Source organism: Streptosporangium amethystogenes (assembly GCF_000721075.1).
GTDB classification, from domain to species: Bacteria; Actinomycetota; Actinomycetes; order Streptosporangiales; family Streptosporangiaceae; genus Streptosporangium; species Streptosporangium amethystogenes.
In genome coordinates this window covers 1-54723 of sequence record NZ_JOEQ01000031.1, presented here as the reverse complement: position 1 = coordinate 54723, position 54723 = coordinate 1, and the positions used below count along the sequence as shown (strand labels likewise).

At 66.7% G+C, this 54723-nt stretch carries 61 protein-coding genes and 4 pseudogenes (1 of these 65 only partly in view); 26 read left to right on the top strand and 39 right to left on the bottom strand.

What is annotated here, in order from left to right; genetic code table 11:
- The 3 genes from IG98_RS0133695 to IG98_RS0133685 all read left to right on the top strand — a co-directional run.
- Window positions 1-354 carry the 3' portion of a copper chaperone PCu(A)C gene (locus tag IG98_RS0133695; protein WP_245651830.1) on the top strand. 303 nt of this gene lie to the left of the window's left edge, so only the last 354 of its 657 coding nucleotides appear in the window; the start codon falls outside the window, past its left edge; its stop codon occupies window positions 352-354.
- 21 nt (window positions 355-375) lie between these two features.
- The gene (locus IG98_RS0133690) at window positions 376-1602 is read left to right on the top strand and encodes a Dyp-type peroxidase (RefSeq protein ID WP_037971911.1); all 1227 of its coding nucleotides are present in this window, start codon (window positions 376-378) and stop codon (window positions 1600-1602) included.
- A gap of 71 nt (window positions 1603-1673) precedes the next feature.
- Window positions 1674-2483, top strand: coding sequence for an SDR family NAD(P)-dependent oxidoreductase (locus IG98_RS0133685; RefSeq protein WP_245651829.1), 810 nt, complete (start codon window positions 1674-1676; stop codon window positions 2481-2483).
- Here the strand turns inward: IG98_RS0133685 and hpnH are convergent.
- From hpnH to IG98_RS0133645, 8 genes are all read right to left on the bottom strand, one after another.
- Window positions 2449-3453, bottom strand: a complete 1005-nt coding sequence (gene hpnH / locus IG98_RS0133680; RefSeq protein WP_030921657.1) for an adenosyl-hopene transferase HpnH — start codon at window positions 3451-3453, stop codon at window positions 2449-2451. The two genes, IG98_RS0133685 and hpnH, sit on opposite strands and share 35 nt — an antisense overlap.
- Window positions 3356-4078 carry a phosphorylase family protein gene (locus tag IG98_RS0133675; RefSeq protein ID WP_051753290.1) on the bottom strand — a complete coding sequence of 241 codons (723 nt, stop codon included), beginning with the start codon at window positions 4076-4078 and terminating at the stop codon, window positions 3356-3358. Before IG98_RS0133675 ends, hpnH begins: the two co-directional genes overlap by 98 nt.
- Window positions 4075-5976, bottom strand: a complete 1902-nt coding sequence (gene shc / locus IG98_RS0133670) for a squalene--hopene cyclase (RefSeq protein ID WP_051753289.1) — start codon at window positions 5974-5976, stop codon at window positions 4075-4077. Before shc ends, IG98_RS0133675 begins: the two co-directional genes overlap by 4 nt.
- Before the next feature lies 1 nt (window position 5977).
- Entirely contained in the window at window positions 5978-6991 is a 1014-nt protein-coding gene (locus tag IG98_RS0133665) for a polyprenyl synthetase family protein (protein WP_030921649.1), read from the bottom strand.
- Window positions 6988-8313 carry a hydroxysqualene dehydroxylase HpnE gene (gene hpnE, locus IG98_RS0133660; protein ID WP_037971909.1) on the bottom strand — a complete coding sequence of 442 codons (1326 nt, stop codon included), beginning with the start codon at window positions 8311-8313 and terminating at the stop codon, window positions 6988-6990. The genes IG98_RS0133665 and hpnE overlap by 4 nt, the downstream gene beginning before the upstream one ends.
- Window positions 8310-9194 (bottom strand): presqualene diphosphate synthase HpnD, encoded by an 885-nt coding sequence (gene hpnD / locus IG98_RS0133655; protein WP_030921642.1) that lies wholly within the window; start codon window positions 9192-9194, stop codon window positions 8310-8312. The genes hpnE and hpnD overlap by 4 nt, the downstream gene beginning before the upstream one ends.
- Window positions 9181-10008 (bottom strand): squalene synthase HpnC, encoded by an 828-nt coding sequence (gene hpnC / locus IG98_RS0133650; RefSeq protein WP_037971904.1) that lies wholly within the window; start codon window positions 10006-10008, stop codon window positions 9181-9183. Before hpnC ends, hpnD begins: the two co-directional genes overlap by 14 nt.
- 200 nt (window positions 10009-10208) lie before the next feature.
- Window positions 10209-10994, bottom strand: coding sequence for a polysaccharide deacetylase family protein (locus tag IG98_RS0133645; RefSeq protein WP_084195838.1), 786 nt, complete (start codon window positions 10992-10994; stop codon window positions 10209-10211).
- Window positions 10995-11023: 29 nt separating this feature from the next.
- On the opposite strand from IG98_RS0133645, the pseudogene IG98_RS53740 reads away from it, so the two are divergent.
- A pseudogene (locus IG98_RS53740) lies at window positions 11024-11503 on the top strand (MGDG synthase family glycosyltransferase); the annotation flags it as partial.
- Window positions 11504-11575: 72 nt separating this feature from the next.
- On the opposite strand, the gene IG98_RS53735 reads toward IG98_RS53740, so the two are convergent.
- Both IG98_RS53735 and IG98_RS53730 read right to left on the bottom strand, forming a co-directional pair.
- Window positions 11576-11767, bottom strand: a complete 192-nt coding sequence (locus IG98_RS53735) for a hypothetical protein (protein ID WP_030921633.1) — start codon at window positions 11765-11767, stop codon at window positions 11576-11578.
- A 330-nt stretch (window positions 11768-12097) separates the two neighbouring features.
- On the bottom strand, window positions 12098-12937 hold the full coding sequence (locus tag IG98_RS53730; RefSeq protein ID WP_030921630.1) for a DMT family transporter: 840 nt from the start codon (window positions 12935-12937) through the stop codon (window positions 12098-12100).
- A gap of 42 nt (window positions 12938-12979) precedes the next feature.
- On the opposite strand from IG98_RS53730, the gene IG98_RS51120 reads away from it, so the two are divergent.
- Entirely contained in the window at window positions 12980-13150 is a 171-nt protein-coding gene (locus IG98_RS51120; protein WP_157594669.1) for a hypothetical protein, read from the top strand.
- Window positions 13151-13417: 267 nt separating this feature from the next.
- Window positions 13418-13804, top strand: a complete 387-nt coding sequence (locus IG98_RS0133620; RefSeq protein ID WP_051753288.1) for a nucleoside triphosphate pyrophosphohydrolase family protein — start codon at window positions 13418-13420, stop codon at window positions 13802-13804.
- On the opposite strand, the gene IG98_RS0133615 is transcribed toward IG98_RS0133620, so the two are convergent.
- Window positions 13785-14009: a hypothetical protein gene (locus IG98_RS0133615; RefSeq protein WP_157594668.1), complete on the bottom strand. Its 225-nt coding sequence runs from the start codon at window positions 14007-14009 to the stop codon at window positions 13785-13787. The two genes, IG98_RS0133620 and IG98_RS0133615, sit on opposite strands and share 20 nt — an antisense overlap.
- 101 nt (window positions 14010-14110) lie before the next feature.
- Window positions 14111-14260: a hypothetical protein gene (locus IG98_RS51115; RefSeq protein WP_157594667.1), complete on the bottom strand. Its 150-nt coding sequence runs from the start codon at window positions 14258-14260 to the stop codon at window positions 14111-14113.
- A 217-nt stretch (window positions 14261-14477) separates the two neighbouring features.
- On the opposite strand from IG98_RS51115, the gene IG98_RS0133605 reads away from it, so the two are divergent.
- The gene (locus IG98_RS0133605) at window positions 14478-15713 is read left to right on the top strand and encodes a cytochrome P450 (protein WP_037971902.1); all 1236 of its coding nucleotides are present in this window, start codon (window positions 14478-14480) and stop codon (window positions 15711-15713) included.
- A 77-nt stretch (window positions 15714-15790) separates the two neighbouring features.
- On the opposite strand, the gene IG98_RS0133600 is transcribed toward IG98_RS0133605, so the two are convergent.
- The 3 genes from IG98_RS0133600 to IG98_RS0133590 all read right to left on the bottom strand — a co-directional run bounded on the left by IG98_RS0133600 (window position 15791) and on the right by IG98_RS0133590 (window position 18490).
- Window positions 15791-17209, bottom strand: coding sequence for a pyridoxal phosphate-dependent decarboxylase family protein (locus IG98_RS0133600; RefSeq protein WP_030921618.1), 1419 nt, complete (start codon window positions 17207-17209; stop codon window positions 15791-15793).
- Complete coding sequence (locus IG98_RS0133595; RefSeq protein WP_157594666.1) at window positions 17202-17828, bottom strand: helix-turn-helix domain-containing protein; 627 nt, start codon at window positions 17826-17828, stop codon at window positions 17202-17204. The genes IG98_RS0133600 and IG98_RS0133595 overlap by 8 nt, the downstream gene beginning before the upstream one ends.
- A 188-nt stretch (window positions 17829-18016) precedes the next feature.
- Window positions 18017-18490 carry a MarR family winged helix-turn-helix transcriptional regulator gene (locus IG98_RS0133590; RefSeq protein WP_030921611.1) on the bottom strand — a complete coding sequence of 158 codons (474 nt, stop codon included), beginning with the start codon at window positions 18488-18490 and terminating at the stop codon, window positions 18017-18019.
- Between the two features lie 57 nt (window positions 18491-18547).
- On the opposite strand from IG98_RS0133590, the gene IG98_RS0133585 reads away from it, so the two are divergent.
- On the top strand, window positions 18548-19324 hold the full coding sequence (locus IG98_RS0133585) for an alpha/beta fold hydrolase (protein ID WP_030921606.1): 777 nt from the start codon (window positions 18548-18550) through the stop codon (window positions 19322-19324).
- Window positions 19325-19740: 416 nt separating this feature from the next.
- Here IG98_RS0133585 and IG98_RS53725 read toward each other — a convergent pair whose 3' ends face one another.
- Genes IG98_RS53725 through IG98_RS0133565 form a run of 3 tightly spaced genes read right to left on the bottom strand, consistent with a single transcriptional unit; the run spans window position 19741 to window position 21630 of the window.
- Window positions 19741-20328: an ATP-binding cassette domain-containing protein gene (locus IG98_RS53725; protein ID WP_245651828.1), complete on the bottom strand. Its 588-nt coding sequence runs from the start codon at window positions 20326-20328 to the stop codon at window positions 19741-19743.
- Window positions 20325-20666, bottom strand: coding sequence for a substrate-binding domain-containing protein (locus IG98_RS0133570; RefSeq protein WP_030921600.1), 342 nt, complete (start codon window positions 20664-20666; stop codon window positions 20325-20327). Before IG98_RS0133570 ends, IG98_RS53725 begins: the two co-directional genes overlap by 4 nt.
- A gap of 4 nt (window positions 20667-20670) precedes the next feature.
- Window positions 20671-21630: an alpha/beta hydrolase family protein gene (locus tag IG98_RS0133565; RefSeq protein WP_030921597.1), complete on the bottom strand. Its 960-nt coding sequence runs from the start codon at window positions 21628-21630 to the stop codon at window positions 20671-20673.
- A gap of 141 nt (window positions 21631-21771) precedes the next feature.
- Between IG98_RS0133565 and IG98_RS0133560 the strand changes: the two genes are divergently transcribed.
- Both IG98_RS0133560 and IG98_RS0133555 read left to right on the top strand, forming a co-directional pair.
- On the top strand, window positions 21772-22368 hold the full coding sequence (locus IG98_RS0133560) for a TetR/AcrR family transcriptional regulator (protein WP_030921594.1): 597 nt from the start codon (window positions 21772-21774) through the stop codon (window positions 22366-22368).
- 134 nt (window positions 22369-22502) lie between these two features.
- Window positions 22503-22796, top strand: coding sequence for a hypothetical protein (locus IG98_RS0133555; RefSeq protein WP_030921591.1), 294 nt, complete (start codon window positions 22503-22505; stop codon window positions 22794-22796).
- 186 nt (window positions 22797-22982) lie between these two features.
- Here IG98_RS0133555 and IG98_RS0133550 read toward each other — a convergent pair whose 3' ends face one another.
- The 3 genes from IG98_RS0133550 to IG98_RS0133540 form a co-directional block, all read right to left on the bottom strand.
- Window positions 22983-23429, bottom strand: a complete 447-nt coding sequence (locus IG98_RS0133550) for a cytidine deaminase (RefSeq protein ID WP_030921588.1) — start codon at window positions 23427-23429, stop codon at window positions 22983-22985.
- Window positions 23430-23928: 499 nt separating this feature from the next.
- Window positions 23929-25221 (bottom strand): MFS transporter, encoded by a 1293-nt coding sequence (locus IG98_RS0133545; protein ID WP_030921585.1) that lies wholly within the window; start codon window positions 25219-25221, stop codon window positions 23929-23931.
- Entirely contained in the window at window positions 25218-25466 is a 249-nt protein-coding gene (locus IG98_RS0133540; RefSeq protein WP_030921582.1) for a hypothetical protein, read from the bottom strand. Before IG98_RS0133540 ends, IG98_RS0133545 begins: the two co-directional genes overlap by 4 nt.
- Before the next feature lie 141 nt (window positions 25467-25607).
- Between IG98_RS0133540 and IG98_RS0133535 the strand changes: the two genes are divergently transcribed.
- On the top strand, window positions 25608-26615 hold the full coding sequence (locus IG98_RS0133535) for a hypothetical protein (protein WP_030921579.1): 1008 nt from the start codon (window positions 25608-25610) through the stop codon (window positions 26613-26615).
- A gap of 381 nt (window positions 26616-26996) precedes the next feature.
- On the opposite strand, the gene IG98_RS0133530 is transcribed toward IG98_RS0133535, so the two are convergent.
- The 3 genes from IG98_RS0133530 to IG98_RS0133515 form a co-directional block, all read right to left on the bottom strand.
- Window positions 26997-27245 (bottom strand): hypothetical protein, encoded by a 249-nt coding sequence (locus tag IG98_RS0133530; RefSeq protein ID WP_030921576.1) that lies wholly within the window; start codon window positions 27243-27245, stop codon window positions 26997-26999.
- Between the two features lie 385 nt (window positions 27246-27630).
- Window positions 27631-28821: a HEAT repeat domain-containing protein gene (locus IG98_RS47600; RefSeq protein WP_084195836.1), complete on the bottom strand. Its 1191-nt coding sequence runs from the start codon at window positions 28819-28821 to the stop codon at window positions 27631-27633.
- 42 nt (window positions 28822-28863) lie between these two features.
- Window positions 28864-29148, bottom strand: coding sequence for a hypothetical protein (locus tag IG98_RS0133515; protein ID WP_051753286.1), 285 nt, complete (start codon window positions 29146-29148; stop codon window positions 28864-28866).
- A 52-nt stretch (window positions 29149-29200) separates the two neighbouring features.
- Here IG98_RS0133515 and IG98_RS45600 point away from each other — a divergent pair, with 52 nt between their 5' ends.
- The gene (locus IG98_RS45600) at window positions 29201-29962 is read left to right on the top strand and encodes a DUF6188 family protein (protein WP_037971899.1); all 762 of its coding nucleotides are present in this window, start codon (window positions 29201-29203) and stop codon (window positions 29960-29962) included.
- Window positions 29963-30023: 61 nt separating this feature from the next.
- A complete protein-coding gene (cutA, locus tag IG98_RS45595; RefSeq protein WP_245651827.1) occupies window positions 30024-30305 on the top strand; it encodes a divalent-cation tolerance protein CutA in 282 nt (93 codons plus the stop codon).
- A 377-nt stretch (window positions 30306-30682) separates the two neighbouring features.
- On the opposite strand, the gene IG98_RS0133500 is transcribed toward cutA, so the two are convergent.
- Complete coding sequence (locus IG98_RS0133500) at window positions 30683-31306, bottom strand: hypothetical protein (RefSeq protein ID WP_037971896.1); 624 nt, start codon at window positions 31304-31306, stop codon at window positions 30683-30685.
- A gap of 344 nt (window positions 31307-31650) precedes the next feature.
- On the opposite strand from IG98_RS0133500, the gene IG98_RS0133495 reads away from it, so the two are divergent.
- Window positions 31651-31842 carry a hypothetical protein gene (locus IG98_RS0133495; protein WP_030921565.1) on the top strand — a complete coding sequence of 64 codons (192 nt, stop codon included), beginning with the start codon at window positions 31651-31653 and terminating at the stop codon, window positions 31840-31842.
- Window positions 31843-32036: 194 nt separating this feature from the next.
- Here the strand turns inward: IG98_RS0133495 and IG98_RS0133490 are convergent, their stop codons facing one another.
- The gene (locus tag IG98_RS0133490; RefSeq protein ID WP_030921564.1) at window positions 32037-32528 is read right to left on the bottom strand and encodes a hypothetical protein; all 492 of its coding nucleotides are present in this window, start codon (window positions 32526-32528) and stop codon (window positions 32037-32039) included.
- A 398-nt stretch (window positions 32529-32926) separates the two neighbouring features.
- Window positions 32927-33883, bottom strand: a complete 957-nt coding sequence (locus IG98_RS0133485; RefSeq protein WP_030921563.1) for an alpha/beta fold hydrolase — start codon at window positions 33881-33883, stop codon at window positions 32927-32929.
- Between the two features lie 118 nt (window positions 33884-34001).
- Here IG98_RS0133485 and IG98_RS0133480 point away from each other — a divergent pair, with 118 nt between their 5' ends.
- Entirely contained in the window at window positions 34002-34265 is a 264-nt protein-coding gene (locus IG98_RS0133480; protein ID WP_030921562.1) for a hypothetical protein, read from the top strand.
- Window positions 34266-34550: 285 nt separating this feature from the next.
- Here the strand turns inward: IG98_RS0133480 and IG98_RS52785 are convergent, their stop codons facing one another.
- Complete coding sequence (locus IG98_RS52785) at window positions 34551-35402, bottom strand: Imm10 family immunity protein (protein ID WP_211264240.1); 852 nt, start codon at window positions 35400-35402, stop codon at window positions 34551-34553.
- Window positions 35403-36066: 664 nt separating this feature from the next.
- On the opposite strand from IG98_RS52785, the gene IG98_RS51105 reads away from it, so the two are divergent.
- Window positions 36067-36342, top strand: coding sequence for a hypothetical protein (locus IG98_RS51105; RefSeq protein ID WP_157594665.1), 276 nt, complete (start codon window positions 36067-36069; stop codon window positions 36340-36342).
- Window positions 36343-36363: 21 nt separating this feature from the next.
- Here the strand turns inward: IG98_RS51105 and IG98_RS51100 are convergent, their stop codons facing one another.
- Window positions 36364-37212 (bottom strand): NsdA family TPR-like regulatory protein, encoded by an 849-nt coding sequence (locus IG98_RS51100; RefSeq protein ID WP_483855313.1) that lies wholly within the window; start codon window positions 37210-37212, stop codon window positions 36364-36366.
- A 692-nt stretch (window positions 37213-37904) separates the two neighbouring features.
- Between IG98_RS51100 and IG98_RS0133450 the strand changes: the two genes are divergently transcribed.
- Complete coding sequence (locus IG98_RS0133450; RefSeq protein ID WP_030921549.1) at window positions 37905-38399, top strand: SigE family RNA polymerase sigma factor; 495 nt, start codon at window positions 37905-37907, stop codon at window positions 38397-38399.
- Window positions 38400-38401: 2 nt separating this feature from the next.
- A complete protein-coding gene (locus IG98_RS0133445) occupies window positions 38402-39250 on the top strand; it encodes a hypothetical protein (RefSeq protein ID WP_030921546.1) in 849 nt (282 codons plus the stop codon).
- 273 nt (window positions 39251-39523) lie between these two features.
- Here the strand turns inward: IG98_RS0133445 and IG98_RS0133440 are convergent, their stop codons facing one another.
- The 5 genes and pseudogenes from IG98_RS0133440 to IG98_RS0133420 all read right to left on the bottom strand — a co-directional run bounded on the left by IG98_RS0133440 (window position 39524) and on the right by IG98_RS0133420 (window position 42891).
- Entirely contained in the window at window positions 39524-39745 is a 222-nt protein-coding gene (locus tag IG98_RS0133440) for a hypothetical protein (RefSeq protein WP_211264239.1), read from the bottom strand.
- 133 nt (window positions 39746-39878) lie between these two features.
- On the bottom strand, window positions 39879-40310 hold the full coding sequence (locus tag IG98_RS0133435) for a hypothetical protein (protein ID WP_157594663.1): 432 nt from the start codon (window positions 40308-40310) through the stop codon (window positions 39879-39881).
- A 183-nt stretch (window positions 40311-40493) separates the two neighbouring features.
- Window positions 40494-40877, bottom strand: a pseudogene (locus tag IG98_RS0133430) (transposase); the annotation flags it as partial.
- Window positions 40878-40935: 58 nt separating this feature from the next.
- A pseudogene (locus IG98_RS45590) lies at window positions 40936-42180 on the bottom strand (IS256 family transposase).
- A 276-nt stretch (window positions 42181-42456) separates the two neighbouring features.
- The gene (locus tag IG98_RS0133420; RefSeq protein ID WP_157594662.1) at window positions 42457-42891 is read right to left on the bottom strand and encodes a hypothetical protein; all 435 of its coding nucleotides are present in this window, start codon (window positions 42889-42891) and stop codon (window positions 42457-42459) included.
- A 39-nt stretch (window positions 42892-42930) separates the two neighbouring features.
- On the opposite strand from IG98_RS0133420, the gene IG98_RS51095 reads away from it, so the two are divergent.
- Window positions 42931-43203 (top strand): hypothetical protein, encoded by a 273-nt coding sequence (locus tag IG98_RS51095; RefSeq protein ID WP_157594661.1) that lies wholly within the window; start codon window positions 42931-42933, stop codon window positions 43201-43203.
- 126 nt (window positions 43204-43329) lie between these two features.
- Here the strand turns inward: IG98_RS51095 and IG98_RS0133415 are convergent, their stop codons facing one another.
- A complete protein-coding gene (locus IG98_RS0133415) occupies window positions 43330-43680 on the bottom strand; it encodes an Imm8 family immunity protein (protein WP_030921532.1) in 351 nt (116 codons plus the stop codon).
- A 444-nt stretch (window positions 43681-44124) separates the two neighbouring features.
- Here IG98_RS0133415 and IG98_RS49320 point away from each other — a divergent pair, with 444 nt between their 5' ends.
- Window positions 44125-44388: a hypothetical protein gene (locus IG98_RS49320; RefSeq protein WP_084195834.1), complete on the top strand. Its 264-nt coding sequence runs from the start codon at window positions 44125-44127 to the stop codon at window positions 44386-44388.
- Window positions 44389-45017: 629 nt separating this feature from the next.
- Here the strand turns inward: IG98_RS49320 and IG98_RS0133405 are convergent.
- Window positions 45018-46817 (bottom strand): 2-isopropylmalate synthase, encoded by a 1800-nt coding sequence (locus tag IG98_RS0133405; RefSeq protein WP_030921526.1) that lies wholly within the window; start codon window positions 46815-46817, stop codon window positions 45018-45020.
- A 174-nt stretch (window positions 46818-46991) separates the two neighbouring features.
- Here IG98_RS0133405 and IG98_RS0133400 point away from each other — a divergent pair, with 174 nt between their 5' ends.
- Together IG98_RS0133400 and IG98_RS0133395 are read left to right on the top strand one after the other, a co-directional pair.
- Complete coding sequence (locus IG98_RS0133400; RefSeq protein ID WP_030921523.1) at window positions 46992-47660, top strand: FadR/GntR family transcriptional regulator; 669 nt, start codon at window positions 46992-46994, stop codon at window positions 47658-47660.
- Between the two features lie 140 nt (window positions 47661-47800).
- A complete protein-coding gene (locus tag IG98_RS0133395) occupies window positions 47801-48616 on the top strand; it encodes an ABC transporter ATP-binding protein (protein ID WP_084195833.1) in 816 nt (271 codons plus the stop codon).
- A 216-nt stretch (window positions 48617-48832) separates the two neighbouring features.
- On the opposite strand, the pseudogene IG98_RS45585 reads toward IG98_RS0133395, so the two are convergent.
- Both IG98_RS45585 and IG98_RS0133385 read right to left on the bottom strand, forming a co-directional pair.
- Window positions 48833-49689, bottom strand: a pseudogene (locus tag IG98_RS45585) (IS982 family transposase).
- A 211-nt stretch (window positions 49690-49900) separates the two neighbouring features.
- The gene (locus IG98_RS0133385) at window positions 49901-50350 is read right to left on the bottom strand and encodes a PH domain-containing protein (RefSeq protein ID WP_030921516.1); all 450 of its coding nucleotides are present in this window, start codon (window positions 50348-50350) and stop codon (window positions 49901-49903) included.
- Between the two features lie 612 nt (window positions 50351-50962).
- On the opposite strand from IG98_RS0133385, the gene IG98_RS0133380 reads away from it, so the two are divergent.
- The 3 genes from IG98_RS0133380 (at window position 50963) to IG98_RS45580 (ending at window position 52482) form a co-directional block, all read left to right on the top strand.
- Window positions 50963-51244, top strand: coding sequence for a hypothetical protein (locus IG98_RS0133380; protein ID WP_030921513.1), 282 nt, complete (start codon window positions 50963-50965; stop codon window positions 51242-51244).
- 170 nt (window positions 51245-51414) lie between these two features.
- On the top strand, window positions 51415-51630 hold the full coding sequence (locus tag IG98_RS0133375; protein WP_030921510.1) for a hypothetical protein: 216 nt from the start codon (window positions 51415-51417) through the stop codon (window positions 51628-51630).
- 270 nt (window positions 51631-51900) lie between these two features.
- A complete protein-coding gene (locus tag IG98_RS45580; protein WP_051753283.1) occupies window positions 51901-52482 on the top strand; it encodes a DUF6461 domain-containing protein in 582 nt (193 codons plus the stop codon).
- Between the two features lie 229 nt (window positions 52483-52711).
- Here the strand turns inward: IG98_RS45580 and IG98_RS0133365 are convergent, their stop codons facing one another.
- Entirely contained in the window at window positions 52712-53272 is a 561-nt protein-coding gene (locus IG98_RS0133365; protein WP_030921504.1) for a DUF6461 domain-containing protein, read from the bottom strand.
- A gap of 304 nt (window positions 53273-53576) precedes the next feature.
- On the opposite strand from IG98_RS0133365, the gene IG98_RS0133360 reads away from it, so the two are divergent.
- On the top strand, window positions 53577-54119 hold the full coding sequence (locus IG98_RS0133360) for a hypothetical protein (protein WP_157594660.1): 543 nt from the start codon (window positions 53577-53579) through the stop codon (window positions 54117-54119).
- Window positions 54120-54723 lie beyond the last annotated feature (604 nt).

The following is a 54723-nucleotide window of genomic DNA, read 5'->3' as shown; positions in this document are numbered from 1 at the left end:
GACGCCGAGGTGACGGTCGTCTCCGTCGTCTCGCCGCTGTCGCCGAAGGTCGAGCTGCACGAGGTCGTCGACGCAGCGGGAAAGACGATCATGCGACCCAAGGAGGGCGGGATCGTGATCCCGCCGAGGGGCACCCACCGGCTCCAGCCCGGCGGTGACCACATCATGCTGATGGGCGTCACCGAAGCGGTGAAGCCCGGAGCTGAGATCCCCTTCACCCTCAATCTCAAGGACGGCAGGACCCTGGAGTTCACCGCGGTCGGCAAGGACTTCGCCGGAGGCCAGGAGAACTACCGGCCCGGCACGGACCCGGAGGGCCACGAGGGCATGGACATGGGCGAGAGCCACGGCTGAGCGGGAAGCGGAGGAGAACTCATGCCAGACCCCCGAATCAGCCGTAGGGGACTGCTCGCGGGGGGCGCCGTCACCGCGGCCGGTGCCCTCGCCGCCTGCGCTCCCGACCAGGCCGTCCCCCCGGCCGCTCCCCGGCCCGCTCGGGCCGTCCCCGCCTCCGTCCCCGTCCCCGGTGGTTCCGCGGTGGAACCCTTCGACGGGGCCCACCAGGCGGGCGTCGCGACCATGCCACAGAGCTACGGGGTGTTCGTCGGCCTGGACCTGCTGCCGGGCACCGACCGCGAGGCGCTGGGGCGGATGATGCGGCTGCTCACCGACGACGCCAGGCGGCTGACCCAGGGCAGGCCCGCCCTGGCCGACACCGAGCCCGAGCTGGCCCTGCTGCCCGCCAGGCTGACCGTGACCTTCGGATTCGGCCCCGGCCTCTTCGCGGCGGCGGGACTGGCCGACCGCAGGCCCGAGACCGTGGCGCCGCTGCCCGCCTTCACCGTCGACAGGCTCCGGAAGGAGTGGAGCGGCGGGGACCTGCTGCTGCAGATCTGCGCCGACGACGCCCTCACCCTCGCCCACGCCCTGCGCATGGTCGTCAAGGACGCCCGCTCCTTCGCCCGGGTGCGCTGGACCCAGCGGGGCTTCCGGCGTGCCGCCGGCACCCACGCCGCCGATCTGACCCAGCGCAACGTCATGGGCCAGTTCGACGGAACCGTCAACCCCAGGCCCGGCACCCCCGAGTTCGACCGGGCCGTGTGGGTGCGCGAGGGGCCGTCCTGGCTGCACGGCGGCACCACGCTGGTGCTGCGGCGCATCCGGGCGGAGATGGAGAGCTGGGACGCCGTCGACCGGGTCGCCAAGGAGTTCACCGTGGGCCGCCGCCTGGACAACGGCGCCCCGCTCACCGGGCGCGACGAGCACGACGAGGCCGACTTCACCAAGCTCAACGCGATCGGCTTCCCGGTCATCTCCGAGCAGGCTCACATCCGCCGGGCACACGTCGCCGATCCGGGAATGCGGATCCTGCGCCGGGTCTACAACTACGACGAGGGGCTCACCCCGGACGGGCGCGCCGACTCCGGGCTGCTGTTCGCCTCCTACCAGGCCGACATCGCCCGGCAGTTCATCCCCGTCCAGCGCAGGCTGGACGAGGCCGATCTGCTCAACGAGTGGACGACTCCGATCGGCTCGGCGGTCTTCGCCGTCCCACCGGGTTGCTCCCCGGGCGGCTGGATCGGAGACACCCTCCTCACCTGACGGAATCCGTGCGGTAAAGAACGGTCTCAAAGGTCATTTCCTACCCGGGATGCGGGACGGACAGGAGCACCATGGGCTCCTGGCATCCGCACACCGGAGGGATCGAGATGAGACTCGCGGGCGCTCGTGTGCTGATCACCGGGGCGTCGTCCGGCATAGGGGCCGCGACCGCGCGGGCGATGGCCGCCGCGGGGGCCCGCCTCGTCCTGTCGGGGCGCGATCGGGACAGGCTCGCGGCCGTCGCCGCGGAGACCGGTGGCCGGGCACTCGCCGGCGACCTCACCACGGACCTCGCGGGTCTCGCCGAGCGCGCGGGGCCGGTCGACGTGCTGGTCGGCAACGCCGGGTGCGGGTGGGCGGGGCCGTTCCCGGCGATGCCGGACGGTACCGTCGAGCGCCTGGTCGCGGGGAACCTGACCGCTCCCATCCTGCTGACCCGGTCGCTGCTACCCGCCATGATCGAGCGCGGCCGGGGACACCTCGTCTTCGTGGCCTCGATCGCTGGAGCGATCGGGGTGCGGGACGAGGCGGTGTACGCCGCCACCAAGGCGGGTCTGCTCGGCTTCGCCGAGAGCCTGCGGTACGAGTCGCGCGGGATCGGCGTGTCAGTCGTGCTGCCCGGCGTGGTGGAGACCCCGTTCTTCGAGCGGCGCGGCGCCCCCTACACGCGGCGATGGCCCGTGCCGATCCCGGCGGAACGGGTCGCCCAGGCGATCGTGTCCGCCGTCGAGTGCGGCAGGCCCGAGTCGTACGTGCCGGGCTGGCTGCGGCTGCCGGCCAGGCTGAAGGGCGCGGCGCCCGGTCCCTTCCGCGCCCTCGCCGGGATGTTCGGCGGGCAGCCGGGGCTCAGCCGCCGCCCAGAGCCCGGATCGACTCCTTGAGCGAGGTGAGCGTGGCGAAGACGGCGGTCGGCTCGTATCCACAGTGAGCCATGCAGTTGGCGCACCGGTCGTCGCGCCCCCGGCCGTAGGCGTCCCAGTCGGTCTCGGTGACCAGTTCCCGGTAGGTGGCCGCGTAGCCGTCGGACATCAGGTAGCAGGGGCGCTGCCAGCCGAAGAGCGAGTACGAGGGGATGGCCCACGCCGTGCACGGAAAGTCGATCTTCCCTTCGAGGAAGTCCAGGAAGAGCGGGGTGTGGTTGAACCGCCACCGCCGCCGGTTCCCGCCGGAGAACGCCTTGCGGAACAGCTCCCGGGTCTCCCGCACGCCGAGGAAGTGCTCCTGGTCGGGCGCCTTCTCGTACGCGTACCCGGGAGAGATCATCATCTCGTCGACGCGGAGATCGTCGTTGAGATAGTCGAGCACGTCGACGACCGTCTGCGGGCTGTCGGTGTTGAAGAACGTCGTGTTCGTGGTGACCCGGAAACCACGACGCCGGCATTCCCGGACCGCGGCGACGGCCTCGTCGAACACGCCCTCCTTGCACACCGACTCGTCGTGGCGCTCGCGCATGCCGTCCAGGTGGATCGTCCACGCGAAGTACCGCGAGGGCTTGAACTGGTCGATCTTCTTGGGGATCAGCAGCGCGTTGGTGCACAGGAACACGTACTTCCTCCTGGCGACCAGCTCCCGGACCAGTTCCCCGATCTGCGGGTGCATGAGCGGTTCCCCGCCCGCGATCGAGACCATGGGCGCGCCGCACTCCTCGATGGCGGCCAGGGCCTGCTCGACCGGCATGCGCTGTTTCAGCACGTCGGCGGGGTGCTGGATCTTTCCACAGCCCGCACAGTGCAGGTTGCAGGCGAACAAGGGCTCAAGTTCCACCAGAAGGGGGAACTTCGTCCGCCCGCGTAGCTTCTGGCGGAGGATGTAGCCGCCGATGCGAAGACTCTGGCGGATCGGTGTCGGCATCTGGGTTGCCTCTCCTCGGGTAATGGAACGGGATGGACTCCTCGGGGAGAGAGGGGGAGATCGCGGCGGCCCAGCGGGCCAGGATCGGGCCGAGCCGGCGCAGCACGCGGTACGCCACGGCGCCGCCGCGTATCGTGGCCGGTCGCAACAGCGCGGCACCGGCGATGTCGGCGACGACGCGCAGCGCGGCGAACGGCAGGCCATCCGCCGCGCCCGCCAGCGGCCCGGTCTCCATGTCGACGGCCGCCGCCCCCTCGGCGGCGAGCCTGCGGCGTTCGGCCCCCGTCACGATGTGATCGGAGGTGACCAGCGGCCCGGTCCGCGCGGACAGGCCGGCCCGAGCCAGCTCCTCGGCCAGCGCCCACGCCGAGGGGCAGGGCACTGTCCGGCCCGCGAAGCGGATCTCGCTCGCCACCAGCACGTCTCCCGGGCGCAGGTCCTCGTCGAGTGCCCCGCAGAAACCGGTCACCGCCAGCGCGCCCGCCGACGGGAGCCGCGCCGCCGCACTCGCGGCGCGGCGCGGGCCCATCCCGGTCCGGATCACCCGTACCTCCTGGGCCGGCAGGCCGCTTTGTACGGCCCGCGCCTCGACGGCCAGGGCGGTGCAGATCAGCAGGCCGGTCACCCGGCGTCCACGGTGACCGCCTGGTCCCTCAGGGCGGGCCTGGGACGCGCGGACACCTCTCGGGAGCGCACGTAACGGCCCAGCGCGCTGATCGGGAAGACGAGCCGGTAGAGGTGGTAGTTGATGTAGAAGGCGCCGGGGAAACCGGTCCCGGTGAAGTACGGCTCGTCCCAGCCGCCGTCCGGACGCTGGTGGCCGACCAGCCACTCCACGCCGCGCTCCACCGCCGGTGACCGCTCCCCGGCGGCGAGCAGCGCCATCAGAGCCCACGCCGTCTGCGAGGGAGTGGAGTGGCCGCGCCCGATCCAGCGGGGATCGGTGTAGGAGCGCAGGTCCTCCCCCCAGCCGCCGTCGTCGTTCTGGTGCCTCTCCAGCCAGGCGACCGCACGCCTTATGCACGGTTTGCCGGGCCGTACGCCGGCCGCGATGAGCGCGGGGAGCACGGCGCCGGTGCCGTAGACGTGGTTGGCCCCCCAGCGGCCGAACCACGATCCGTCCGCCTCCTGCGCCCTCAGCAGCCAGACGACGGCGCGTCGCACGACGGGGGAGTCCGGCTGCTCCTGCGCCAGCGCCTCGACGACATGGGCGGTGACGTCGGCGGACGGCGGGTCGATGACCGCGCCGAAATCGCAGAACGGCAGCTTCTTACACATCTCGCGGGTGTTGTCGGCGTCGAAGGCTCCGAAGCCGCCGTCGCGGGACGCCATGCCCATGATCCAGCGCACCCCGCGGTCGATGGCCGGCCTGGCGTCCGGATGACGCACCCGGCGCAGGGCGAGAATCACCTCCGCCGTGTCGTCGATGTCCGGGTAGCCGTCGTTGTCGAACTCGAAGGCCCAGCCGCCCGGTGCCAGCGAGGGGCGCCGTACGGACCAGTCGCCCCGGGAGCGGATCTCCTCGGTGAGCACCCAGCCGGAGGAGGTGACGAGGGCGGGATGGTCGGCGGGCAGGCCCGCGTCGAGGAGGCCGTTGATCGCGAGCACGGTGTCCCACACGGGGGACTGGCAGGCCTCCAGCCTGCGTCCCTTCTCGTCCCGGATGGTGAACCTGTCGAATCCCTCGATGCCCTTCCGCATCACCGGATGGTCGAGAGGGTAACCGTGCAGGCTCAGCGCGATCAGCGAGTACACCCACGGCGGCTGGATGCCGCCCCAGGACCCGTCCGCCTCCTGCCTGGCCACGATCCACTCGGCGGCCCGCCTCAGCGCGGCCCGCCGCAGGCCGGGGACGGGACGTCGCTGGTAGCGGTGCAGGACGCGGTCGAGCGCGGTGAACGGCCCGTGGGGGTGCGGCGGCGCGGGGCGTCCGGTACGCAGTTCGGCCAGGTCGAACGGGAGCGGCCGGACCGGACGGTGCGCGCTCACGATGGTGAGCGGGACGATCGTCTGCCTGGCCCAGCAGGCCCAGTCGTAGACGTTGAGCGGAAACCAGCGCGGCAGGAACATCATCTCGGGGGGCAGCACCGGGAGGTCCTCCCATCGCCACTGCCCGAACAGCGCCAGCCAGATCCGGGTGAACACCCGGCTGGCCTCGATCCCACCGGACTCCCGCACGAACCGGGCTGCGGCTCGCAGGTGCGGGGCGTCGGCCCGGTCACCGGCGAGCCGTAGCGCGGCGTACGCCTCGATCGTGGTGGACAGGTCGCCGGGGCCGTCGTGGAAGTTGGCCCAGGTCCCGTCGTCGCGCTGCTCGGAGCGGATCCAACGGGCCGCCTGGGCGGTGTCCTGCTCGGTGCGGATACCGAGGAACTCCCTGAGCAACAGGTCCTCGGCGTCCATGGTCACGTTCGTCTGCAGCTCGCCCTTCCACCACCCCTCGGGCGACTGGAGGTCGAGCAGGTGGTCGCATGCCGCGTCGAGGGTGAGTTCGGCGGGAGTGGAAGCGGCGACGGTGGTCATGTCAGTGGCCCCTGGATGTGAGGAAGCGGACGATGTCCAGGAATTCGGCGCGGACGTCCGGGGGCATGTCCGCGCCGGCGAGATGGTGTTCGGCGGCGTCGAGCCGGTGCTTGGCCTCGGTCTCGGCCCACGCCCGGCCGCCGGCCTCCTCGACGAGCCGGGCGGCGTCGTGCAGATCGGATTCGGACAGCGGCAGAGGATCGGCCAGCAGGCGGGCGAGCCGCTCACCGGCCGGTGTGCCGCTGGTGAGCGCGGCGACGATCGGCAGCGACTTCTTGCGGGCACGCAGGTCGGAAAGGACCGGCTTGCCGGTCGTCTCGGGGCTGCCCCAGATGCCCAGCAGGTCGTCGACGAGTTGGAAGGCCAGGCCGGCCTCGGTTCCGAAGGCCGTCAGGGCGGAGACCAGCGGGGCGGGGCCGTTCACCATGGTCGCACCGATCGAGCAGGCACAGGCCAGCAGGGAGCCGGTCTTCTGCGTGGACATTCGCCGGCACTCCGCCAGGCTCACCTCCGCGCGTTGCTCGAACTCCAGGTCGAGCGCCTGACCGGCGATCAGCTCCCGGGTGGCGACGGCCAGGCGCCGGGCGGCCCGCAGGCCGGGAAGGCCGCCCTCCTCAAGCAGCAACTCCCCCGCGAGCGAGAGCAGGGCGTCGCCGGCGAGGATGGCCGCGGAGCAGCCGAAGACGGTCCACGCCGCAGGCTGGTGCCGCCGCATCCGGTCGCCGTCCATGATGTCGTCGTGCAGCAGCGAGAACGCGTGCACGAGTTCCACCGCGGCGGCGACCGGCAGGCCCTGTTCCTGGCCTCCCCCCGCCGCTCTCGCCGACAGGATGGCCAGCGCCGGGCGTAGTGCCTTGCCGCCGGAGGCGGCGGGCAGGCCCACCGGGTCGGTCCAGCCGAGGTGGTAGGCGGCGACGCGCGAGGTCAGTGGGTCGAGCCTGGCCACGGCATCCCGGAGTACGGGCTCCACGAGCCCGCGGGCGGCCGTGACCGAGGGCGGGATGACCGCCGTCACCGGGGACGTTCCCTCTTCAGATGACGCCTGACCAGGCAGGTCGCGTTGAGTCCGCTACGCACGGCAGCCTCCATCGTGTCGGGCCAGCCCGTGTCGGTCCACGCGCCGGCGAGAAACAGTCCGGGCCACCGGGTGGCGGCCTCGGGGCGGAGCGCGCCACTGCCGGGGCACTGGCGGAAGGTGGCGCGACGTTCCCTCGTGACGAAGAAATCGATGATCCGTGCCTGCCGCGCTCCTGGGAAGATCTGCTCAAGCGCGGGTACGAACGTGGCTCGCACCCGCGCGGTGGGCGTGTCGATCCACTGGTCCGCCGCGGAGACCGAGACCGCGAGGTACTGGCCTTCGTGCAGCCCCGCGGCACCGGTCTTGTCGAACACCCACTGCACGGGCGAGTCCACGACCGCCGCGAACGGCGTCCGGGTGACCCGCCGGTCGTAGACGACGTGCACGTTGACGATCGGGCTCGCGTCCAGGCCGCGCCAGCGCTCCCTGCCGGGAGCGGCCTGTTCGGGGACCAGGGCCGCGGCCTGCTCGTGCGCGGTGGCGACGATGACGGCGGACGCCTCGACCCGGCCGCCGTCCACGATCACGGAGTCTCGCTCGATGGCGGTGACCTTCGCCGACAGGCGTACGGCACCGCCGTGTCGTTCGATGGCGGTCCGTGCCGCGTCGCCGTGCAGTTCGCCGAGGGGTACGGCGGGAACGCCGATGTCGGCGGCTCCGGCCCGGCCGAGCAGCGCGGTCCTGAAGACCATCGCCGCTGGTCCCAGGGCCGCGCCCTCGACCCCGACGTTCAGGGCCGCCATCGCGAACAGCTCCCAGAGGGCGTGTCGCGCGCGCTCGCGCTGCCCGTGGGCGGTCAGCCAGCTCCCGAGATCGGTCAGGTCCAGTGCGGGGTCGGCCGGGTCGAGCCGGCGAAGGGCGAGGGAGACCCGCATCGCGCGCAGCCGGTCGGCGGGCTTGAGCAGCCGGTATCCGGCCAGCGCCGGCAGCAGGTGGAAAGGTCCCGGCAGCACCCCGCGTCTCAGCCGCCCGCACCGCCCCGCGGGGGTGAGCACCCGCACGTCGAACCGGTCCTGCAGGTGTACCCGTCCGGCGACGCCGAGCCGGTCGAGCAGGCCGCGGTAGGCCGTGCAGCAGCGGAGGAACACGTGCTGGCCGTTGTCGACGCTCAGCCCGTTCCTGACGAAGGAGTGGGTGGCGCCGCCCAGCCTCGGCCGGGCCTCGTACAGGGTGACGCGGTGACCGGCCTCCCCGAGCGCGACGGCGGCGGCGATGCCCGCCAGCCCGCCGCCGACGATCGCGACCGGAGCACCGTTCATCGGGCGGCCCCCGCCAGGGCACGCGCCGCCACCATCGCCTTCTGCCACGGAGGCAGTGACAGCCGCGAGGCCAGTGCCTCGGCGGGATCCGCGGCGATGCGGCCGAGCAGGCACCGGTAGATGCCGGCCATCGCCGCGGTGCACGCCGCGCTGCGCACGTCGAGTGCGGTCAGCAGGCGCATGCCGTCGTCGAACCAGTCGCGCGCCCGGTCGGCCTCGAACCTCATCAGCGCGGCGAGCCGGTCGGGAGGGTCGGTGAACCTGCCGGAGGAGTCGATGTCCAGGGTGCAGCCGAATCGTCTGAGGTCCTCGGCGGGGAGGTAGGTCCGCCCGGTCAGCCGGTCCTCGCGCACGTCCCGCAGGATGTTCGTGATCTGCAGGGCCACTCCCAGCGCGTCCGCCAGGTGCGCCACCCCCGCGGCCTCCCGGCCGTCTCCGGCGTCATCCGTGCCCGCGGTGCCGAAGACGCCGAGGGAGAGCCGCCCGATCGACCCGGCGACGCATCGGCAGTAGGAGAGCAGTTCGTCGAAGTGCTCGTAGGTCTCCCCGCGTACGTCCGCGGCGCACCCGTCGATCAGCTCCTCGAACGCCGACAGCGGTAGCGGGTAGTGGAGGGCGGTGTCGTGCAGCGCGACCAGCACCGGGTCCTCGGGGTCGGGCCGCGCCGTGCCGAGCGCGGTCCGCGCGGCGGCCAGATCGGTCAGGCGCTGCCCGTCGGGACCGTTTCCGTCGGCGATGTCGTCGATCCGGCGGGCGAACGCGTAGACCGCGCTGAGCGCGCGGCGTTTGGGAGTCGGCAGCAGCCGGAGACCGTAGGAGAAGTTCCGGGCCTTCCCGCGGACGATCTGTTCGCAGTGCCGGTAGGCGTCAACGGTGTCCACGGTCGTACCCCCTGCTCGTGAGGATCCGCAGCCAGGCTGTCAGGAACCGCGCGCCGCGCGGGCGTACGGCGCGTCCGAGAACGTCGTGGTCGGCCCGGGTCAGTGCCGCGGTGGTGGCCCGGCCGCCCGCGATGTAGCCCGCGATGGCGAGGCGGGCGAACCCCGTCGCCGATCGGGCGAGCCGGTCTCCCTCGTCGAGCAGCCGCTCCGCCCGCCGCGCCTGGAGTGCGACGACATCGCGCAGTCGCGCAGAGGCGGTGGCCGCGGCGAGATCGTCCTCGCCGCAGCCGAACCGGCGCAGATCCTCTCCCGGCAGGTAGACACGACCCCGGGTGTAGTCCTCCCCGACGTCCTGGCAGTGCTCGATGATCTGCAGCGCCGTGCACACGCGGTCGGACAGGGCCAGGCGGGAGGGGGTGAACATGTCGAACACGTGCAGCACGATGTGCCCAACGGGGTTGGCGGACAGCTCGCAGTAGGAGAGCAGGTCGTCGAAGGTGTCGTAACGGCTGACCGTCTGGTCGCGCCGGTTGGCCTCGATCAGCCGGTGAAAGGGCTCGGCCGGGACGGAGCAGGTCTCGACGGTACCCGCGAGCGCGCGGATGACCGGCAGGCGGGGGGCTCGGCCGGCGTACAGCCGGGCGAGGTCGTCGTCGACGGTGTCGAGCAGCCGGAGCGGATCCTCGGTCTGTGCCTCGTCCCCGATGTCGTCGACGGTCCGTGCGAAGCCGTACACCGCGAGGAGATGGCGGCGATGGGTACGCGGCAGTAAACATGAGGCGACCGGGAAGTTCTCCCTGCGCGCTTTGAGCATGATGTTCCGCGTATCGGCTCCCCTCCAATTCATAAAATGAGGTTGTCCCCGGCGGGCTGTTATAAACGCGGATGAACGATCTGCTGGTTTTTATCGGTGAGAGCTGGGAAAATATTTAGTATCGCGTTATATCTCTGCCTTTGGAAAAATGGTGATTCTTTTGCCGGGGGGTGAGCCGGATCGGGTCGTGGTAAAGGCCGTCACAAAAAGCGGTACGGCTTTTGCGGCATGCTTTTTCGAGGGGCGGTGATCTCACGAACGTCATGAAGGGCCGCGCGGCCGCCGGAGACGCCGTGGTCCCGGAGCGGTCCGATCCGCAGACCCGCGGAGCGGCAGCGGTTCACCAGTTCGGGCAGGGCGCCGAGCCCCGACCGCCAGGAACCGGGGGCCGAGGTGTGGTCGGAGTCGTGCAGCAGGAGTGTCGCCCCGCCCCGCAGGCCGGATGCCAGCGTGGCCAGTACCGAGGCCGGGCTCGCCGAGCGTGTCCAGTCCCTGCCCCACGTGGTCCACAGGACGGGACGCAGTCCCCGCAGACGGGCGGCGAGCAGTGTCTCGGCGCTGAGGACGCCGTAGGGCGGCCGGTACCAGGTGGGGTCGACGCCGGTGACGGCGGCGACCAGATCGGCCGCCCTGTGCGTCTCGGCCGCCATCCGGCCGGGGCGGGTCGCCAGGGCGTTCTCGTGCGACCAGCCGTGCACCGCGATCTCATGGCCCTCCGCGACGATGCGGCGGCCCAGCGCGGGGTGACGTTCGAGCATCTCGCCGAGGACGAAGAAGGTGGCCCGGCACCCGAGCCGTTCCAGTTCCGCGAGGAAACGCGGTGTGGATCGCGGGTCGGGCCCGTCGTCGAAGGTCAGTGCGACATGGTCGGCGAGGCCCACCCCGGCGAGGCCGGGCAGCAGCCGGCGCACGGAGGGCAGCCAGGTCGCCGCGGGCCCCACGTGCAGAATGGCCAGACCGGCGAGGGCCAACGCGGCACGGTTCACCGTGTCAAGTCTGGGTCACCGGAGCCGTGATGCCAACGCGACGCACTGTGCTGATCGTCAGTGCCGGGATGGGGGCCGGGCACGACGCGGTCGCGGTGGAGCTGGCCAGGCGGCTCGCCGCCGAGGGCGTCGAAGCGGAGATCGTCGATGTGCTGAGGCTGCTGCCGTTCCGGCTGGGAGTGGCGCTGCGTGGTTGGTACGGCTGGATGATGCGCTCCGCGCCCTGGCTGTACGCGCTGATCTACCGGGTCTTCTTCGTCTCGGACCGGGCGCCGCCGACCTCGCCGCTGACGGTCATGGCCGCGGCACGGCTGCGCGGGCTCATCCGCCGCCGGAGGCCGGCCGAGGTCGTCTCGACCTTCCACCTGGCCGCGCAGGCGGTCGGTCACCTGAGGCGACACGGTCGCCTGCCGGTCCCCAGCACCGTCCTGCTGACCGACTTCGCGGCGCATCGGCTCTGGTTGCATCCGGGCAACGACCGGTACCTGTGCTCGGATCAGGCGACCGCTCGCGCCGTTCGCGCCGCGACCGGCCGCCCGGCGTTCTGTCACGCTCCTCTGGTACGCCCGGAGTTCCGGCGGTCAGGGGTCGACGCGGCGCCGGTGCGCTCCCGGATCGGTGCCCGCGCCGGTGAGCGGCTGGTCCTCGTCTCGGCCGGTGCGTGGGGGGTGGGCGGAGTCGAGGAGACGGCCCGCGTGCTGGCGCGCTCGGGACGGTACCTGCCCGTCGTCCTCTGCGGGCACAACCGCGAGCTGCGCCACCTGCTGCGGCACACCGGTGTCGCCCTCGGCTGGTGCGACGACATGCCGGACCTGATGGCCGCCGCGTACGCGCTGGTGGACAACGCGGCAGGGCTGACCTGCCGGGAGGCGATGGCCGCCGGAGTGCCGGTCATCTCCTACCGGCCGATTCCCGGGCACGGCAGGGACGGCGCGCTGGCCATGGCGCGGGCCGGGCTGAGCGTGTACGCGGGTGATGCCGGGGAACTGCTCGCCGCGCTGGACCGCTTCGGGTGCGGGGCGGAACGGACACGGCGGGTCGCCAGGGCGGCCGCCCTGTTCGACGCCGCGCCCGCGGAGTCCTTCCTCACCTCCGCGAGGCCCCTACCGGACGAGCGGCGACCGGCTCAGCCGGACACTGCCGTAGAAGATCAACCCCACCCCGATGAGTTCCGGGACGACCCACCAGCCGAGCCGGATCTTCTCGCCGAACAGCGCGACGCCGTACATGATGCTGACCACCGGGTCGGCGATGTTGAGCGTCGGCTGCACGACCACCAGGGACGCGCTGCTCAGCGCGCTCTGCAGCACGAAGACGCTGAACAGGCCGGCCACGATCATGGCGTACAGCGACCAGCTGGTCAGTACGGCGGCGCTCTCCGCGGCGAAGATCTCGGTGTTCTCCTTTATCAGCGCGGCGGTGAAGGCGAATCCCACAGCGGACGCGATCCCGAGCAGGGCGCCCCGGTGCGGGCCGATACGGGCCTTCGCCATCGTGACCAGAGCGGCGGCGACGACGACCGTCACGATCACGGCGATCAGCCAGATGTCCGCGGTCGGGGCTCGGATTCCGCTCTGTCCCGGATCGGCGGAGATGAGGAAGATGGCCAGCCCGACGGTCAGGATGCCGATGGCCAGCCATGACCTCCGGTCCAGGTGGACGTGCAGGATGAGCGAGACGAGGATCATCGTGAAGGGCAGCTCGGTGACGAGAATGGGCTGTACGAGAGCGAGGGCGCCGAAGTTCAGCGCGGCCGCCTGCAGCAGGAAGCCCCCGATGAGCGCACCCATGCCGCCCAGCCACGAGGGTTGCCGGATCAGGTATCCGATCAGTGCCAGCTTGAACACGCGGCTCTGCGGTGCGGTTCGCGCCGCCTGCCGCTGCAGCACCGATGAGAGGGCGTTGCAGGCGGCGGTGAGCACGGCCAGGATCGCCGCGATCACCGGAGTACGGCTTTCCGGCTCCCGGTGGTGTGCCGTCCGTCAATGAGGATCATCGAGCGCGTCACCTTTTCCGCGATGTCATGGTGCCTCGGCACCGTTCCGGTGACAGAGACGTGGGCGGCCTACGACGTGTCGACCGCCGGAACGCATCCCGTGGCGACGACCTGTCCGCGGGACGTGAATCCCTCCTCGACCTCGGTTTTCAGGGTCTGAGGGGGAGATCGCCCCTGTCACGGGTTGATCACGTGATGCGGGCGATGTCACCTTAATTCAGTGGCGGAGGGCCGGGCGGCAAATACCGCGCGCCACGCGGGTGGCGGTCCGCCGCGAAGAATTCGCCGAGGCTCCGGCGGGATAATTGTGTTGAGCTTTCTGCGGTATTTAGCTGATATTTGTGGATTTGCGGGACGGTCTCCTGAAAAGCCGATGGCCACGGTCCGCCGGAAAGTGGTTGTCGGGCCTGCCCCCTACACTCCCGGCATGGATCTGAGGCGGCTCACGGACGAGGTCGAAGCGGTGTCGGGCGCCTATGCCCGCAGGAACGGGATCACCCGGGATGACACCTGGTTCCTGCTGAAGCTCCAGGAGGAGGTCGGCGAGTTGACGCAGGCGTTCCTGATGCGTTCCGGCCAGGCCAGGGACAAGGGGCACTCCGCAGACGAGCTGGAGCTGGGCTTCCGGTCCGAGCTCGCGGACGTGCTGGCACAGCTCCTGGTCATGGCGCGACATCACGGGGTCGACCTGGAGGCGGAGGTCGAGCGAAAGTGGATGCCCTGGCACCCTGACCGGCTCCCCGCCGACAGTGGCGGGACGACCGGTGCCGATCCGAACGAGGCGGCGGGCCCCGCTAGCGGCCACGCTCCCTGATCGCCGCTTCGATCCGAAGGCCGATGCCGGCCACGGTCAGGATCAGCATTCCGGTGAGGGCCTGGTCGGGTAGTTCTCCGTCGTTGGCGACCAGGAGCAGGAGAGCCTGGGCCACCCCAAGAACGAAGGCCACGTTTCCAGCGGCCCTCACGGTCTCCGCGTCGTCGTTCGTCCTGCGGGGTGTGGTGTTCTCCGGCTCGTTCACGGCGAGGATCATTCCATCTCGGCAGACCACATCGGAAGGGGACGTTTCTTCCGTTCCCGGCGCTGGAAATCACCCCGGAGCAGAGGCTGCCGCTGGAGGTGTCAAGAGTCGTGGAGCAGTTTTATCAGCAGGACGATGATCAGAATGGCGAAGGCCACGGCGGCGAAGAGAACCCCGAGGGCGACGACACCGATCACGATTAGTTCGTGGGTCTCGGGGAGGAGAAGGTCGCTTCCCGCGTAGGCCGGCACGGTGGCTCCTGGTCAGCTTGGAGCCTTGAGGATATGTGATGTCACCGGAGGCGAAAAGCCGGTCCGGCGAAAAAAGGGGGCTCGCCTCTTACCGGCGGACATCCGGGTGCGGTGAGCGGTCTGGTTATCGAGAATGTCGCCGGTTGACGGACGGTAGGGCATTTCGTATGTTCCGCGTGGGCCGTCTCCTGGGCGCCCCGGGCCGGAAGGGGTTGCGATGACCACCGAACGGGATCCGAACGGGACTTGGCCGGACATTGTGCCCGGACCACTTGCCACGCCGCCGCCGGAGTTCGCCCGCAGGCGCGAGTCAGGGCCGTTGGAGCCGGCGACCATGCCCAGCGGCGACCGTGTCCCGGTGGCCGTCAGGTACGAGGACGTCCGGGCACTGCTGGCCTCGCCCACCTCCAGTCGCAACCTGCGCCTGCCGGGGTTGCCGCGGTTGGTGAGCGGCATCGGCATCGATGACGACCCGGACGCGCTGATCAATCAGGACCCGCCGGAGCACACCCGCTACCGCCGGATCATGCACGGCACCTTCACCCCACGCCAGATCGAACCGTGGCGCCCGCGTATCGCGAAGATCGCCCAAGAACTCCTCGACGGCCTGGGCGACGACTTCGATCTGGTCCAGGGATACGCGCTGCGGCTACCAGGCCATGTCATCTGCGAGATGCTCGGTGTGCCGATGGAGCACTACGAGCGATTCGTCCGGTGGACGGACATGTTCCTGACCACCTCCACGGCCACCGAGCAGGCTCGCTACAAGGGCTACACCGACTTCATGGCCTATGCCGCGGAGCTGGTCGCCCAGCATCGCGCCGAGCCCGGCGGTGACCTCATCGACCTGCTCATCCAGGCCAGGGACGAGGACGACCGGCTGTCGGAGGGTGAGCTGGTCAACACCGTGTTCTCACTCATCACGGCCGGCCACGAGACGACGGCCTCGATGATCGCCCGCGGTGTCTTCCGGCTGCTCCTGCACCCTGGCCAGTGGGCCGAGCTGGTCGAGGACCCGACCCTGACGGCCACCGCCGTCGAGGAGATCCTGCGCTTCGACGGGCCGCCCGCCAGCGCCTTCATGCGCCGGATCACGGAGGACACCGACCTGCCCGGCGGCTCGCTGAGCGCGGGGACGGTCGTCATGCCGAACCTGAACGCGGCCAACCACGACCCGCGGGCGTTTCCCGAGCCTGGCCGGTTCGACATCCACCGCTTCACCGACCATCCCCCCAACCCGCATGTGGCATTCGGTTATGGCCCGCACCGCTGCCTGGCCGCCAGCCTGGCCAGGGTCGAGCTCACCGAGGCGATCAGAGCCCTGGTCACCCAGCGGCCCACTCTCCGTCTCACCGTCTCGCCCGAATCGGTGACCTGGACCGACGGCCTGGTCCTCCGGCCGGCGGTCATGCCCGTCGCCACGGGTGCGGATGGTCGATCTCAGCCGAGATGAAACGTCGTCAGAGACGGAAGACCGGTGATCGTGTCGTGCCGGTTCTTCCGTCGGCTCCGTTTCGATGCGGCGGATCCTCATGCGGTGAGATCCTTCGCGGCGGCGCGGATCTCGTCCAGCAGGACCACGAGATCGTCCTCGGTGGTGGCCGGGTGGAGGATGCAGGCGCGCAGTGCCGCCGTACCGGAAAGCCGGGTGCCGGTCAGGAAGGCGCGTCCGCGGCGTTGAACGGCGGCGGGGAGGGCCTGGTTCAGGGCCTCGACCTCACCGGGGGCCATCGCCGCGGGCCGGTGGCGGAAGGCGGTGATCGAGGTGACGACCGGGGCGAGCAGGTCGAAGTCGCCGGAGGCCTCCACCATGGTCGCGAGCGTGCGCGCGAGTCCAGTGGTGCGCCGGACCAGCCGGGTGATCCCGTCGCGCCCGAGATGCGCGATCGTGGCCCACACCCGCAACGCGCGAAAGGAACGGGTCTGCTCGGGGCCGTACTCGGAGAACCAGCCCAGTTCGTCGGCGTCGTCGTCGCGCAGGTAGGGCGGTACGAGGCTGAAGGTGTCGCGCGGCCCAGCCGGATCGCGGAAGAGGACACAGCCACAGTCGACGGGGACCCCGAGCCACTTGTGCGGGTCAAGGGCGAGGGAGTCGGCCAGTCCCAGTCCGGCATAGCCGGAGTCGGCCTCTTCGGCGAGGACGCCGAGGGCACCGTAGGCGCCGTCGACGTGGAACCACAGGTCATGCTCGCGCGCGACCTCGGCGATGTCCGCCAGCGGGTCGACGGCACCGGTGTTCACCGTTCCCGCGCTGGCCGTGACGAAGAACGGCCGTACTCCCGCGTCCACGTCCGCGGCGATCAGGCGGCGCAGCGCGTCGGCGTCCATCCGGAAAGCCCCGTCGACCGGGACGGTGCGGAGGTGGCGGCTGCCCAGGCCGAGAAGTTCGGCCGCCTTGCGCAGGCAGCTGTGCGCCTCGGCCGGCAGGTACATCGCCAGCGGGCGATGCCGGTAGAGGCCACTCTCGCGGACGTCCCATCCCTCGCGGTGGCCTGCCCGCTGGCGGGCCGTGGCCAGCGCGACGATGGTGGCCATGGAGGCGCCACTGGTCAGCAGCCCGGCGCCCGGAGGGTGTGGGTAACCCACCAGCTCCGCCAGCCACCGTACGGCGGTGCGCTCCAGCAGAACGCCCGCGTGATCGCCTCCGGCGCAGCTCGGGTTCAGGGCGGCGGCCAGGGGGGCGACCAGGACGCCGGCGGGTGACGGCGGGGAATTGACCCAGCCGAAGAACCGCGGGTGCCCGTTGCCCATCGGGTAGAGCAACACATGGTCGCGTATGTCGTGGAGCAGGTTCTCCAGGGGGCGGCCCGTGGCGGGAAGGGGCTGGTGGGAGAGCCATGAGCGGTCCGCGTCGGGCACGGGTCGCCACACGGGTCCGCCGGGCAGCGCGGTCAGGTGGTCGGCGACCAGATCGGCGGCCGACCGGCCGGCTCGGCGGAGGTCATCCACCGTTTCCGCCGACCCCTGGACCGCGGTGTCCACCGGCCGACCGGCCCAGCTCCATGGCCAGGTAGTACACGCACACGTCATCCGCCCCGTTGGCGAAGGCGTGCCGGCGATCGCCGGGAAAGTAGGCGGAGTCCCCGGCGTTCAGGAGGTAAGGCGTGTCGTCGACGGTCAGGCGGAGGCAGCCCGACTCCACAGCCACGTACTCGCGCGAGCCCGGTGGGTGCGGCGAGAACTCCCCGGCGTCGACATCCGGTTCCAGGGTGGTGCGCATCAGCTCGAACTCCACACCCGGCAGCACGGGGGAGAGGATGCGCCGTTCCCAGCCGGAGGGGTCGCGCACCAGCCGCTGCCGGTCATGCGGCAGGATCACCACCTCGGCACCGGAGGGTTCGTCCAGCAGCCGGGCGATCGAGGTGCCCAGAGCGGTCGCCAAACGGTCCAGGACCAGCACCGTCGGTGTCTTCGCGCCCCGCTCCACCGCCGACACCATGCTCCGGCTCACGCCGCTCAGCTCGGCCAGCCGCTCCAGCGCCAGGCCGCGTGCCCGGCGCTCGGCGCGGAGTCTGACCCCCAGCTCGGCCATCGACAGACCGCTGGACAGGACGGTGCCGTTAGCCATGTTTCCACTATAACGACATATATCCTCTCTATAGAGGAATTTTCTCCGCCGCCTGCTGGAATCGGGGGGCCGCCCAAGCCGGGTCGGCGTCAGGTCGCTCATCGGCGCGGAGCCGTCACCCGTTGGTCGATCGGCGCATGACCCGGCGTCACGCCGACCGGGTTGACAGCAGCCAACGCCGGCCGGGCTTAGTCCACGTCGACGTTGTCGAGGAGTCGAAGGAGGCGCGAGAGTACTCGGGCGCAGGCGGCGACCTCGGCGTCGGTCAGGTCGCCGCCGACCTGGCGCAGCACCGCGCGCTCGCGGTCGATCACGGCGGTGATGGCGGCCTGGCCCTCCTCGGTCAATCGGATGAGAGAGGACCTCTTGTGCGCCGGGTTGGGGACGGACTCGACCAGGTGTCGTACGGCGGCGTCGTTGGTCATGCGCTGCACGAACTGGCGACTCAGCGCCTGGGTCCGGCCCATCTGGGGGACGGTCATGGGTCCGTGCTCGCGGAGCATGTTAAGCACGGCCCGCACCCCGACCGACAACCCCTCGATGGGCGCGTCCTGCTCCACCTTGCGCTGGGCGCGCCGGTACAGCGGCCCCACCAGGTCGAACACCTCGATGAGCCGGTCGGCCAACTCTTCGGACGCCAGGCCACGGTCTGTTTCGCTCACCTCACCATGATGACACCCGGGTTGTCATCTTTGGCCAATAATGACACCCTGGTTGTCATGAATGATCTGTTCTGGCTCGACACCGGCGCTGGCCGGCCCCTCGTCCTGCTGCACGGCGGCTTCGTGGACCACAGCATGTGGGATGACCAGATTCCCGTCTTCGCCTCGCGGTATCGCGTCATCGCGCCCGACGCCCGCGGTCACGGCCGGTCTGCCAACGCCACCGAGCCGTTCCGACCCACCGATGACCTCGCCGCACTGCTACGCCACCTGGACACCGGTCCCGCGATCCTGGTGGGAGTCTCCATGGGGGCGAGCATCGCGGTCGACACCGCGCTGGAGCACCCGGAACTGGTCGACGCCGTGGTCGTCGGCGGTGCTGGGACCAGCGAGCCGTATTTCACCGACCCCTGGACCACCCGGGCCCTGGCCGTGTGGCACTCGGCGATGGCCGTCGGTGATCTTGATGCCTCGGTCGAGGCGTTCACGCTCTTCGCCGCGGGCCCGCACCGCACCCTCGACGATCTCGATCCCGAGGTTGTGAGCCGCCTGCGCCGGATGGCCCGGGGCACGATGTCCAAGCACACCGGCGACGAACCCGACCGGCTCGTGCCGGTGCGCGACACCTGGGACCGCGCCGCCAAGATCGACGTTCCCGTGCTGGCCATCAACGGCAGCTTCGACTCGCCTGACCACATCGGCATGGCCGAACGCCTCGTCAGCACCGTTGCCAACGGCGGCGCGATCTCGGTCGACGGGAGCGCCCACTACCCCAACATGGAGCGCCCGGCCGTCTACAACGAGATCCTCGAAGACTTCCTGCGCACCTTGTGACCACACCGCCGACGGTTCCGATGAGGTAGTCCGCGCGGTGGCGTCCTTTGTGAGGGTGTCGATCTGGACGGGCCTGCGGGGCGCGGCCAGATCCAGCCCGATCGCCAGGCAGACAACCGAGCCGGAGTGTGCCTCCAGGTCCAGCGCCGGTCCGTTGTGGACGGCCTGACCTGGCCACAGCCAAAGTACCGCGCCGGAGTCGCGGCAGGTTTGTGAAAGCGATGATCTGCTCACAGCGCCACCATCTCCTGTGAACGAGTTTTTGAGACATGGGACGCGAGTCCGTGCTCATCATCGCCGTGGCGCTCTTCTGTCTGAGGATGGGCGTGTACGGACTCACCTCTCCGGAACCTGGGTCGTAAGGCCTTTGTTCTCCCCAAAAGCTTTCCCCCTTATTAGGAGACATATAGCGTTATTTATCGGACCGAGGGCGGTGGGGTTTGTCCGCCTGTGAGGCCAGGGGGGGAATGCCGTGTCCGGTCCGCACCCGCTGGCCGAAGACGATCCCCGGCAGGTCGGTGACTATCGGCCGTCGTCCCCTGCGCGATCATCGAGCCGTCCTTCATGGCCAGGATGGTGTCGGAGTGGCAGGAGGCGAAGTTGATGTCGTGCACGACCATGACCACGGTCTTGCCGTAGTCGTCGGCCATCCGTCGCGGGCGCCGCATCATGTGCACCGCGTGCCGCATGTCGAGGTTGTTCAGCGGCTCGTCCAGCAGGACGTAGTCGGTGTCCTGGCAGAGCACCATGGCCACGTAGGCGCGCTGCCGCCGGCCGCCGGAGAGCTGGTCCAGGTGCCGATCGGCCAGGTCACCCAGCTCGAAGTAGTCGATGGCCTCGTCGACGAGGACGCGCACCTCCTCCGGCCGCCCGTCGAGGAGTCCGGCCGGGGTGAGGTCGCTGACGCCCACGAAGAGCGAGCCGGCGGCCAGGACGGCGAGCAGTACCGTCCCGGCCACCAGGTGCCAGGCGCGCAGCCGCGCGGGGAGCGGCCTGCGCGTCACGACAGGCTGTCGCCGACTGCCTTGACCATGCCCTCGACCGAGCTGAGCGCGGTCGGGGCGAGGTACCAGGTGAAGGGGTCGAGGTACACGATCCTGTCGCCCTTCGCGGCCTTGGTCCCGTTGACCAGCTTGTTGTCCAGCACCTGCTTGGCGGCCTTGCCGCTCTCCCCGATGGCCGAGTCGCGGTCGACGACGTACAGCAGGTCGGGGTCGGTCTTGGCGATGAACTCCGCCGATCCGGCTCGGCGATGAGATGGCCGTCCGTGCCGGCATAGCGCGTTTCGTTCCAGAAAGGCGCGGGCCGGTGTGGCGGCCATCTTGTGCCGTTGCTCCGTCATGGGCCTACTTGGATTCGACCCGTCCGAGCGCGTCGGGCCCGGCCGTCAGTGCGTCACACGCCGTCTGCCAGGCGGGATCCCCGGGGTAGAGCTCGGTGCGAAGGTAGGCCCAGGTGAGCCACTGGACCGCGGACACCCGCTCGGGGTTCTCGTCGGTGGTCTCGGCGACGTCATATCCGGAGATCCCGCCGAGCCCGTGCTCCGCGCCGAACAGCGTGAGCAGGGACTTGGGGCTCGGGGAGAGGAGGTACGGGTCGGTGTGCCAGTCCGCGCCCTGAACCGTCAGGTGGGCGGAGGTGTCCTTGTCGCCGGCGACCACGAGCGTGGGCGTCGTCATCTCGGAGAAGTCCGTGGTCGAGAAGAAGGGATAGTTCTCGGCCGTGGACGGGGTGAGGGCGTCGCCCCCTCTGCCGGGCGCGGCGAGCAGCACTCCCGCCTTGATCCGGGGCTCGGCCAGGTTCACTTCCGTTCCGTCGTGCGGATCGGTGAGCCGGGCGCCCAGCAGCAGGCTCGCGGTGTGCCCGCCCATCGAGTGCCCGGCCACCGCGACCTTGCTCGGGTCCAGGCGCCCGAGGAGCTGCGGGACGGCGGCCTCGATCACGTCGAGCCGGTCGAGGATGCGCCTCATGTCCTCGGCCCGCGATCGCCAGTACATCGGCGCCTCGGGGTCGTCGGGGTCCAGGCTCAGCGTCCTTGAGCTCAGATGGGTGGGCTGGATCACGACGAAGCCGTGCGCCGCCCAGAAGTTGGCGAGCGGGGCGTAGCCGTTCAGCGAGGAGAGGTGGTTCGAGTAGCCCTGACCGTGTGAGAGGAGGATGACCGGCAGGTCGCTCCCGATCACCGGCGCGGAGACCCGCACCTCCAGGTCCACGGCGCGGCCGGGAACCGACAGCACCACCGGACTGACCGAGAGGACGGGGGTGGGCGAGCTGATGGTGTCGGCTGTGTGCGTCGATGCACTCATGATGTGTGGTTCCATTCGGCCGGAGGCGGGTGAGGCGGACAGGAGGGTTCCGCTTCGGTTACCCTCAAAGCGGATCGTTGTTCCGGAACAATACGGAACCATGTTCCGCTTTGTCAATCGGTCGTCCGGAAGGAGAGCGCGGTGTCGACTGCAGGCCAGTTCGGGGAGGTGCCGGCCCGAAGCAAGCGGGCCGACGCGCTGCGAAACCAGCAGACGCTGCTTGCCGCCGCCGCCGCGGTGTTCGTCACCTCCGGCGTCGACGCGCCGATCCGTGAGATCGCGGCCAGAGCCGGTGTCGGGATCGGGACGATCTACCGCCACTTCCCGGCTCGGGCGGATCTCGTCGTCGCCGTCTACCGCCACCAGGTCGAGGCCTGCGCCGAGGCCGGCCCGACCCTGCTGGCCAACGCCGACTCGCCGTTCGCGGCACTGCGCGAGTGGGTCGACCTCTTCGTTGACTTCCTGGTCACGAAGCACGGACTCGCCAACGCGCTGCAATCGGACAGCGGCGGCTTCGACGCGCTGCACACCTACTTCCTCGACCGCCTGGTGCCCGTCTGCACGCAGTTGCTCGACGCCGCGGTCGACGCCGGCGAAATCAGGCCAGGTACGCACGCCTACGAGCTGATGCGCGGCATCGGCAACCTCTGCGTCGGACGTGACAGCGACCCCCGCTATGACCCCCGCCGACTGGTCGAACTGCTCCTTCGGGGACTACGGCGAGCGCAGTCGTCCTGATGCCGGTGGGGAGCCCGACTCCTGCGAGGGACTGTTCGGAATTGCCGATGCGTATGTCACCGGTTCGGTGTGCGGCCATCGATCGTGTGGGACAGTCGTGGCACTGTTGTCTATGCGGTTTCGAAGCGGGAGCTATGGCGGCGGAGTTTCAGCTCGGCGATTACATTCTGGTTCAGGACGACAGGACCCTTGAAATCTTTCACCGGGGTCTGGCTGAGAGCAGTCGCTACCATGTGGTGTTTCTTGGGGTGGATGCCCAGCCGCACGGCGATGGGTTCAAGGTTCGGGTCGGCACGAGGCAGGGAGACGACCAGGTCACGGGCGGGGTGAGACTGAAGATGAACCAGGAGGAGTTCGCGCGGTTTCGTGATTTCATCGCCTTGGCCATCGCGGCGCGCGACCGGGTGATCCCTCTGAACGAGCCCTGAACCATAGGGGCTTCAGTGCGAAAGGGCTGCCCCCGCTCATGGCGCGTCCTGCCAGGGCCTTGAAGAAGGAAAGCGGGTAACGAGAATCGAACCCGCTCTGCGTAAAGCGGCCGGGGCCGGTCGTGAGCGACCCCTCGTTACCGGGGTTGATGGCACGACGATCACCGTGGGAACGTACCGCGCCGGTCAGGAGAAGTGGGCTTCGGGGGCCGGCCAGGCCCCGTCTTCGGTGAACTGCGATCCCCAGTAGAACGGGTTCACGTCGCGAAGGGTGCGAGCGCTCCACCCCGTCACGCTGGAGTCGTCGGGCACACCGACCTGGACATCAGGCCCCCACAAGGCCAGGCGCTCCTGGCAGATGCCACACGGGGGAAGGACGAGGACGCGCTCACGTTCGGGGTCCCGATATACGCACACGGAGGCGGTGATCTTCTTGTCGAGCGTGTAGGCCTGGCAGATGGCACCGGTCTCATGGCATAGGGAGACTCCGCCGTTGAGGTTGTCCAGGCCGACGCTGGTGAGGATCCGCCCGTCATCCAAGTAGACGGCCGCGGCACCACCCTCCTCCCCGGCAGGCCATCGCCGATCCATCTGTGCGATGGCCGCGTTGACAAGACTTTGATCAAGCTGCATGTAGGAATCGTGACACATCAAGACTCGGCAGAGCCCCGCCGGCCACCCGGTAGACCGCCCAGGCACATATCGCGATCACCTTGGAGCCCAGGCCCCCGCCGGAGGCCTGGAAGACGGTGCGGCAAGTGGTAAAAAGCGGTAGCGATCAGGAGAGCGGATCGCGCGGCGTCTGGACGCGAAATCGTCTCCTCGGGACAGCCCGAGGCGATAGTGGGTGTGGTTCTTCCCGGATGGCATGTCCGAGGCCGGGCTCTCCTCATGAGGTTCGTGATGGCGTGTATCCCCGGTGGATCAAAGGGATAACGTACGTCGAATGACGCCGACCGTGTCCTCATCCTGGACGGCGGCGTCATCACCGCGGACGACCCCCATCGGAACCGCCTCACCACCGACGAGAACTACCGCCTGGCCGTGGCCCGGTGACGAAGAACAGCGGAACTGTGATTCTTGACCTACGGCCCGTTTGGGCCTGCCACTCTCGACGTCGGCGAAAATTCCGTCAGCGCTCGGTGGGCGGCTCCATCCGTCCTGACGGCAGGTCCCGCAGCCGGCGTAGGGGCGAGGCCAGCAGGATCAGCCCGCTGAGGGCGAAGATGCTCAGCATGATCCACAGTGTGGCCCTGACACTGAACGTGACGGCCAGCGTTCCTGCCAGCAGGGCGCCCAGCGGCATCGCGCCGAAGTTGACCACCTGGCTGCTGGTGCTCACCCTCCCCATGAGTGCCGTGGGTACGTAGCCCTGGGTGAAACCCGAGAAGATCACGTTCCCCGCGACGACGCCGGCGATGATCACGATGCTGGCGATGACGAACGGCACCAGCATCACCCCCTGATCGGCACATGCGATGAACAGGCCGGCCGGAGGCAGTGCGGCCTTGCCGACCAGGAAGGCACGGGCACTGCCCAGCCGCGCCGCCAGCGGCCGCGCCGCGAAGGCGCCGATGACGCCTCCCAGGCTGGTCACGGCGATCAGCGCGCCGGTCGTCGCCGCGCTCAGCCCGACGTCGTCAACCAGGAAGACGACCAGAAGGGACGTGTAGCCGGTCAGCGCCAGGTTGGCGACGCACCCGTAGAGCATGTTGCCGCGCAGCAGCGGGTCGGCCACGACCGTCCGCATCCCCTCCCGGATCTCGCTGCGCAGCCGTCGCCGCGGGCCCCTCTCGACGACCTCCCGGTGCCCGATGCCCTGGAGGCAGAGGGCGGAGACGGCGAAACTCGCGGCGTCCACCAGGAGCCCGCCGACAGCCGAGAACAGTTGCGCGACCAACCCGGCCACGCCCGGCCCCGCCAGGTTGGCCACCTGCTCGCTGCCCTGCAGCTTGGCATTGGCCTCCAGCAGGTCCTCGCTCTGAACCAGGGAGGGCAGATACGCGCGGTAGGCGGTCGCGAAGAACACCTTCGCCGTGCCCGCGACCAGGGCGACCAAGGCGAGCTGGACGGTGGTCAGCATGCCCAGGACGGCCGTGACCGGCACGCTCAGAAAAGCAGCCATCGACACGTAGTCGGCCACCAGCATCACCGTGCGCCGTGGGAGCCGGTCCACCCAGGCGCCCGCGGGCAAGCCGATGACCAGCCACGGCAGCCACGTGGCCGCCGCGAGCACACTGACCTCGAACGCGGAGGCGTGCAATGTGGTCACCGCGACCAGCGGGAGGGCGACGCTGGTGACCGAGCTGCCCAGGCTGCTGGCACTCTCGCCGATCCAGAGCAGCCGGAAGTCACGCCCGCGGAGCAGGCCGAACCGGGGCGGCCGGACGATGGGGGTGGTGGGGGTGGTGGGGGCCTGGGTCATGGCTGCCCTGGCACCGCCCGGGCGAAGGCGAACACGGTCTCGCGGTCTCTGCCGTCGTCGGGTAGCTCGCGTTCGGCCCATCGGGTCATCACCGCGGCGATCTCGGCGGCGAACTCGGCCAGCTCGTCGTCGGTCACGTGGAGCCAGGTCTCGCTGGAGAAGGGACCGCGCGGCCAGCTTGTGGGTTCTCCGTCGGTCCTGCGGAACACCGCGGATGGCATCCAGATCGTCGTCGCCGTGCTCACTCGTCGACGGTTCCGACCTCACCGTGAACCCGCTCCTGATGATCGAAGTTGTCGAATCAGTGGTCCGGCGGCTTCGATGAACCCGTGTCCCTTCCGTTCTCCATGCGCGCACGCCGACCTTGGCCGGCCATTCGCAGGATCATGATCATGATCCTCGGCCTGCTCGCGCTGACCGGCTGCACCCGATCGGCCGAGCCGCCGTCGTTGCCGCCCGACGGCGTCTACGACCACGTCGCAGCGGATGAGAACTCGCGGGCCGACCCCGTCCCGGCCGGCGGTACGGCCGGGTCCGTCACTCGGCCGTTGAAGGAAGCCGGCTGGTTCTGCGCGCACGTCCGGGCCAATGCGGACGGCCGTGCCCTGTGGTGTCGGATCGGTCACCGTGACCAGGCGGACACGGTCCACCCGCAGGTGGCGCAGTTCCTGCTCGACCATGACGACCGCCTCGTCTGGGCGTGGTTCCCGCCCGTAGGGCAGCCGGATAACCAGGTCGCCGCTGCTGCGGCACCGGCGCTGGCCGCGATCTGGTCCGACGCCGGTGATCGCGTACGACAGGAGATCAACGATTTCGATCGCGACCTCCGGAGCCGGAGGGTGCAGCGGATCGACGAGACCCCCCGGACCGCGTGGCGGGACACGCATGCGGACTACAACTATTCCGTGATCGACGGACTGGTCGTCACCGCCCGGGACAATGCGGTACGACGCTGGCCGTTCGGCGCCGAGCGCTACGCGACCACGATGAGCTCGGTCGTGGATGATCTTCGGGCCGGTGGTTACGACTGCGCCTATCCGCCCCAGGAGAGCTGCAACCGCTCCCAGTCGAACGGCTACTTCCGTGTCACTCTCAACGGTGATCAAATCGTCTCGGCTCGGTTCGGCATCGGCAGCCTGATCGAGTCGGGGCGGCAACGGCATCCGCTCAGCCAGGAGTTTCCGCGCGGCCTCACCTTTCTCACCGAGGCGGTTCGCCGCCCGGTCACCGAGCGCATCGAACAGTCCCGGCGGTCCGGCACCGGCTTCGCCGGCATTGTGGCGGGGACGGTCGTGATCATCGACGCGCGTCGGGGCGGTGCCCGCGAAGATAACTTCGCGGCGTATTTCGACATCCAGATCGGCGCACCGCTGGCCGCGACCCTGCCCAACTGATCGCGCAGGTCGGAGTGACGCCTCGGCCCGCCGGTAGTGCGGCGGCCCCTCGTAATCGGCTGATCCGAGACGCGGGGGAAGAAGACCATAGAGACGATCAAGGCCCGTGCCGGGGATCTACCACCGTCCTGGGCCTTTGAGATGGAGCGGGTGACGGGAATCGAACCCGCGCTGTCAGCCTGGGAAGTCTCTATCGTGCCTAGTCACTGACCTGGGAGACGCTGACCTTCGGGGTAGCGCTTCGAGTACCCGTGGTTCCCCTTTGGTCACTCTCCTAGCGGGCACGCAACGGGCATGACGCCGGTACGCCTGCCCGAACCGCATGAGCAGCTCCGGCAGGGGCGCTCTGATCAGCCGCACATGGACCAACGCACCTACCCTCTAGGCAGGGGCCCGTGAAACATGAAGGTCTCGGGCGACCGCGTCGAGTGCGTCCTTCGCCGACTCCGACGTGGTGACCATGAGCACCACCCCGTGATCCGCCACCCACATCATGTCTGTGCCGTCCCCGGAGACCACCGGATCGGTGGCCTTCCTGGGCTCGACGGGCCAGCGCATGACATTCAGCGTAAGGATGTCCAGAGCATCGCTCATCTTGTGCTGTGGGTGGTAGACGGACACCTGAACCATTCGATCACCGTCACCTCGCCAGCGAAGCGCCGTTCCGCTCAGGTCAGCGGCCGTCGTGGGCATGGCTTCCGGCTGGCTGAGGCCGTCAGGCAGGTAATGTACTTCAACCCCATCGACCTTGAGGGCAGGGGTGCCGGCGGCGACTTGAGCGGGCTGTGAGGCGACGACATAGACTTAGGCCGACGGCCGGGCGAAGTCACCGATGGACGCAGTCTGCAAGATCAAGCATGCTGGTTCCCCCTATACGAGGATCGTCCCCGACCACGTGTGGCCCACCATCATCGCTGGGCGACCGTTCGGGTGGTACCGGCCTCGATGCCCGTCAGCGGTTTGGATGATTTCGGCTCGTATCGGTTGGCCGAGCCCATCAGCACTGGCCGCACCCTCATGCGTTGAGATGCTGGAGTAGTCGCGCGTCGCCGAGTTCCTTAGCCGTCTCCAGAACGAGGTCTCGCATGTACCAGTCTTCGTCGTCACGGGGTTCGGCGAGATACCTGCGGACTCCGTCCAACCCTCGGCGATCACCGCGCAGTGCGAGACCCCGCGCGGCCTCTACGGCGATGATCAAGCAGGGGTCATCGAGACGTGCGTATAGCGCCTCGCGAATCACCGCGTTGTCGTCTTCGAGCCCCGCCAGACCCGCCGTCGCCCAGTCTCTGTTCTCGTCGTCGGTGTCCTGGGTCAGTCTGATCAGCGCGGATAGCCCTTCGGCGTTGCCTTTCGGCAGCACCGTCGGCAAAACGCGCGCGACAGCATAGCGGATCACCTCGCTGTCGTGGTCGGCTAGGCGGACGACCTCGGGGAATGCGCGCTTGTTCCCATGATGGTTGAGTGCGAAGATCACTCCGGAGAGCAGGGTGGGATCGCTTTCCTGGGTGGCCATCCGCCGCAGGATCGGCAGGCTCTGCTCGTGGAAAGGTCGGCCGTTTGCGACGCCGAGCTGTGCCAGGATGTCCGCCCCCAAGAGCCGCTCCGCCGACTGCGTGCTGGCGCACAACTCTACGGCTCCCTGGAATGTCTCGGTGTCCCCCCGAATGTGCAGTACGCCTATGATCGCCCACCGCTCCGCGTCATCTGGATCGGCGTACGCGAGGGCGCGCTGGGTCAAATCCGCGAACGGGAGATGAATCCCAAGACGGGGTTCGAGCATCCTTGCGATCGCCGCGTGACCGGTCTCCATGGCCAGTTCTATTGGCCCGTCGTCTGTGTGCAGTTCGGCGCGCACCAGTTCGGTCCCATCCTGGAGCTGCTCACGCTTGATCACAAGGGGTTCGGTTTCCTGGCGCCCTTGCGCCCGGCTCTTCGCTCTGCGTTCCAACTCGGCTTCGATGTCGGTTGAGGCCAGCCTCGACGTGATCTCATAGGGCGTCTTCCCATCGCTGTCGAGAACGCGAGGATCGGCGTCATAGGTGAGCAGGGCCTCAACCATGTCCACCGCTCCTTGCTCGGCTGCTACAGACAGGGGTGTCCGCCCGTTGCTGTCGACATGGTTCGCATCCGCACCGCGGGAGAGCAGCCTGCTGAGTGCTTGTTCATCCCACGAACGCACGGCAGCCGTCAGTCCATCAACAGTCATGCCCGCAAGTGTGAAGAGTTTCGAACTGTCATGTAAAGAGGTTTATACCCATGGCACCGATGGCCGGCGAACGGTCAATATGACTGAGTCTTCTTCGGCCTGCCAGGAATGGTCGATGCCGACGTAGTCGCATTGGTGTTCGAGGGGCGTGCTGCTCAGATTGAGGTCAAGGCGGAAGCGGCCTTGGATCAGCAGCAGAAGAGTGGTGCGTTGGTCGTCGGCGGTCCACTCGGGGCATTGCTGGCCGGCGGGGTGGACGCCCCGCTTCACTTCGAGCGCGTCGGTGGAGCGAATGCCTCCGGCTCCGGAGTCGACGAAGTGGCCCATGAGCCGGCCCCGGTACTGGTCGGCGTCGTCGGTGTAGGAGTTGGATGATCCGGTGAAGCTGAACGAGAAGGTCGCGGCGGGGATCGCGGAGGAGTACCTGGACCGGTGGCGACGTGTCGCGCGCTACGACGAGCTTGCCGTGATGGAAGAGAACGGTGACAAGGACTGGGAGCACGTCACCGGAGAAGACGGCCGGGAGTACAAGGTCCTCTTCTACGTGCTCCCCCATGAGGAGGAGAGGCTCCGGATGGTGGTCTCAGTGAACCACCGGAGGAGGGATCAGGTGGCTGCTGACCCGCTGGTCCGGGAAGCGGTCATGCGCTCAGACGGCATTGTGACCACACCGGCAGATCTGGCCGAGCTGGAGGACCGTTGGCTTCTGCCCTACCGGGGGATGCAGGTGGTTCAGGTCCGGGTGAGTTATCAGTTGACATTGCTCCTCGACGGTGACGTCCAGGTGAACATCGAGTCCACGGCGACGCTCACCAGCGGCCCACTGAGCGCTCCCGATGCGAAGCCGGTCCAGCTGGCCCCTGAACGCCAGGAGGTGGCGCCGGCCCTGGCTCTCTTCGGCGCGACAATCGTGTCGCCGGTTGCCTTCAAGTCTGGTGCGCTGCGGTTGGTCTTCGACACCGGGACGCACCTGAACGTGAAACCCGATCCCCAATTCGAGGCGTGGAGCATCCGTGGTCCTGACGATTTACGCTTCGTCTGCCTGCCGGGCGGTGGACTTTCGATGGGGCGCCGCCGGCCGGGACCGGCGCCCACGCCGCACGCCCGGTCATGTTTCCTAGAGCGCGCGTCAAGCATGTGATGGGATCGACGCGTCAAGTATCAATCGGACTGTGTCGAGGTTCGTGTCACCACCAGCGGCCGTGAGGAGGCGGAGCGGATCTGTTCGGCGGTGGTGGGCCGGTGATTGCCAGATCATCGCTCCGATCGAGTCCGTCTACCGGCGGGAGGGCGAGATCCAACGCTCCGAGGAGTTGCTCCTGCTGATGAAGACCACCGTGGAGCGGTTCGAGGACCTCGTCCGGTGGGTGCGGGAGCTGCACTCCTACCAGGTACCGCAGATCGTCGCGGTCTCCCTGACGGTCGGCAACACCGACTACCTCGGCTGGATCAGACGGGAGACGCCCCCGGCCTCAGGCGAATAGGGACGGTCTCCAGGCCCACCTGAGTGAGCTCCTCCACAAGTTGCGCTCTTGGGTCACGGACATCCGAAGGGCTTGTCACTGGTAACGATCGTCAAGGTGCCCCACGTTGCCGCCCCTCAGCCTCACACGAGGAGCCGATTACGATCCGTAGCAGCCATCAACCAGCGGACATTGTCATTCAGGGCCTGCTCCGGGGTGGATAGTGACACGTGTCCAGGCGTTTCGTCCGTCATTCGGGCTAATGATCTTGAAGCGACTCGCTCGTGCAGGCAGAACGCTTGCGGTCGCGTCTGTATAAGAACAGGGAAGGGCACCCCCAGAAGGTGCCCGCGATCCCTCCAACGGTCTTCGGCGGAGTTGGAGGCAGATCGTAAACCTCAGCGGTCCGAGGCGAACGAGTCCAGTTCATCTGCTCGCCGGAGGTCCTTGGGGCGACCCATGGCGCGACGCATCCGGATCAGGTCTCTTCGGGAGACGTAGTGAACTTCCAGGCCGCCCGGGTCGACTGCGGTGATCGCGCGGTCGAGGAACTCTCGGACTTGAAGGTTGCCCCAGGGGAGCGCCGGGGTGCAGCAGTCGCCGCCGGCTCCGGGGGAGGTGAACTGCACTTTAGGGCGGAGAAAGGAATCCGGGTGAGTTGCTACAGGGTTGCCCTTTTCGTCAATCAGTTGGGCGTTGACAAAGGTGAAGGCATCCGCCAGGGCTGGGGCGTGAGCCGGGGCGCCATCCCAGAGCAGGTCCAGATCGCCGGTCAGTTCGGTGGATCCATGCATGATTCCGGCGACTTGCCCGATCACTATGGCTCGGACGCCGTTGTGATGGAGTGCTTCGAGCAGAGGGAACGGGTCGAACCCGAGGGCATCGTCCGTGCCGATCGTGCCGACGTCGTCGTCGGCGTCCTGGTGGCCCAGGCCGGTGCTCGCCCGGTTCAGGGCCAGTTCACGGGTGCGTCGGGCGGCGGCGCGGAGTCGTTCCAGCGGTTCGTCGATCATCTGATCCATGCAACACCCGGCCGCACTCATGGCGCACTCGAATTTCTTAAGATCATTGAAGGGTACGAAGACAGCTTCTCAGCTCTCCGGAGCGGTTCGAGTTGCTGAAGCAGACGCTGTGGTCACTTACCGGTTCGTGCTCTCGCCGGGGAATCCGCGGCTCGCGTCTGAGGTCCCAGGCCTCGCGGCGCCATCAAGGACGCTGATCGTGGGCGGTCCAAAGCACCTGGTAGCGCCCGGCGAAACCGGCTGTGGGACGAGGGCGGCGCGGGAGAGGCGGCGGCCCGTGATGCGGACCTTTCCTGTGCCAGGCGCACCGAGTCGTACATAGTCACAGACATACGGGGTGAGGAATGGCGACGGCACTGCTCGACGGTGATCCGCAGCGGCTGGGGCCGTACCGGCTGGCCGGGCGGCTGGGCGCAGGCGGCCAGGGTGTGGTCTACGAGGCCTGTACGGAGGACGCCCGCCGCGTCGCGATCAAGGTCCTGCACAGCGACCAGGCCGCCCAACTGGGCAGGGGGCGACAGTCGCGCAGCGGGTGATACGGGGGCCGAACCCACACTGCCGGCTTGGGAAGTCTCTGACGCACCTGGTCGCTGACCTGCGGGGTGACCATGATTACCCGTGAGTCCCCTTTGTTCCCTCCGCTGGCGGGCACGCAACGGGAACGACATCCGGACTCGGAGTGCTCCGTGGTAGATCCGCCTCTGTCTCTCCTATGACTTACGACTGCCAGTCAGCTCCCCTGCTGAAGGGGCGGCCGCCAGAACTGGAACTTGTAGATCTCGGCTCGGTAGATGTCACGAGGAAAGTCGCTCTCCCGGTCATTCTCCAATGTCTTGTGCTGTGCCCGAACGAGCCAGGTGACATCCCGGCGACCCAGGTCAAAAACCTCGTGCACACCCCACTCCCCGTTGTAGAACCCCCTGAGCTGGATCTTTCCCGACCGAAAGAAGACCTTTCCGGTCCATGAGTGATCCCAGGCCGATTCAGGTGTGGGAGGTTGATCACTCCATAGTTCAAGCCGGACATGCGCTGTGATGTCCCGGGGAGTATCGCAGACCAGGGCGTTGGGGCCGACCTCGATCCAGCCCTCTTGTCGCCCCATCCATTCCTGATCCCATGGGGCCATCTCCTTGTGGTTGATGACCGCACCGTCGACCACTATCCAGCGCCCGGGATCGTCATGGACCTCCTCCAGCAGGTACGTGATGAGTTCTCCCGTCAACCTCAGCCCCCTCGGTTTGATTCATGTGGATCGATCAGTATGTGCTCAACGTGGATTGAAGCAGGCAGAGACGACAATTCCTGATCATCGATATGTGAGCCTGTACCGCCAGAGGATGAGGTGTCCGGTAGGCGCGAAGTCCCGGACCGTCGATCGATGGAGACCAGCCACCGCTTGGCGATCGTGAGGGCGATAGTCCAACGGGCTCGGTCTGGAGACCGCCTTCTCGATGTGCGATCATCGGCTCATGGCATTGATCAGAAAGGGCCATGCCGCGTAGGCGCCCTTCCGAGGTCCGCCCGAGACGGTTGCGGTGCGGAACCCACAGACCCTCGATCCACCAGGTTCCCGGTCTCACCTCCCGGCCTATGGCCGCGGTGATCGCCTTGGAATCCCGGTCAGAGGCTGTCGAGGAACTCCACGAGCAGGCGGTTGACGTCGTCGGGGCGTTCCTGCTGGATCCAGTGGCCGCAGTCTAGGAGGTGACTGCCGATGAGGTTGGGGAGCGTTTGCGGATAGGCGTCTATGGCGTCGGAGAGCCACATGGTGGAGGCGTCACGGGTGCCGCCAAGGAAGAGGGATGGCTGCTTGATCGGGGAGCCCGCGTACGTAGCCAGGTCCTCCCAGTCGCGGTCCATGTTGCGATAGCGGTTGAGGGCACCGGTGAAGCCCGTGCGCTCGAACTCGGCGGCGTAGAAGTCGAGGTCGTCTTGCGTCAGCCAGGACGGCAGCGCGCCGGTAGGGAAACGCTCGCGCAGTGTGCCGCCCTGGGCGATGAAGTGCGGGTCTGAGGCGTCCGCCGCAGCCATCGTGTCCGCCGACAGGGCGCTGTAAAACCCAGCCAGCCAGCCGCGCACGTTGGGCTCGATCTCGGCCTCGGCTCGTCCGGGGCGCTGGAGGTAGGAGACATAGAACTCTTGCCCGCCGCCCATTCCCGCGAACACTTCGCTTGGCCGAGGCCCGCCGGGCGGGGTGTAAGGGACGCTCAACAATCCGACCGCACGAAACACCTCGGGCTCGACGAGTGCGGACTGCGCTGCGATCGTCGCCCCCCAGTCGTGGCCGATGATCACAGCGGAGCTTTCACCGAGTGCCCGGACCACCGACACGTTGTCACTGATCAAGTCGAGCATCCGGTACGCGGCGGGGTCCTGCGGCTTGGACGAACGCCCGTAGCCCCGTACGTCGAGCGCGACGGCCCGGTAACCGGCTGCCGCCAGCACGGGAAGCTGCCGCCGCCAGGAATACCACGACTCGGGGAAACCATGGACGAGCAGCACCAGCGGGCCGTTGCCCTGCTCGACGACGTGAATCCGCTCCGCGCCCGCTTCCAAGATTCGGTGCTTCGCCGTCATCGCCCCTCCTCGACCAGGACTTGTTGGTCGTCCTGACCGTAGGGTCGAGGGAGGTCAGGGCCTAAGTTCTGTTGCCATTCCAGCAAAAGGACACATCGACCCGATCTTCGGCGGCTGCATGCTCACGGAGATCACGTCCCGCCAGGTCCGCGTCTGGCACCGGGGCCTGACCAAGCACGGTCTCGGCGCATCGACGATCGCGAAGGCGTACCACCTCCTTCGCGGCATCCTCAACACCGCCCTTGACGACGAGCTGATCAAGAAGGCGGGTGTGGAGCGCCCGGTTCTCACGGTGCCGGTGGTCTTCGCGCTGGCGGATACGATGCCTCCCCGCTTCCGCGCCCTGGTGCTCCTCGCCACTTGCGGCAAGCGAGGGCGATGAGGGCTCGGCGGATGTGCTCGTGCCGAGCGCCTGAGGAGCAAGATCACTTGTTTTGGCGCGACGGTGAGAATCAGCCCAGAAAACAATCAAGGCCCGGGTCGGGAATCATCCTCTGGCCTGGGCCTTCACGATGAGAACGGGTGACGGGAATCGAACCCGCGCTGTCAGCTTGGGAAATGCATCGATCACGGCAGTTGGGACCGCTGAACTGGGCGTTCGGCCGGTCGTGAGTGACCGTGGTCGACCCCTCGTCACCTGGTTGATGGCCCGCTAATGGTCCGGCGATCAGAGGTGCATGCTGCGGGGGTGCTGGTCGTGACGGCCAGACAGCAGGATCTCTTGCAGGCTGCTTCTGAGGAGTTCGACGCTGTCGTCATCGATCTGGAGATCGATCCGGACGACGGGCTCCACGTGCAGTTCCTTCGCGGCCTCTGCGGTGAAGTGGAGTGTTAGGCGACCGGAGTTGATCTCGCAGTGGGTCACGCCGCCGTAGGTGGTACCTGCCTGGTCCTCTCGGACGATGCAGTACGTGTCCATGCCGAGTGCGATCTCCTGCTCGTCCGGTTCCTCGGTGGACATCATGAAGATCAGGGCATTCCCGGTGCCGTCCTCGTGCTCGGCCATTCCGAAAAGGATCAGCTCCGGGTCGTCGTCTCGGCCGACGGTTCGCGCGACCATGGTCCCCAGAGAAGGCCGTACAGGGCCGGGTCCGCTGTCTGCCGGAGAGGTGGGGGCGGAGCCGCCTTCTGGCAGGGGCACACCTTCGGGCCAGGCCGCGCGCATCCATGGCGGTGTGAGATCCGGCCTGCGCGGGAACATGATCAGTTCCTCCACGTAGGCCCAGGCGGGCACCTCGATGTCCTGGGCGAAAGGTGACTCCATGCCGAAGGTCTGCATCATGGAGTTGTACGACTTCCCGCGCAGGCTGTAATCGAGCCGGCAGACGAACCACGTCCCCTCGCCCGGCGTGTACTGGGCTGCTTTCAACTGCTGGAAAGTGCCGCCGAGGTCCTCGACATGCCGAATCTGCTGGGAACCGTCCGCCATCCGATAAGTGACCATGGTTGTACCGAAGGTGCCGATCTGGCAGCGATGGACATCGACCCATTGCCAGCCGTCCGGGGCGCTGGCCTTCACAGCCCGCCCGATCTCGATGCAGAGTTCGTGCGCGAGGTCGGATGACATACTCACCGTGCCTTTTCCATCGGGCGAACGAGAACAGGAGTTTATTGGGCGTCTTTCCGGGGGCTACGTCCGATCATGGACGCGCTCAAGCGCATGCTTCGCCCGCCGGATCTTCCCGTCTGCCTCGCCCCACCCCGGAGGGGCAACAGCTCGGGGACGGAGGATCAAGGCCGTCTTCGCGTGTACGTCGGCCGGTAGCCGTTCCTCGGCCATGGGACGCCAACGGTCACAGACGGCCTTGATCCGGAGGAGTCGAGATGTTGGGCTTGCCTGGGACGTGGCAGACGGGAAGATCTGGCTTCCATCTCAACCACTTACGGCCTTCGTGCTGGAACGTCGATAAGTACCCTCCGCCGGAGGCGCTCCTTTGGCAACGGCTCTTTGATGGGAGAGTTCGCAGCATGCAATGGCAGCGATCTATCTGGTTCAGGCTTGGGGCTGCTTTCTGGTTCGTCTTCTGTGGGTGGACTGGTGCCGGCGCGGTTTTTGGGCTCTCCGGATTTCGCGGCCCGATGCCTGCCGGGTGGTTGTTCGGCATGTTCGTGTTCGGGTCGCTCGGGATACTGCTCCAGATCGTGGCCGTGGTCGTGCATGTCTGGCGGGAGCGGAGTGGCCAGTGGGATTCCTGAACGTCGCAATAGGCATCTACGCGCTGACGACCAATCGGCTTCCTCCTCTGGTGCCCGTTATCTGGCGTGATCGCTACGAGCCTCGCCGCTACGGGTGGGGAGTGCTGCTGATGGCGGTCTTCGTCTTTCTTCTGGTGTTGGGCCAGAAGGTGCTGGACTGGTCGCCTGATCTAGCCTTGGTGCTCGTGATTCCCATGATCGGGTGCGTTATTGCAGCATGCTGGCTATTGATTCCGACGAAGCCTTCTCCGGGGGCCTCGTAAGACCTCCCGGTTGTCAGTCGATTAGCTCAGGGCGGTGTGCCGTAAGGGCTCTGCGGGCTGTGACGTATCGCTCGTGGAACTCCTCGGCGAGAGCCTCACGATGGTAGTGCCGTCGGATGACGCGGTCGAGGTCTGCGGCGCGGTTGACGAGGTCGGTGAGTGACCTGCGTTCGATGTCGAAGGCGGCCATGCCCTGTTCCACAGCGGCATCAAGGTCGCCGCGTCGGGCCCTATAGGGACGTTTGAGGTGCCATCCGGGCAGGTGCGCATCTGGATGGTTTCCAGAGTGTGTTCTTCGGCGCGGTCGTTGTCTTCGAGCCAGGTGTAAGCAGTGGCTGCGTAGAAGACCCACTTGGCGTGGTCGAATACGAAGTGGTGATCCGGGTTGCCGGGGAGCGGGAGCTTTGCCAGGGCATCGGCTCCGCGGGTGAGGGCCTTGTCTGCTTCGCGGCGGTCGCCGATGCGGGCCAGTCCGCGGGCCTCTTGCAGAGTCAGTTGGACTTGGGCGCTGGAGTGGCCGGCGATGGCCTGGCCCGTGCGGGCGGCGGTGACCACGTCTTCGTAGCGGCCTTCGACCAGGGCGAACCATGCTGACATCTCGTAGGCCCATCCCATGAGTTCGCCGTGGCCGACCTGGCGGCCCATCTCGTAGGCGGCGCGGCGGGCGGTCTCGGCCTCCTCGCGCTCTCCCAGGTCGTAGTGAACGCACCCGAGCAGGGCCGTCAGCCATCCGGTGATGACGAGGAGTTTCGCGGTGCTGGGCGAGGGTGATCCGTCCGCCGAGTAGGCCGTTGACCTGAGCGAGACGCTTTTGGGTCCGGTCGCGCAAGGTGGCGGCTGAGACGACGGGGTAGGCGCGGCAGAGCAGATCGACGGCCTCGGCGAGAGCTTCGAGCGTGCCGGTTCCGACGTCGGACGCCTGGAGCTGCTGGGCGAGTTCCATGGTGCCGTACAGATCGGCCTCGGCCCGCAACGCGTCCATGGGAATGATGCCGGTGGCTTCGATGAGCTGGCCGGCCCCGCGTCTGTTCGGCCGAAATCCCAGGTCTTCGGGTTGAAGTCCGGTCAATTGGGTGATGGCGATCCGGTACGGAGAATGGGGCCACCTGACCTCTCCGGCCTCCCAGCGCCGAATGCGTTCCTCATCGCACGCCAGGGACTCCTTGATGCCGACAGCTTGGGAATCATCTACTGACCTTGCTGTTCTGAGCTGGGAAAACAGAGGTGCAGGTCAGAGCGGGTCGAGTCCCCGTGATTTCCTGTGAGTGACCGTGGCTCCTCGCCTGTTCTGGCACACATCTGGCACGCGATCAAGCTTCGGATCATGCGCGAATGCGAACACTTCTCCCGCCGGATCTTCCCGCCTCCCTCGTCCCGCCCGGAGGGGCGACCGCCTGGAGATGGAGGGTCAAGGCGGTTTTCGCCTCCATTTCCACAGCCGGGGTCTGGGGCGGAGCTCCCTCCCCCTTTCCCAGTGAGTCATTTTGGTACGGGACACCTGTCATCCGAATGTGCCTCCCAGGCGGTAGTCATCGCCGGGGACAACGAAACGGAGATGATGGATGGACGACGGGTTCGCCGAGTATGTGGCGCACCGGCACTTACGGCTGTGCCGGATGGCGTATCTCCTCACCCAGGACTGGGGCACGGCCGAGGATTTAGTGCAGACCGCGCTGTCGAAGGCATGGCTTGCCTGGCGGCGGGTCGAGGGCAACCCCGACCCGTACGTCTATCGGATCATCGTGAACACCCACGCCTCGTGGTGGCGCAGGCGCTGGCGCGGGGAGGTGCCGACCGCGAGTATCCCTGAGACGGCCGATCCACGCGACACGGCCGCCGAGGTAGACGATCAGGCCGCGCTGTGGAACGCGATCGGCACACTTTCCTCGCGCCAACGTGTGGTGATCGTTCTGCACTATTTCGAGGGACGGACACTCACCCAGGTCGCAGACATTGTTGGTTGCTCACCAGGAGCGGTGAAGAGTCAGCTCAGCCGGGCCCTCACCCGTCTTCGAGTCGACCCGGACATGCAGACCATGAACTTGGAGAGGGTTTAGCGATGAGGCACACCGAGAGTGATCTGCGAAAGCTGCTGACCGAGCATGGCCAGGAACGGGCCCACCACGGACCGTCCGCCCATCTCGACGCGATCATAAAGCGGGGCCGCCGCATGCGCCGTATTCGGCGGGCGATGACGGCCGGGACAGCGGTGGCCTTCGCCGTCACCGTTGCCGGACTGGTGAACGGAGTGCTGACCGGGCCATCCAGGGCGGACGAGACGACGGCCGCCCGACGTCCGGTGGACTCGGCCCGGGTGGGTTCCGCACCAAAGCTCCCCGAAAGGTTTCCCGTGGTGTTGGGAGCCGAGAAATTTGATCTTCCCCTCATCCACTCCCAGCGGTTCGAAACGGTGGGCGTCGCCCGGACGGTGACCTTCACGCCGACCAGTTTCTTTACCGGGTACAAGGTGGTTTGCGACGATCCCCGGGCTTGGGTTGTCACCGCAGAGCAGCTCAAGAGTGGCGAACTGAGCGGTACGGCCGGACGGTGCGGGGGTTCGGTGGGCGGACACCACGACCGGCTTTCGGCGCCCTCCAACTGGCTGAAGCGTCCACAGTCCCTGAAGGTCTGGGTCTTTCCAGCGGACGCCCCGGTAAAGGAGGTGGCGAAAGCCGTCACGGGCTGCCAGCCGATCCTGAAGTCGAAAGAGTGTGACGAGAGGGCCCAGTCCCACGCGCTGATGCACCCCAAAGTGCGTGAACGCCTGTTGGCCGAGGTCGGCGAACAACCAGGCGGGTGGGCCGTCGGGATCTACGACCGCCCCGCCATAGCCAAGTCCGTACCGAACGGCGAACCTTCGACAGACGCTGAACCTCCAACGGAAATCGCGTCCACGCCGGCTGGCTAGCACGGAGAGCTTCACGCGACAAGCGCGTCCTTGATCCGCCGGTTCATGATCTCCGGCACACGAGCAACACCCTGGCTGCGATGACCGGGGCCTTCATAAGTGGAACGGGTGACGGGAATCGAACCCGCGCTGTCAGCTTGGGAAGTGCATCGAGTACGGCAGGTGGGATGACTGAGCTGGGTGTTCGGCCGGTCGTGAGTGACCGTGGCTGACCCCTCGTCACCCTGTCTAATGGCCCGTTAATGGCCCGACGATCAGAAGCCGAGTTCCAGGTCAGGCGTGGTCGGTCACGTAGTTGAAGTACACGGTGAGGCCCGGCCAGTCCCCATCTTCGGTGGTCTCGTTGTGCATGATCAGATCGTAGATCTCGACGTTGCCCAAGCCTTCGATGGTGTCGGCCACCCTGCGAAGAAGTGCGGGCACGTCTCTTTGTCCCGGTCCCTTCGGGTTGGACTGGGAGAAGTGGTGCATGGTGTTGGTGATCCGCACGGACAAGCCTCGGCCTTTCTCTGATCGCGTGGCCGCGGCCATGCCCGTACGAGAGCCGGTTGTCGCCACCAAGTGGGACGGTGGGCCTGCATCCGTCGTGCCTGAGAGACCGCCGCTTTGCGGCTTGCCGTACCCCCGGTCAGCGTCCCCCGGCCGCCGCGGGGCGGCCGCGACTGATGCTCGCCCAGGCGACGATCAGCGAGGCGAGGTAGCCCACGATGCCGATCAGGCCCACCCAGGAGAACACGTTCAAGGCGGTGCCGTAGACCTTCTCCCCGCCGGTCAGCGCGAGCAGGGGAACCCATCCTCCGCTGCTGTCGCCGAAGTCGGGCAGCACCAGCCCGACCAGTAGAAGGAAGAACGCGGTCAGCCCCCAGCCCCAGGAGGCGAGCGGGGAGAGCGCGGCCCGCCTGGCGACGACGAGAGCGGTGACGAGGTGCGTGAGGAGGATCACCGGGCCGATCACGGTGAAGATGAAGATCAACACTAGCCAGCCCGCGCTGGCCACCCTCAGGATGAGGAATAACGCGATAGCGGCCGTCTGCAGCACAGCATTGAACTTTCCGGTCACATACACCCCTTGAGATGAGAAGCCCCGATTCTTTAGGAGCCTACCGGGAATACCCTTAGGTACCATTCCGGCTGATTGCTGAGAAGCTCATCCGTGCACCCGGGCCGCTTACCCCGGCCCGGGCGTGTCAGCGGCCTGCGGCGGCCAGCGCCAAAGGCGATTACTGAGAGAGAAAGCTGGAGGTTACAGCGAGTCGAGCGTGAGACCTGTCGCGGCGATGAACCCGTTGAGCAGGTCGGAACGGTACTGCATGGGCTTGAGCCGGCTTCTGACCAGGGTGGCGAGCTGGTCGATGTCGCTGACGGTGAAGTTGAACAGCTTGGTGCGCAGGGCCGACCAGATGCCCTCGGCCGGGTTGAGATCAGGCGCGTACGGCGGCAGCCGGTAGACGGTCGGCCGGTCCTCGTGCGTGGTGATCCAGGCCCGCATCGGGGTGCTGACGTGCTCGGGCAGACTGCCCCACACCGGCGAGATCGGCCCGCCCAGCTGGGCGTGAGCGGCGCTCAGCAGGGTCTGGAAAGCCTCCTCTCCGAAGCCCTTGGGTTCGTTCCTGCGGCGGTGGTAGGTGGTCACGTCCAGCGAAGTGGTGTATGAGTTGATCTCCGCGTGATCCTGTTTCTGCAGGTTAAGCGGTAAGTGTCTGCGGGATGGGTTTCTGCTGCGGTGTGTCGCTCGTGATGACCCGCATCCGAGTCTTGACCAGGACATCCAGTCCCATGTAACGACGGGCCTCGGTCCACTCGTCGGCCTGCTCGGCCAAAACCGCACCGACAAGACGGACGATCGAGCCGCGGTCGGGGAAGATCCCGGCCACGTCGGTGCGGCGGCGGATCTCCTTGTTCAACCGTTCCTGCGGGTTGTTCGACCAGATCTGCTTCCAGATCTCCCGGGGGAAGGCGGCAAAGGCCAGCAACTCTTCCCGGGCGGCGTCCAGATGCTCACACGCGGCCGGATATCTGGCCTCCAACACCTCGATCACCCACGCGTGCTGGGTGCGCACCTGCTCGGCGGTGGGCTGGTCGAAGATGGTGCGCACCAAGGTCGCCACCCACGGCTGCGCCGATTTGGGCACCGTCGTCAAAAGGTTGCGCGGGTAGTGCGTGCGACAACGCTGCCAGGACGCGCCCGGCAACGTCGCACCGACCGCCGCCACCAGCCCGGTGTGAGCATCGGAGATGACCAGCTGCACCCCGGACAGGCCGCGAACGAGAAGGTCGCGCAGGAAGGCCGGCCAGCCCGCGCCGTCCTCGGCCGAGGTGACCTCCAGCCCCAAAATCTCGCGATTGCCGTTGGCGTTGACGGCGGTGGCCACCAGCACGTGCACGTTGATGATCCGCCCGCCCTCGCGGACCTTCTGCGTCAGCGCGTCCAGCCACACGAACGCATACGGCCCGGTATCCAGGGCGCGGCTGCGGAAGACCTCGACCTGAGCGTCCAGCACCTTGGCCATCTCCGAGACCTGGCTTTTTCCAGATGTGCTTGATACCGAGCTGCTCGACCAGCTTGTCCACCCGCCGGGTCGAGACCCCGAGCAGGTAGCTGGTGGCCACCACGCTGATCAGGGCTTGTTCGGCCCGCCGCCTGCGCTCCAGCAGCCAGTGGGGGAAGTACGAACCCGAGCGCAGTTTCGGGATCGCGAGCTCGACGGTGCCGGCCCGGGTGTCCCACTCGCGGCTTCGGTATAGCCGTTGCGCCGGTTGGTGCGCTCGTCGCTGCGGGTGCCGTACTCGGCGCCGCACACACCGTCGGCCTTGGCCGACATCAACGTCTCGGCCATGGTCTTCACCATAGACCGCAACAGATCCGGATCCCCGTGCTCGATCTGCTCCGCCAGCCAGCTCGCGGGGTCCACACTGTTCGGTACGGCCATCGCTTTCTTCTCCTTCGATCTTGTTACTTCGCACTCGAAGGATCACGCGATGGCCGTCCTCATTTCACGGCGCCACGCCCACTAGCTGGGGAAACTCGTACGCCACCCCCGTGGACGCAACCCTTGAACCGTTCGCCTACCTCGTTGACCAGGGAGAACGTTGGCTAGAGCTCGACTAGGTGTTCTCTCCCGTGAGGTTGGGTACGTGGGCTTCCCACGATGGCCTTTGGAGGTTCCATTCACCCTCGGCCAGGCGTCCGTTACCAAGGCGGCAACTCAGCCCGAGCCGTACCCCTTGACGAGCCAGCGCCGGCCTTCGTTCTGGACCGTGAACGGGTGGGTCCACGGGTCGCCGTCACCGGTGAACTCGTGGGCGCACAGCTTGAAGCTGACCGGGACCCGGACACACTGTTCGCCCGGTTCGCAGTCGATGGCCTCGTAGGGTTCGCCGACTTCGAGGCCCGAAATGTCGATCCAGTTCTTGAAGGGGCCCTGTGAATGCTCGAACTCCATCGAGTGGTCCTCGCCGGGGACCATCAGGGCCAGCGCCGTCTCCGAATCCTTGGCGGTCATCGCCTCCAGCCACACCGCGACGACCTCCTGCGGGGTCGCGTTCGCAGGCGGCATGGCCACTTCGTGCCGGGACGGAACGCACACGCACCCGGCCATCAATGGCAGCACTAGCAGATAGCACCAGACCCGGAAAGTCATGAATCGATATTGTAGATCGACTCAGGACACCAGTTCACCGTGAACGAGTTCTCCATCGGCGTAGTCTCGATGCGCTTCAGGCTGGCCAACCTAAACCTGGGGTCGCAGTGGGAAGATGAAGGTCTCGTCTTCGCTCGCGGCTCTCACAAGCTCATGAACTATCAGACCTCAGGTGGTCCGCTCCCTCCTGAGCGGACGTCTCGTCTCTTCAAGGTGAGGATCGCCAGGCATGAACTGCCAGACGTAACTCCCATAAACACCCTTGAACTGCAACAGGGATTGCAACTGGCTGGCTGGCCCCGGCTCAGCTGACCTCTTCCTTATCAGGACCATCCCAGCCAGGGGCCAGGACTCTCAGCCCAGTTCCAAGCAGTGGTGGGCGGGTGTGGACGTGAGCCGTTGTGTGCCTTTGTTGCAGTACTCGTTGCGGTACGAGGCTCAGTCGGCGTAGTCCTCGAACTCCCACTCTCCGATACGGCCGATCTTCTCAGCGAGTTCACCCCACGTCGGAGCCTCCAGCACGGCGATTCGATCGCTCAGCCACGTGGTCACCTTGTCGGGATGGAGTTCGGCGACGAAAAGCCAGTGCCGACCGATGAGAAAGGGGTGGTGCTGGAGTTGCTCAATAAGGGCCGATGGGGTGCAGACGGTGAGCTGGAACCGTTCCTCGCCTGGTCCGTCCTGAGGGCCGACATACATCTCCAGGAGTTCACTGGCATGGGCCGGGTTGTCAACGCTCCGCCCGACCTCAAGGTCGACCCAGCGGCAGTCGCCCACTCGTGCTCTCATCGTCCAATGATCGCGCAGAGAACTGAGATCTGGGTGCACTGTCAGCTTGGGAATCATCTACTGACCTTGCTGCCCTGAGCTGGGAAAACGGGGATGCAGGTCAGAGCGGGTCGAGTCCCCGTGAGTGACCGTGATTCCCCGCCTGTTCTGGCACGCGATCAAGGTCATGGCCTCTTCCTTGTCGGGACCACCCCATGATCAGAAGCCCCTGATCCGCCTTCGGGTGGTGCTGGAAGGTTGTAATCATGGGCTGTTGCAGTAGACGGCCTCTCGAACGTCGTATATCTCGAATCGAGACCTTGTAGATCAAAAGATCGATCGTGGGCTCTTCTGGACAGTTCAACGCAGGTCAGAGCGAGTGCACGGTCTACTCCAACCGCTTGGCACGGCCTCGGACTGCAACGGGGCCCTGAGGTGCGATTAATTGAATGCTATGATCATTGGATGTTTGATTTAGTGATCCCTCTCGTCTTTGGTTTATTTGGTTTACTTTTCGTCGGTTTCATCATTTTTTGGATATTCACGCTGGTCAAGTTGCTGCGACAACGACGTGTGCTCAAGTACACGGATCCGGTAAGAGCTATGGACATCATTGGGCGCGTGCGTCAGCTAAAGGTTCGAGGTCATGAAGAGGAGGCTATACGGCTTGTTCAAAGCGAACTTGCGATGCCTGCCGACACAGCTCGTTCTTGGGTGAAGTCCATTTGAGCCGGAGTTGCAGTGTAGACGGTCAGGGGCGGTCTTGCCTTGCCCGCGAGTCTCCGTGATTCCCCCCTGTCCACCCTCCTGACAGGCACGCAACGGGCACGGCAAACGCCTAAGCCAAACCGCATTGGCAGCTCGGGAGGCCATCGTTCAAGACAGTCCCATCTGGATCAACATCCCCTCCTGATCTGCTTGGAACACGCTGGTACGGCGGTGAACTGCGACCCGAATTGCAACCCGAGCGGGCTCATGACCTACATGAAGCGTGCGTACCTCTCCCATCGGGTCTTCCTGTCGCCGGATCGAACACAAATCAATTTAGTGTCAGGCCAGCTCTGGAAATCTGCCTTCAGGGCTTTCGTAGTAGCGGGCGATGGAGGCGCGGTGCGGTAAGGCGCCGGGCTGGAGGTGGCGGGGTTCCAGCCGGACGCCAGTGCGTCGTTCAGCGAGTGCCAAAGCGCCCTCGATGTAAGGTGGGAAGACCTCGGATTCCGGGTCGAAATCCCAGAGCATGCCCAACTCTTCGAGGTCCTGCTTCAGTCGTTCATGGGGGAAGCCCTATCGATACCGCGCTCTGTCGGGGGGGCACATGGTGCCACCTGACGCCGGTGGTCGAGTGGACGCAGAAGCGGTCAATGGATACCGGCCAAGGCTGGGGCGCGCCTGATGGTGTTCGCGGCGGCGATCACGGCGGCCATGCTCGCGGCGAGGACGGAGCGTTCCTGGCCGGCGGACCAGCCGATGGTGTCGTCGGTGCGGTATTCGAGCAGGGTCAGTGCATCGCTGTCGTTGCCGGCGCCGACGCTGGTCTGGTGCAGGCTGAGCACGTCGATCCGGATGCCGTGGGCGTCGAGGGCCGCAGTGAGTGCTTCGACGGGACCGATGTCTGTGCGTGTGCTGGTCTGTTCGGTTCCGTCGATGCGGAGGCTGACACGGGTGCGGGTCTGCCCGACCGCCTCCGAAGTGTCGTACCCGACCAGGACGACGGGATCGGTGGGCGCGGGCCGGTGGAGGTAGAGGCTGCGGAAGGAATCCCACAGCTCGGCGGCGGTGACCTCACCGCCGGTGGTGTCGGTGTGTTGTTGAACGTGGCGGGCGAAGTCGATCTGCAATCTGCGGGGCAGTTCGACGCCGTACTCGGTTTCCAGCAGGTAGGCGATGCCGCCCTTGCCGGATTGGGAGTTGACGCGGATCATCGCGTCGTAGTCGCGGCCTATGTCGGCCGGATCGATCGGCAGGTATGGTACCCGCCATTCCAGCTCTCGTTCAGGTCGGCCCTCGGCGGCGGCGCGGGCGTGGTGTTCTGCGAAACCCTTGCGGATCGCGTCCTGGTGAGTGCCGCTGAACGCGGTGTGCACCAGGTCACCGACGTAGGGGTGGCGCGGGTGTACCTCGATGCGGTTGCAGTGCTCGACAGTGCGGCGAATCTCGTCGATGTCGGAGAAGTCGATCATCGGATCGATGCCTTGGGCGTGCATGTTCAGTGCGAGCGTGGCGATGTCCACGTTCCCGGTGCGCTCACCGTTGCCGAAGATGCAGCCCTCGACCCGCTCGGCGCCGGCGAGCACGGCCAATTCGGCGCAGGCGATGCCGGTGCCCCGGTCGTTGTGCGGATGGATGGAGAGGATCACGCTGTCGCGGCGGGAGAGGTTCTTGTGCATGTACTCGATCTGATCGGCGTACACGTTCGGGGTGGCGACCTCGACCGTGGCGGGCAGGTTCAAAATCACCGGCCGCGCCGGGGTGGCATCCCACAGCCCGGTCATCGCGTCGCAGATGTCGAGGACATAGTCGGGTTCGGTGAGATTGAACACCTCGGGCGAGAATTCAAAACGGACGTTCGGCAGGTCGCCCGCGAACTCCAGCACGTCACGGCCGCCGCTGAGGATGAGCTGTTTCAGGTCATCCGGTTCGTAGCCGAGCACCATGCTGCGCCAGGTGGGTGCGGTCGCGGTGTACATGTGGATCACCACGGGGTTGGTGATCCCGCGGATGGAGGCGACGGTGCGGTCGATCAGGTCGCGCCGGGCCGGGGTGAACACGACGATCGTCACGTCGTCAGGGGCGATGTCGGTCTCGGCGATCAGCCGCACGAAGTCGTAGTCGGTCTGCGACGCCGAGGGATAACCGACCTCGATCTCCTTGTAGCCCATCGCCACCATGAGCTCGAAGAAGCGGCGCTTGCGGGACGGGTCCATCGGCTCGGCGAGCGCCTGGTTGCCGTCGCGCAGATCGACCGGCACCCACAACGGAGCGGTCGTGAGGCGGCGGGTCGGCCAGTCCCGCTCGGCGAGGGGCACGTCCACACGGGAGTACACGTCGGCGTAGCGGTGCGAGGGCATCTGCGAGTGCCGCTGCCGGTTCCAAGACGGTGCCTGCTCGGGCACCGGGCCGACGGGCGTGGAGACGCGGGGGAACGATGTCGTGGTCATGTCGAGGGTTTCCTTATTCTTCGGTCCTGGCGACCGGCACAGGGTTCGGCGCCACGACAGGGAGCCGGTCTAGCTAGGCCCCGCCGTGGCGGCGAAGAAGAAGGATCTCGACAGAGAACATGAGTAGACTCTAACACAACTCCTCAGACAAGCAGAGCAGAGAGGGTCGTGAACATGGCGCAGTTGAGGCGGGCACCATTGGCGGATCAGGCCGCCGAGTTGCTGCTGGAGCGGATCAGGTCCGGTGAGTGGGGTCTGGGCGAGAAGCTGCCCGGCGAGACCAGCCTGGCGCCGCAGCTCGGCGTCGGTCGCTCCACCGTTCGCGAGGCGATCCGTCAGCTCGCCGGTCGTGGCGTGCTCGCCTCACGCCAAGGCGCAGGTGTGTTCGTCACCGCGCTCGACGCGCCAGAGGACTGGGACGTGGTGCTTCGCCGAGCCGGGATCGTCTCCGTCATCGAAGCGCGCATCGCCATCGAGACAGAAGCCGCCGCTCTCGCCGCCGCGCGGCGTACCCCCGCAGACCTGCGTGCCATCCGCCGCGCACTTGCGCAGCGAGCCGAGCACCGATCCGACATCGAAAGCCACGTCGATGCCGACACCGCTTTCCACCGCGCTATCGTCGCCGCCGCCCACAACCCGGTCCTTATCGAGCTGTTCGACAGTTTCACCCCGCGACTGCGCGAAGCGATGATCGACATGCTCCGTATCCGTAAAGAGTTCGGCAGCGACGCCGATCACGCCGCCCACACCGAACTGGCCGACGCGATCGCCGACCGGGAAGAGACCGCCGCCGCAGAACGCAGCCGTACCCACCTGCTGACCCTCAGAGAGGGTCTCACGTAGCAGCTCCATGGCCTGGAAGCCTGACCACGGGAGGGCAGGTCCTGTCCGGCTGTCCTGCGTCCTGACTGATCGCCGCGTCGAGCACCACAGGGCGATCACCCCTGAGAACACACATTGACATGAGCGAGGAAGGAGCGCACTTGACCGCCACCGAGATACTGCGCTTGGACAGCGTTGACTTCGTCCGCGAATCGCGGCAGATTCTCACCGACATCAACCTCACTGTCCACGCGGGCGAGCACTGGGCGCTCATCGGCCCCAACGGGGCGGGCAAGAGCACGATCCTGAGTATGTGCGGCGCCGAAAAACACCCCACCCGCGGCTTCGTCCACGTTCTCGGGCACCAGCTCGGCCGCGTCGAGATACGCAAGCTGCGCGAGTCCATCGGACACGTCAATCCCCGCCATCCGCTGCAATCCGCGCTCACCGTACGGCAGGTCGTCCTCACCGGGGCGACCGGTACGACCGAACTCATGAACCGCTGGGAGGCAGCGCCCGACATCCTGGCTCGTGCCGAATACCTCATCGAGATGCTCGGCCTCAAAGAGCTGGACAGTGCGACTTGGCCCACCATGTCACAGGGCGAACGCGGCAGAACCCTCATCGCCAGGGCTCTACTGCCTGATCCGCCGTTGCTGCTACTCGACGAGCCGTCGACCGGCCTGGACGTGGCCGCACGGGAACAGTTCCTCGAAACACTCGATCACCTGCACCGCTCGCAAGCAGACCTCGCGACCGTGCTCGTCACCCACCACCTTGAAGAACTGCCCGAGACAACTACGCACGCCGTGCTCATCAAAGAAGGCCGGGTCCTCACCTCCGGCCCTGCACACGATGTACTCACCACCGAGCTGGTAACCGAAAGCTTCAATTACCCAATCCAGATCGAATACCGCGACCGGCGCTGGCAGGCCCGCGCCGACCGGATGCTCAACTGGCAGTTACTGGAGGCATGAACTGACCGCCGAAACATCTCCGGTGGCCACACCGGCCACGACGCGATCCTCCGCTCATCGGGAGAACAGCAGCGACAGCGCCGGGGCCAATACGAACACTCACACGGTGACACCGTGCGAAACCACGGGTTGAGCGAGCCTCGGGGCAGGCTGTTCTCGGGAGTCTGTTCCCGTATGGAATTTCGAGTGATGCCTAGACGAGAAGTTCCGAAGTGATCAGTGGTCGTAGGCGATCAGTGATCGGGTGATCGGTGCGCCAATTTTGTTGTTGTGCCAGATCGCTGCGGCCATCGCGAGGATGCGCTGGGCGACGCGGACGGCGACGCCCTCGAAGGTCCGCCCGCCATGTTGCTCCAGGTCAAGCTGGCCCTTGAGGGTGTCGTTGACCGACTCGATCAGCTGGCGGACCTTCTTGAGCATCGGTTCCCCGAAACGTTTCTTCTCGCTTTTGCGAGAGGGCCGCAGCAGCTCGACGCCGCGCTCGGCGAGGTCTTTTTCGAACGGCTTGGAGGCGAATCCCTTGTCGGAGATGAGCAGGACGCCTCGGCGCTCGGCGATCAGGGCGGCGTCGAGTTCCAGCATCGCGGCCAAGACCTCGCGTTCACCGAGCTTCGGGTTGGCCAGCGCCCATAAGATCGGCATTCCGGCCGGGGTGCAGACCAGATAGAGACGCAGACCCCAGAACAAGCGCGAGTGCGAAGCGCAATGGCCATAGCCGGCCCGGCCCGGCCCGCCAGCTCCGAGCGCTGGACGGTCGGACGCGACATCCCACACGGCACGGGGGTGGAATCGCTGTCGTGCGCCAGGTGCCGGATCATCTGCTTGATCAGGGGTAGTGCCGCGCGCAGGCGTTTGTTGTAGCCGGGGCGCTCGGGCAGATAAGGGAACATACCCGTGAGATGTGAGCGGGCAAAGCGCAGCCAGCGGGCCTCGGAATGGTGTCCGAGCAGGGCTTGGGCCACCGCGAGGCAGACGAGTTCGGAGTCGCTGAGCAGGGGTGGCCGGCCGAGGCGTCGCGTTCCTCCGATCTTGTCGTAGAGTGCGGTCACGAGGGTGTCCAGGTCGGTCGTCACAAACTGATCTTCGACACCCTCGTCTTGTTCGGTGGCCGGTTTCGCGATGTTCGGGGACGCGATCGAGTTTCGGTCGGGGTGGGCTTCAGACGCATCGCCGGAGCATCTGCTCCACGGGCGGGCCGTAAGGGGCCAACCCGGCGCAGCCAACCATCAGCGTCGCCGATACTTCGGAACTTCTCGTCTAGGGTTCGAGCACTGGTCTTGTCGATCATTCCGGAGCCGGAGTGCTCCCGCCGGAGGCGTTGTTCGAGCTCTCAGCCTGGGCAGCAGCGACAGCATCCCCCAGCTTGCGGGTTACCATGTCGGCTCGTGTCTGCCGCCCCAGCCACTGCGCCAGGTTGGATTTCTGGACTGCCTCGGCAACTACGGTTGTCCCTCGTGTAGTTGTGATCTCAATCCCCGAGTACCCCGCCGATACATCCATGATCTCGACAAGCGGTATCCGCCGGGTCCTCTCATACGGGTTGCGAACGACTACGGCGTCGTCGGTCAGGCGGAGAAGTGGGCGAATGCTTATCAGTACCATCTTTATGGTCCCAGCAGTCGTCAATGGGATGAACGCAATAAGGCTGAGGACTACTATGATGACGGGCGTGTTGGGGGTATCGATGAGCAAAACGACAGCAAAGCTCACCGACCCAAGCAGTAGCAGGCTCAAGGCAACACCTACTACTCGAAAGCCGAGGCTCATTCGCCAGGTCTTTTGTCGCATCGTGTGACCACCGTCCGGTCGAGAGAATCAAGCAGTAAACGGGTGATGAGGCCATGCCGTTCCATACGGTGCCCGTGAGTCCCCCTTGGCGACCCTCCTGAGGCACGCAACGGGCGCGGCCTGAGAACCCCGTGCGGACGACACACCCCTCTCGCCGGATCTTCCTGTCTGCCTCGTCCCACCCCTGAGGGGCAACAGCTCGGGGACGGAGGATCAAGGCCGTCTTCGCGTGTACGCCGGCCGGTAGACGTTCCTCGGTCACAGACGGCCTTGATCCGGAGGAGTCGAGATGTTGGGCTTGCCTAGGACATGGCAGGCGGGAAGATCCGGCTTCCCGCCTGCCAGTGATGAACCCTGGCTCTCGGGCGTGGCGATCATCCCGGAGTCCGGCCCCGCCGGAGGCGTGCATCTTGAGCGATGCCCCGTGGTGGGAAAGGCAACAACCACCAATCCCCCCGATCACGGCCGCCGCATTCCTTGAGGGATTGGAAGGGAACCATGCTCTCGGTGTCGTCGTTGATCAGTTGAGGCAGCACTCGTTTAGAGAGGACACCGATCATGAATGGGCGCATTAAGGCATTCCTGAAGGATTTCGCTGTGGAAATCTTCGGCGGCATAGCCTTGTATATCGTAGGGCTGGCTGTGATCTCCGGAGTGGTTGTTCTGTTTCGCGGGCCTGAGCGGGGCCTGCCAGACTTCGTTTGGGACCTGCCTGAATTCGTCTATTGGATCGCCGCCGGAGTTGTTTTATTCGGGATCCGGTGGGCGGTAGAGATGGTGTGGCGAGGACTCCGGACGAGAGGTAACACCTCGCCCGAGGATCTCAGCGAAGACGCCTGATCGGAGTGGATCACGCAATCGGAAGATCTGAAGCGCTGCGCAGGTCGGGATGGTGGTTGGAGCTGTAGATAGCACGTGAAAACTGACCTTAGGCCGACGGCCGGGCGAAGTCGTCGATGGACGCAGTATGCAAGATCAGGCACGCTGGTTCCCCCTATACGGAGGATCAGATGGAGATCGGGTTCACCGAGATTCTGTTCTTGCTGGTGATATGGGCCATTCCGGCTGTGCTGGTGTTCTTTTTTCTTTACTGGGCGATCCGCCTGGCGATCAGACATGAGAAGCGGCAGGTGCCGAGTCCCCAAGAGATCCTGACTCAGGAGCGACGGGAACGCATGGCGGCGGAGCGTGCCGAGTACTTACGTACTAGGCGGTACCGGCCATGAGCAAGCACCCGAAAGCCTCTTGGCTCAGAGGGTTACTTCAGAAGCTGACGAACACCCGTAGTCGGGAATCTCTTACTGACCTGCTCCTTGGTGAGTGGAGCGGGTGACGGGAATCGAACCCGCGCTGTCAGCTTGGGAAGTGTATGGATCACGCCTCGTAGGACGGCTGACCTGGACTTCGGGCCGGTCGTGAGTGACCGTGGTTGACCCCTCGATACCCCCCTTAATGGCACGCTAATGGCACGACGATCAACAGATGAGGTGTTGCGGATGGCGTTTACCTACGCCGATGTTGCCTGGCTGGCCGAAGACGACGAGCTGGGCGATCTGTGGTGTCTGACCTTCGTGCGTGGAGTCAGCGAGGTGCAGGCGCTTCGCCGGCTGGGTGCCGACCAGGAGAGCATTCGGCCACTCACCTATGACGAGTTGATAGACGATGGCCTCTTTCCTGAGACGGTGCTCGCGGGGCGAGTGGGCGAGTGGACGGTGCTTATCGAGGAGAGCGGGTGGACGTGCACGGAAGCCGACAAGGCACAAGCTCTCTCGGCCGGGACCGTGGCCGTGGCGGTGCTGCGGCATGACTACGCATCCGACGACTTCGTCTACGCGGTGGACGGGGAGTTGGTCACGCATTTCAATCCCAAGATTCCCGAATGGCGGCACGGGAGTGATCCCGATCGGCTCAACGACCTGATGAGGCAGGTGGGCCTTAATCCCGACGACGTACCCGGAACCGGTGCTGAGGCACCGTCGTCCGCGTCCGGAGCACTTCTCCTCGCAGCCCGGTTGACCGGCGTGGTGCTGACCCCGGAGATCGTCAAAGAGCCGCTCATGAGTGGCGTCGTTGGCTGATCCGTCCACGATGCCACGTCCGACGGCCAGCCTGGAGAGGCTGGCACCACATTCCGCTGCCCGGAATCTGCCCGCGCTGCGGCACGGCTCGAACTCAAAACCTGCGGATTAAAAGTGGAGGGCTTCTTGTGGGGTGCTCGGTGCTCTGACCTGGCGGTTGGCTGGATTCTCCGGTCAGATGCATCGAGGGCATTCCGCATATTTTCCGGATCTTCATCCGCGCGGGTCTTCACCGGTAGGGCTCAAGGTGGTCGGTGGACCCGATCAGGGCAGGGCTGGCGTAACGGGCGGCAGACAGGTGAACACCCGTGGCGCGTTCGGCAAGGGCGAGAGCCCGTGAGATGGGATCATCGGGAAATTCGAGCGGGTCGTCGTCGTTCAGGCCGAGGTTCTCAACATCGGCCTGGAGCCGGTCAGGATCAGATCCCTCCCGAAGGGAGTAGGAGTACAGATCGAACGTGGTGACCAATTGACCATCGACACAGTAGGCGAAGTCCTCTTTCTTGATGGTCGCAAGGACTGCGGCTGCGGATGTGCCCACAGACAGCGGACCGGCCATGTAGTAGATGATCCCGGCCCAGCCGCACTCGATCAGGACGGTTCCCCCACGAGCCGCATAGGCCGCGACGCCGAATCCAGAGTCCAGAGGACCGGGAGCAACGCCGATCCGCCGCAGTGCCTCCTGAGGGGACAAGCCCTGTACGAAAGTGGCATAGAGCCAGGTCTCATCAGCGTCATCGGTGAATTCCCGGTAGAGCCATTCGTAGGTTGCTGCCGTCGCGCTGCTCATCCCTGTGCCTTCCACGGAAGCCGTATCGCGATGATCATGGCAGAGAGGGCCGACAAATCTGCTTGTAGTCCATGCGTTGTCAGCTTGGGAGTCATCTACTGACTTTGGTGCTCTGAGCTGGAAAACGGGGGTGCAGGTCAGGGCGGGTCGAGTCCCCGTGAGTCCCCCTGGTTGACCGTGGTTCCCCGTCTGTTCTGGCACGGATCTGGCACGGAAGTCGCTCGATATCCATCGCTCGCGGGCAGCCCGGTGGCGCTGCCCTGATAGCCGAAATTGTCGCTGACGGACTCTATGCTTCCCGCCCATGAACAGAGATGAGACCCCTGTCGTGCACACCCAGCGAATGGAGGTGGAGGTGGAGGACTGCGGTGCGGTCTATCTCCTGGATCGGGAGGACTACGGGGCCGGCGTTGGGTTAGATGACTCCCCGAATCACTCCATTGGGCTCATCGAAGTGGAGGGTAAAGGCCTCGTCTGCCTGCATATCGCTGCTCAGTGTGGGGTGGTGGACTTTACGGTGGCTGTCGCCGATCAGGATCCGGGTGCCCACTTTGACGACTACGAAGACATCGTGGAGATCAGTTTTGAGTCCTCGTCGGGCGAGCTCCTCCTGGATGGATGGCAAATGGATTGGGACGATGAAAAGGCGCACAGCCTTCCTGCGTTGCCTGCTGGTCCCGGACCATACCGCTTGCGGTATCACACCCAAGGGGATATGGAGAGCTGGTCCATAGATGGCTACTACCTTCAGATATGGCCCGCGCCGCAGCATGACCCCGCCGTGCTGAAAACTACGAGCCAATTCCTCCAGTACTTACTGAACCCCAAAGCTTGGAAATCGCAATGATCACGGACTTTGGGCACTGGAGCCCCTGGTTAATGACAACCTCGGGCCAGCCGTGAGTGCCCGTAGTTGACCCCTCGTCACCCTGGTTAATAGCCCGAGGATGAGCTGTCTCCGACTCCGAGGGCCCCGGCCGCGAAATGCCATAGGTGCACGTAGAAGGGGAATCGAACCCCTGACCTACAGTTTACAAGATCTCGGTACGCGGCTCCCTGAACTGCCGCGGCGCAGGTGAGAGGCGGTCTTCCCCTGCCCGTGATTCCCCGTGATTCCCCCTTGTTCCCCGGCCATACTGGCACGCGAGTGGCACGGCCTGACCTTCTGGTCCGTAGGCCCCCGAACGATGTCCAGGACCATTCAGAGTCGTTCGTCTTGCTGCTCGTCGGGGCCCTGGCCGCTCAGATCCGTCCGGCTCGGTTCGTGATCGTCTGTTCGAGTGGCTCCCAAGGTGACTCCCCATGTCACCGTCCGCACATGCAGAATCGATTCCCAACTGGGCTTCCCCTTCTACTGTGGAGATCTGGTGGCGGACCGTACCCGGGCGATCAACCGGCTACGGGGTCTGCTGAGTGGGATCTTTCCCGCTCTGGAGCGCGTCCTTGAACTG

Coding starts and splice junctions, on each gene's coding strand:
- IG98_RS0133550 (WP_030921588.1), bottom strand. CDS start 23,429: ATGCAGCTTGATCAAAGTCTTGTCAACGCGGCCATCGCACAGATGGAT.
- IG98_RS0133450 (WP_030921549.1), top strand. CDS start 37,905: ATGGACGACGGGTTCGCCGAGTATGTGGCGCACCGGCACTTACGGCTG.
- IG98_RS47600 (WP_084195836.1), bottom strand. CDS start 28,821: ATGACTGTTGATGGACTGACGGCTGCCGTGCGTTCGTGGGATGAACAA.
- IG98_RS0133415 (WP_030921532.1), bottom strand. CDS start 43,680: ATGAGAGCACGAGTGGGCGACTGCCGCTGGGTCGACCTTGAGGTCGGG.
- IG98_RS0133555 (WP_030921591.1), top strand. CDS start 22,503: ATGGCGGCGGAGTTTCAGCTCGGCGATTACATTCTGGTTCAGGACGAC.
- IG98_RS0133585 (WP_030921606.1), top strand. CDS start 18,548: ATGAATGATCTGTTCTGGCTCGACACCGGCGCTGGCCGGCCCCTCGTC.
- IG98_RS0133685 (WP_245651829.1), top strand. CDS start 1,674: ATGGGCTCCTGGCATCCGCACACCGGAGGGATCGAGATGAGACTCGCG.
- IG98_RS0133420 (WP_157594662.1), bottom strand. CDS start 42,891: ATGACTTTCCGGGTCTGGTGCTATCTGCTAGTGCTGCCATTGATGGCC.
- shc (WP_051753289.1), bottom strand. CDS start 5,976: ATGACCACCGTCGCCGCTTCCACTCCCGCCGAACTCACCCTCGACGCG.
- hpnH (WP_030921657.1), bottom strand. CDS start 3,453: ATGCCGACACCGATCCGCCAGAGTCTTCGCATCGGCGGCTACATCCTC.
- IG98_RS0133480 (WP_030921562.1), top strand. CDS start 34,002: ATGCTCACGGAGATCACGTCCCGCCAGGTCCGCGTCTGGCACCGGGGC.
- hpnE (WP_037971909.1), bottom strand. CDS start 8,313: ATGAACGGTGCTCCGGTCGCGATCGTCGGCGGCGGGCTGGCGGGCATC.
- IG98_RS0133535 (WP_030921579.1), top strand. CDS start 25,608: ATGATCATGATCCTCGGCCTGCTCGCGCTGACCGGCTGCACCCGATCG.
- IG98_RS0133365 (WP_030921504.1), bottom strand. CDS start 53,272: ATGAGCAGCGCGACGGCAGCAACCTACGAATGGCTCTACCGGGAATTC.
- IG98_RS0133400 (WP_030921523.1), top strand. CDS start 46,992: ATGGCGCAGTTGAGGCGGGCACCATTGGCGGATCAGGCCGCCGAGTTG.
- IG98_RS0133495 (WP_030921565.1), top strand. CDS start 31,651: ATGGCGACGGCACTGCTCGACGGTGATCCGCAGCGGCTGGGGCCGTAC.
- IG98_RS0133485 (WP_030921563.1), bottom strand. CDS start 33,883: ATGACGGCGAAGCACCGAATCTTGGAAGCGGGCGCGGAGCGGATTCAC.
- IG98_RS49320 (WP_084195834.1), top strand. CDS start 44,125: ATGTTTGATTTAGTGATCCCTCTCGTCTTTGGTTTATTTGGTTTACTT.
- IG98_RS0133565 (WP_030921597.1), bottom strand. CDS start 21,630: ATGAGTGCATCGACGCACACAGCCGACACCATCAGCTCGCCCACCCCC.
- IG98_RS0133360 (WP_157594660.1), top strand. CDS start 53,577: ATGAACAGAGATGAGACCCCTGTCGTGCACACCCAGCGAATGGAGGTG.
- IG98_RS0133595 (WP_157594666.1), bottom strand. CDS start 17,828: ATGGCTAACGGCACCGTCCTGTCCAGCGGTCTGTCGATGGCCGAGCTG.
- hpnC (WP_037971904.1), bottom strand. CDS start 10,008: ATGCTCAAAGCGCGCAGGGAGAACTTCCCGGTCGCCTCATGTTTACTG.
- IG98_RS0133545 (WP_030921585.1), bottom strand. CDS start 25,221: ATGACCCAGGCCCCCACCACCCCCACCACCCCCATCGTCCGGCCGCCC.
- IG98_RS45580 (WP_051753283.1), top strand. CDS start 51,901: ATGGCGTTTACCTACGCCGATGTTGCCTGGCTGGCCGAAGACGACGAG.
- IG98_RS0133605 (WP_037971902.1), top strand. CDS start 14,478: ATGACCACCGAACGGGATCCGAACGGGACTTGGCCGGACATTGTGCCC.
- IG98_RS0133380 (WP_030921513.1), top strand. CDS start 50,963: ATGAATGGGCGCATTAAGGCATTCCTGAAGGATTTCGCTGTGGAAATC.
- IG98_RS0133530 (WP_030921576.1), bottom strand. CDS start 27,245: ATGGTTCAGGTGTCCGTCTACCACCCACAGCACAAGATGAGCGATGCT.
- IG98_RS51120 (WP_157594669.1), top strand. CDS start 12,980: ATGAGGATCATCGAGCGCGTCACCTTTTCCGCGATGTCATGGTGCCTC.
- IG98_RS0133690 (WP_037971911.1), top strand. CDS start 376: ATGCCAGACCCCCGAATCAGCCGTAGGGGACTGCTCGCGGGGGGCGCC.
- IG98_RS0133405 (WP_030921526.1), bottom strand. CDS start 46,817: ATGACCACGACATCGTTCCCCCGCGTCTCCACGCCCGTCGGCCCGGTG.
- IG98_RS0133500 (WP_037971896.1), bottom strand. CDS start 31,306: ATGGATCAGATGATCGACGAACCGCTGGAACGACTCCGCGCCGCCGCC.
- IG98_RS0133445 (WP_030921546.1), top strand. CDS start 38,402: ATGAGGCACACCGAGAGTGATCTGCGAAAGCTGCTGACCGAGCATGGC.
- IG98_RS0133570 (WP_030921600.1), bottom strand. CDS start 20,666: ATGACGGAGCAACGGCACAAGATGGCCGCCACACCGGCCCGCGCCTTT.
- IG98_RS0133375 (WP_030921510.1), top strand. CDS start 51,415: ATGGAGATCGGGTTCACCGAGATTCTGTTCTTGCTGGTGATATGGGCC.
- IG98_RS0133620 (WP_051753288.1), top strand. CDS start 13,418: ATGGATCTGAGGCGGCTCACGGACGAGGTCGAAGCGGTGTCGGGCGCC.
- IG98_RS0133515 (WP_051753286.1), bottom strand. CDS start 29,148: ATGGGCCACTTCGTCGACTCCGGAGCCGGAGGCATTCGCTCCACCGAC.